Below are 57,120 nucleotides of genomic sequence, written 5' to 3'. Positions count from 1 at the left end.
GAACAGCAAGGTGCAGCTGGCCGAGCTGGAACGCGTGCATCAGCGCAACATCGCCCATCGCCTGCTGGAAACCGGCGTGACCCTGGCCGACCCGGCGCGCATCGACGTGCGCGGCAAGTTGGAATGCGGACGCGATGTGAGCATCGACGTCAATTGCGTCTTCGAAGGCCAGGTCAGCATTGGCGAAGGTAGCAGCATCGGCGCCCATTGCGTGATCCGCAATGCGCGCATCGGTGCGGGCGTGGCCATCAAGCCCTTCACCCACATCGAGGATGCGGTGGTCGGCGACTGCGCCCAGATCGGGCCTTATGCGCGCCTGCGCCCGGGTACCGAACTGGCGCGGGAGGTGCACATCGGCAACTTCGTCGAGGTCAAGAACAGCATCGTGGGCGTGGGCAGCAAGGCCAATCACCTGGCCTACGTGGGCGATGCGGATGTGGGCAGTGGCGTCAATGTCGGCGCCGGCGTGATCACCTGCAACTACGACGGCGCCAACAAATTCCGCACCACCATCGAGGATGGCGCCTTCATCGGCAGCGACACCCAGCTGGTCGCCCCGGTGCGCGTGGGCAAGGGTGCCACCATCGGTGCCGGCACCACCCTGACCAAGGATGCCCCGGCCGACCAGCTGACCTTGTCGCGCGCCAAGCAGCTGTCGCTGGCGGGATGGCAGCGGCCGGTCAAGATCAAGAAGTGAGCGCTGTGGAGGGCGGGCCCTGTGGATAAATCAACCCGGAGGGCGTGGTTCCAGGGCGATATGAAGGAAAAAGCCCCTTGAAACACGACTTCCTGACTTATCCACAAGCCAATACGGCCGAAACCTGAAGGTTTCGGCCGTTTTTCATGGGGTCTCGGCAGCCGCGCCCAGCGGGATGGCCGTCTCGAACTTGCTGCGGTGGATGGAGAAATAGCTGCGCACGTTGCGCACATTGCGCTGGGAGGCGAAGAGCCGGTGCGCCAGGGCGTGATAGGCCGGCATGTCGCGCACCAGCACCACCAGCACGAAGTCCGGCCCCGGCGAGACCCGATAGCACTGCTGCACCGCCGCCTCCCCCGCCACCAGGGCCTCGAAGGCCTGCTGTTCTTCTTCACCCTGGCGGTCCAGGGTGATCTCCACCACGGCAGTGAGGGTGGAAGCGAGCTGTGCCGGATCCAGCAAGGCCACCTGGCGCGCGATCACGCCCGCCTCCACCAGCCGCTTGACGCGGCGCAGACAGGTCGGCGGCGAGGCATGCACCTGCGCGGCCAGCTCCTGGTTGGTCTGGCTGGCATCGGCTTGCAGGGCCTGCAGGATGCGGCGGTCGAGGTCGTCCAGGTCGAGGGAAGGTTTCATGGGAGCGAAGGGAAACGCGTGGAATTGCCTGACATTGTGTGAGTGTGGCTGAGATTCATTGACATATAAATTCATAATCTATCATTGAATTAAATAATATTTCACCACATCCCAACAAGGCAATATTAGTTCATATCACCATCATTTTAGAAATCTTATTTCATATCGCCTCGCCTAATATGCATGCACAACTTTTCCAGCGAGGTACTTCATGTGCGGCATCGTCGGCGCGGTAGCGCAACAAAACGTCACTCCCATCCTGCTCGAAGGCCTGAAGCGCCTCGAATACCGTGGCTATGATTCCTGCGGCGTGGCGCTGCACGTGGACGGCAAGCTGCAGCGTTCGCGCAGCACCTCGCGCGTGGCCGAACTGCAGCAGCAGGTGGCGCAGACCGGCTTGTCCGGTTTCACCGGCATTGCACACACGCGCTGGGCCACCCATGGCGCCCCGGCCACCCACAATGCGCACCCGCACTTCTCGCGCGAGCGCATCGCGCTGGTCCACAACGGCATCATCGAGAACCACGACGAACTGCGCGCCGAGTTGCAGGCCGCCGGTTATGTCTTCGAGAGCCAGACCGATACCGAAGTGATCGCCCACCTGGTCGACCACATGTACGACGGTGATCTCTTCCACACCGTGCAGCAGGCCGTGCGCCGCCTGACCGGCGCCTACGCCATTGCCGTCTTCTGCGCCGACGAACCGCATCGCGTGGTCGCTGCGCGCCAGGGTTCGCCGCTGATCGTGGGCGTGGGCGAGGGACAGAACTTCGTGGCCTCTGATGCGATGGCGCTGGCCGGCACCACCGACCAGATCATTTATCTGGAAGAAGGTGACGTGGTCGACCTGCAATTGCAGAAAGTGTGGATCGTCGACGCGGCCGGCCGCCCGGCAGAGCGCGAAGTGCGCACTGTGCAGGCTTACACCAGCGCGGTGGAACTGGGTCCGTACCAGCATTACATGCAGAAGGAGATTTTCGAACAGCCGCGCGCCATTGCCGACACGCTCGAAGGTGTGGTCGGCATCATGCCCGAGCTGTTTGGCGACAAGGCCTACAAGGTCTTCAAGGAAGTGGATTCGATCCTGATCCTGGCCTGCGGCACCAGCTATTACGCCGGCCTGACCGCGAAGTACTGGCTGGAGTCGATTGCCAAGATCCCGGTCAACGTGGAGATCGCCAGCGAATATCGTTATCGCGACAGCGTGCCCAATCCGAAGTCGCTGGTGGTCACCATTTCGCAGAGCGGTGAAACGGCTGACACGCTTGCTGCGTTGAAGCATGCGCGTGGATTGGGCATGACGCACACGCTAACCATCTGCAACGTCGCCACCAGTGCGATGGTGCGCGAATGCGAACTGGCCTATATCACGCGCGCCGGTGTGGAAGTCGGTGTAGCTTCGACCAAGGCCTTCACGACGCAACTGGCGGCGCTGTTCCTGCTGACGCTGGCGCTGGCGCAGACGCGCGGCCTGCTCACCGAAGAACAGGAAGCCGAACACCTCAAGGCGATGCGCCACCTGCCGGCTGCGCTGCAGAGCGTACTGGCGCTGGAGCCCTCCATCGTTGCCTGGGCCGAGGCCTTTGCGCGTCGCGAGAATGCGCTCTTCCTGGGCCGTGGGCTGCATTACCCGATCGCACTGGAAGGTGCGCTCAAGCTCAAGGAGATCACCTACATCCACGCTGAGGCTTATGCCGCAGGTGAACTGAAGCACGGTCCGCTGGCGCTGGTGACGGACCAGATGCCGGTGGTCACGATTGCACCTAATGATGCGCTGGTGGAAAAACTGAAGTCCAACATGCAGGAAGTGCGTGCGCGTGGTGGTCAGCTGTATGTGTTTGCAGATGGTGATTCGCGCATCAATTCGGCGGAAGGATTGCATGTGATCCGCATGCCGGAACACTATGGCGTGCTGTCGCCGATCCTGCACGTGGTGCCGTTGCAGTTGCTGTCGTATCACACGGCACTGGCGCGGGGGACGGATGTGGATAAGCCGCGGAATTTGGCCAAGTCGGTGACGGTAGAGTAAAGATGAAAGGGGGGAAGATTGATCTCCCCCCCCCCCTTTTCTCTTCCTGCTCCCCACCTGATGTGCTTACTTCCGATTGAGCACTGCGTCCTGCTTCATCTTGACCAGCTCGTAAAGCGCCGTGACAGTAGGAACGGAAACCCCACAGCCGCGCGCCTGTTCCGCGACGGCGCCATTGATGAAATCGATTTCCGTCTGCCTGCCGGCCTCGATATCCTGCAGCATCGATGGCTTGTGGTTGACGTGCATCCTGAAGGCATCCAGGAGAGCCTCCTCCACCTTCGCCATGCGGGCGGGAATCTGGAGCGCCTGAGCTACCGACACCGTTTCCGCGGCAATGCGCATCGCCAATGCTCGCCCTTGCTCGGTCGATCCAGCCGTACCGACCGTACAGCCGATAACCGCGCACACCGAGTTGAGTGCCGCATTGAAAGCGACCTTTTCCCAGATGGCAGCTCGTACCTGGGGATCAGCACTGCCATTGAGTCCGGCTGCACTGAAGATTTCCGCCACTCGGCTGACTTCCGGCCGCTCCTTGCCCGACATAGTCCAGATCCTGACATAACCCTCCCCATGACTATGCACCACCCCCGCAGACTTGAGATCCGCAGGGAGATTGGTCATCCCGACAATGATGCGCTCGCTCGGAATGACCTCGGAAATGATTTCCGCATTACCCAATCCATTCTGCACGGATAAGGCCCAGGTATCCTGGCCCACAAGATGGGAGATGCTACGTACTGCGCTTTGGGTATGCAGGCTCTTGGTAAAGAACACGATGAGGTCAAACGGCTCGGCAAAGGAGTCAGCCCTGCCTACCGGGACTCTTACCGTATGGGTGCCACTGTCATCGGAAAAGGCCAGGCCGTTATCGCTGATCGCCGCTATCGTCGCGGGCGCGACTTCGATGAAACTGACCTTCTGTCCGTTCAACGCAAGACGCGCACCAAATAGTCCGCCCATGGCGCCAGCGCCAACAATGGCAATGTTCATGCTTGCTGCTCCTTCTCTTGATGTTTGACGGTCGCCGCTGCGCGGGGAATATGCTTGCTCACCATCAGCAGGGTCACGAAGACGAACAGCATCGCCCCTCCCAGCATGGCGAGATAGCCGGAAGCGCCACCTTGGGTGATCACGATGGCACCCGCAAATGCACTGAGGATGGCCCCCAGGCGACCGAATGCCAGCGCGCCCGCCGTACCGGTCGCGCGGACCTGGGTCGGATAGATATAAGCGCAAAGCGCGTACATGGTGCATTGGACGGCGTTGACGAACAGTCCGTGCAAGCCGATCCCCGCAACCAACAGGGTCGTCTGGCTGCTCACGTCCAGGCTGCGCAACGCAAATGCAGTCCCTGCGGCGGCCAGGCAGCAGAGCAGCATGGGAACACGTGAGCCGAAGCGGCCGATCACTACCGCGCACAGCAGTGCGCCAAAGACGCCGCCGATGTTGTAGGCCGTGAGGCCGTTGGCGGCCACCGATGGGCTGAGGCCTTCGCCTGCCAGCATCGTCGGGAGCCAACTGAATGCGCTATAGACGGCCAGCAGGTTCATGAAGAAAGCGAGCCAGATGGCAATGGTGTCGCGTGCCCTTCCCTCAGCAAACAGCGCACCGAATCCTGCCTTGGGTTGGGAATCCTGTTCACGCGCATCGGTGAAGCGCATCCCCGCGGAGATCGTGCGGGACATGCGCGCAAGCAGTGACCGCAACTCATCCCAACGGTCGGGTTGGCGTGCCAGGTATCGTGGCGACTCCGGAATGCAGAACCATAACAGTACCGAAAATGCCACCGGCAGCATGCCGCCCAGCAAGAAGAGGCCACGCCAGCCATAGTGGGGCAGCACCAGGTTGGCGAAGAGACCGGCCAACATTCCTCCCAAGGGAACGCAGACGATGGTCGCGGTGACGGCAAAGGTACGTATCCGGGCCGGACTGAATTCTGCCGTAATCGTGGTGGAGACAGGCAGGGCACCGCCGATTCCGAGGCCGGCGAAAAAGCGCAGGATTGCAATCGTGGTGATATCCGGAGAAAGCGAGATCAGGCTGGTAGCGATCCCGAACACGAAGACACTGCCAATGATGGCCAGGCGGCGACCGAAGCGATCCGCGAACAAGCCGGCAAAGGCGCTGCCCAAGCCCATGCCGACCAAGCCTGCGGCCACAGCCGGAGCAAACGCATTGCGCGTGACGCCCCACTCCTTGATCAGGCTGGGAATGGCGAAGCCAATCAGCTGCCCGTCGAATCCGTCCATGACGATCGACAGCGCGGCCAGGATGACCACCATCTTCTGGAAGCCGGTAAACGTCCCTTCATCCAGCACGCGCCCGATGTCGACGACCTTTGCTTGATCGATCCCGTAGGTGCTCATGTGCGCTCCCGGAGCGTGTCTTCGATGGTGACCGCGGCGAACGCATTGATGCGGATTGGATCGTGCTTGTGATGCTGGTGCCAGGATGTCATTTTCATGGCTGTCTCCTTGGTTGTATCGCACGGGTCCGGTCATTGCCGGCCCGCATTGGCGATTTTTTATAGTGATTGGCAACGCGGGACGGCGTACCGCCCCGCGTGCAGCGAACTCTCTCAGAACGGGTACTGGCGCTGCGAGGTTTGAACCGTGATCCAACGCAGATCAGTGAATTCGGCCACCCCGGCGCTACCGCCAAAATGACCGAAGCCACTGGACTTCACGCCGCCGAAGGGCATATGCGCCTCGTCATGCACGGTCGCTCCGTTGATGTGGCAGATCCCGGACTCGATACGGCGTACCAGGTTCAATGCGCGGGCGATATCACGGCTGAACAGTGCGGCCGAGAGGCCATATTCATTGTCGTTGGCACATGCAATGGCGGCATCGTCATCCTTGACCCGCACGATGGGCTTGACCGGACCGAAGGACTCCTCGTGATAGATGTCCATCTGCGCTGTGACATGGTCCAGCAGCGTGGCCGGCATGAGCGTGCTCTCGGCCTTGCCGCCGCACACCAGGCGTGCCCCCTTGGCAAGGGCATCATCGATCAGCGCGTTGCAGCGCTGCACGGTTGCCAGGTCGACGACCGAACCCAGCACGACCGGCCCTTGGCGGGGATCACCCAGCGGAAGGCTGCGCGCCTTGGCTACCAGGCGGGCGACAAAGTCATCGGCCACACGTTCGTCGACGATGATGCGCTCGGTGGACATGCAGATCTGTCCGGAATTGGCGAAGGCACCGAAGGCCGCTGCCTGCACCGCAGCCTCGATGTCCGCATCGTGCAGCACGATGAAAGGTGCCTTGCCCCCCAGCTCCAGCACGGATGGCTTGAGGTACTTGGCGCATTGGCCGGCGATGATGCGGCCCACGCGCGTGGAGCCCGTAAAATTGACACGTCGCACTGCCGGATCGGCGATGATGGCTTCAACAATTTTGCCGGCATCTTCCGGCGCGTTGGTGATGAAGTTCACCACGCCAGGCGGCAAGCCGGCATCCTGGAATGCGTCAATGATGAGGCCATGCGTGGCCGGGCAGATTTCAGATCCCTTGAAGATCACGGTATTGCCGCAGGCCAGCGGAAGTGCGACGGCACGCACGCCCAGGATGACGGGGGCATTCCAGGGGGCGATACCCAATACGACGCCGGCCGCCTGGCGCACCCCCATGGCGAGGTTGCCTGGAACATCGGAGGGAATGAGCTGCCCCGCGATCTGGGTCGTCATCGCTGCGGCTTCGCGCAGGCCGTCGGCGGCCAGATGCACGTTGAAAGCCGCCCAGTGATGAGACGCACCGGTCTCGGAGGCCATGGCCTCCGCAAACGCATCTGCGCGGGCTTGCAGCGCGTCAGCTGCACGGGCGAGCAGGCCTCGGCGTTCTCCGGGGCCCATCGCAGCCCAGGCAGGGAAAGCCTCAGCAGCAGCGCGAACGGCCGATTGTGCATCCGCGACGGTCGCCGCCGGTGCTCGCGAGGCAACGCTCTCATCGAGCGGGTTGCGACGCTCAAAGCAAGCACCGCCAGTGGCTGGACGGCGCTGGCCGTTGATCAGCATGTCAACTTCTTTCATAGTCTCCTCCTGTTGTTTCTAGCTTCTTTCTCGCTGCCAGGGTATTAGTATCGATTTGCAACCAAGCAGAATCCTAACGAAAACAATCAGCGCACCACGACTTCCACCAGACGGGGTTCATTCGACGATATCGCCGTCTGCAGTGCAGCGGCCAGCTCGCCGGGCTCACTCACACGCACCCCTTGGCATCCCATCGACTGCGCCAGTGCAACGAAGTCGAGGCCGGGAAGATCAGTCCCTTGGACCACGTCATCGGCCCCGAAGCCGAAAACCGGCGCGAAGTCCTGCAGGGCGGCGTAGCGCCTGTTGTTGATGATCACGAAGGTGAGGGGAAGACGCAACTGCACTGCGCTGTAGATGGCTTGCGGCGAGTACATGGCAGAACCATCCCCGATCAGCCCGATGACGCGTTGCTGCGGCCTGGCGAGGGCAACCCCCACCGCCGCCGGCATGCCATAGCCAAGACCGCCGCTGGCCATGGTGTAGAAGGTTCCCGGGCGTGTAAAGGGCAGATAGGCCTGCATGGTCGGACGAGATCCCGGCGCTTCCTCGACCACGATATCCTCTGCTGCGCGCACCTCAGCGAGGGTCTGCATGGCAAAGGCCGCTGACATCGGTGTCTCCGGCTCGGCGCGGGGACGCGCAGCACGCGCAGGTGGCAGCGGACGAGCGGCGGGCGGATGCTTCAGCAGCTGCGCCAACAGGTCTTGCAATCCCAGCTGGATATTGCCGACGATGGCGGTCCCGGACGGCGTCCAGGAGGCCGTCACCGGATCATCAATCAATTGGTACAGCTGCGCACCGGGCGGCAGATGCGGCCCACTGCCTTCGACGTGATAGGTGAAGGCGGGAGCGCCGGCTACGAAAATCAGGTCATGGCCATTGAGCAATTGCACGATCTTCTCGCGCATGGCCGGCAGGAAGCCAGCGAACAGGTGGTGGTCTTCAGGGAAGCTGCAACGCGAGGACATGGGCGCAACAAACACGCGTGCGTTGGAGGTCTCGGCCAGACGAAGCACCTCGTCCCAAGCCCCGGCACGGTCCAGTTCCGAACCGACGACGATGGCCGGACGCTCACTGCGGTGCAGGGCGGTGGCGAGGGCAGCGATGGCCTCCGGCTCCGGGCGGCTGCGCGTGGTGACTTCGGTGGCCTCGAGCAACTCCCCGGGCTGATCCCAGTCATCCACGGGAATGGAAACGAATACCGGACCACGCGGTTCCTGCATGGCAATGTGGTAGGCCCGGGCAAGTGCGCGCGGAACGTCGGCGGCGCGCGCGGGCTCGATGCTCCACTTGACGTAGGGCTTGGGAAGTTCGGTGGCGTGCGAGGCGGCCAGGAACGGATCGAATGGCAGGATGGAGCGCGCCTGCTGGCCGGCAGTGATGATGAGCGGAGTGCGATTGCGGAAGGCGGTGAAGATGTTGCCCATGGCATTGCCGACACCCGCCGCCGAATGCAAATTGACCAGGGCGGCCTTGCCGCTGGCTTGGGCATACCCGTCCGCCATGCCGACCACCACTGCTTCCTGCAAGCCCAGCACGTATCGGAAATCGGCCGGGAAGTCCCGGAACATGGGCAGTTCAGTTGAGCCCGGATTGGCAAAGACGGAGGTCATGTCCAGGCGACGCATCAGATCAAGGACGGCGTCGCGAACTGTGATTCCAGGTGATTGGGGCGCCTGCATGTGAAGTCCTATGGAAGAGCTTGTGACTTGGGTGGAAAGTGATTCGGGAGGAGTATGTGACGCAATCATCTCTTTGAAAATTGCCAAATTGGATAAAAGTCATAACCTTTGGTAATGTGCTGACTCATGTCACGCAAGCGCCGAAATGCTCAGCCAGCACGATCATCGGGAGAAATCATTGAGCTTCAATCTGCAGCAACTGGAAATGTTCTGTGCCATCGTCGGTGCCGGTAGCCTGGGGCGAGCGGCGCACGTGCTCGGCCTGACCCAGCCGGCCTTGAGTCGGGCCATCAAGCGTCTCGAGGAATCCGTGGGCGGCATCCTGTTTGAACGTCACACCACCGGCATGCACCTGACACAGCTTGGACAGGCGCTGCTGCCGCACGCACTTTCCTTGCAACGGGAAGCCAAGCAGGCGCGCGACGAACTGGATGCCCTGCGTGGTTTGAGCAAGGGCGTCATCAAGGTCGGCGCGGTGGGGAGCATTGCCAGTCTGGTACTGCCACTGGCTGTGGCCGGTGTACTGGAAAAATGGCCCAACCTGCGCGTGGAAATCATCGAAGGCGTTTGGGATCGTCTGGCAGAGGGCTTGCTGACCCACGAGATCGACCTGGCACTTGGCACGTCGGGCATGGAAACCGATGGCGTGGCAGCGATCGCGGACTGCTGCTGGACAGACCTGAGCTACGTGGTGGCAGGAAACGATCATCCCTTGCGGGGCAAAGACAAGATCACCCTGGCCGAAACCCTTGAGCTGCGATGGGCATTGACTCCTGCTGGCACAGGACCTTATCTGCACCTGAAGGAAACGTTTGCGAAGGCTGGCTTGCCGATGCCTGAGATCGCAGTGGAATCACGTTCCGTCACGGTACTCAAGAGCCTGGTAGCACGCTGCGGATTCGTGGGCTGGATGTCCGGCCCCATGTTCGATACGGAACGCAAGGCCGGCCTGATCGATGCGCTGCCGGTGGAGGGACTGAAAGCCCCACGGACCTTGATGGCATTTCGACGCCGCCAAGGGATACTGCCCACACCAGCGACCCGATTGCTGGACGAATTGCGCAATCTCGCGGGTTCCTTGCAGTCTCTTGGTCCTGATACCGATACGGCAGAGAACAGTTCAGCTCACCATTCCTGGCGGTAATCCCGGGATGGCGCTCGCACCGGCCATCTCTGCTTGGATTTTGTCATGCCGATAGGCGGGATAGTTTGCGGGATCGGAACTGCATTCAATGCCGCAACCGCAGCTCCGGTGTAATACCCAGCCCCAAAAATTGGCAATAACATGACGTGTCCCTGAGCAACGGACGAATCAACCATTCCGCCCCCCGGGCGTGCAGCAACTGCTCTGGCACTCGCAAGAGAAACTGCTTGCAGACACCACGGTCAAACAATCCCATCGTCCACCCGGCGTCATCCTGATGAAAAAACTGAGCCGCCTGTGGCTATCGGCCATGAAGAAAGCCGGGAAAGTACAGCGCAAACAATTTCTCGATTTTCTGTCGCCCGCCTCACCCCGCAGCAAAACCTCATCCGGACGCACCACCAAGAGCGCTCCCCGTGCAGCCAGCGCATCCGCATCCGAAGTGACAGTCACGGCCGGAGTCCATCACGTCCCCGCCACCACTCATTCGCTGCAGTATCGCCTTTGCCTGCCCAAGCCCACTCCCTCAGGGCTACCCTTGATCGTGATGCTCCACGGCTGCCAACAAAACGCTGCCGACTTTGCGCAAGGAACCAGGATGAATGCGCATGCCGCCAAGCACGGTTTTGCCGTCCTCTATCCGGAGCAATCCCTGCGCGCCCATCCTCATCGATGCTGGCGATGGTATGCACAGGACGCCCAGAAGGGCGAAGGTGACGTCGCATTGGTGGCCTCCTTGATCCAGGAGATCCTGGAAACGCATCCCATCGACCCGCAACGCGTCTACGTCTGCGGGATCTCGGCCGGGGCAGCGTTGGCACATCTCCTGGCATTGACGCATCCCGAACTCATCGCTGCTGTCGCGCTGCATGCCGCGCCGGTTTCCGGTGTTTCCAGCAGCGCCGCCGGGGCGTATTCGGTGATGCAGCACGGATCGCTGCGCGCTTCAGCCGCCGCCAAGCGGGCGCTCACGCGCTTTCCCCGAACGGGCGCATTACCGGCGATCCTCATCGGCGGGACTGACGACAAGATCGTGCGGCCCATCAATCAGCGCCAGCTGCTGGAACAGTTTCTTCTGCTCAATCACGCGCAGGGCTTGACCGAGCAGCCTGCCCGGGAAACGCCATACGGCCGCACCTCCAAAAAACACCCCCGGCGCAGGATAGTTGCAACCCGTGACTATCTTCGTGGACGCAAGCTCATCGTCCGATCCGTGGTGATCGAGGGACTGGGGCACGCCTGGAGTGGAGGGGATACCACCTTGTCCTACAATGCCGCGGGGCCGGATGCCAGTCGGCTGGTTGTGGATTTTTTCTCGCGGCACCGCCTGGAACCGACAACGAAGTAAAACACCTTGGTTACCCGCGTTACCAAAAAACGAGGGGCGCAAAGCAGATCAGTCCTGCGTCACAAAGCGGCTGCGTCTTGCTGATGCCTAGCCCCGTCTCTCCGGTTCAGCAGCATGAATGAACACGTTGTAAGTATCGGCAGGACGCGTCCCCACGGCCAGGTCAAGCGCATGGCCAATCGCCCCGCGATGGTAAGTACCGTGATTGATGAGGTGGAAGATGACTTCCTCCCGACTGAGCCTTCCGCGCTTCCCATCCACAAACGTAAAGGAAATATTTTCCTTCAGCTGACTGGCAGTGAGGCTTCCCGCATAGGCCTGCAACCACTTGTTCGCTGCCATCAGTCTCGCATCCAGCTCATCCAGTTCGGGCAGGTGCTCGGTATTGGTGGAGTCATGCGGATCGGCCATGCCACGCAACCGGGCCTGGAACAACTCCTCCACGCGCACCATGTGGTTCAACTGCTGCCGTGCAAAATCCAGCGCGCGATTCTGCTCCTCCTGGTCAAGTTCAGCGACCGCGTCGAGAATGCGGCGGTCTGACCAGAGCTTGTATTCCAGGATGTTGGTAAAGTCCATTTGGTATCTCCTCCGAAGCCCTGAAAGATACCTCAAACGACGGATGCCCTGCACAGCGCCCCAATCTGGTCGGCCCTGCGCGGGATACCTACAAATTTCCTTTGTAGCGCCCCCAAATATTCTTTGTTTCTCAACAGCAGCACCGCTCAGTACCATGGCAGCCATAAAAAGCCGCGACCGCACGCCCACGCACTGAGGCGCTCGCGAAGTCGCGGCAACAAGTCGTTTCCATTAGCCCCTCTCTGCCGCGCCGCCCTGCCATGGTTGACCGAATACCAGACCGCCCCGCGCCCGCTGCCCCGGAAGCGCCAGCCTTCCCGGGCTCGCCCTACATCGCCACGCATGCCCCCGGGCGCCGCGCGGCCTATGCCGCCATCGCGGTACTGGCCGGCATCGGCGCCACCTTCGGCAATGGCATGGTCAATGTCAACATCGCCAGCCTGGCCGGCGCACAGGGTCTCTACACCGCCGAAGCCAGCCTGCTGCCAGCGGTCTATGTCGGCTTCAACGCCTGCGCCAACCTGGTCCTCGTCAAGGCGCGCGCGCAATTCGGCATCCCCCAGGTCACCCTCACCCTGCTGGCCGCCTACGCGCTGGCCGCCCTGCTGCACCTCTGCGTACCAGGTCTGGCGGCGGCCATCGTAATGCGCGCCGCCTGCGGCCTGGCCGCGGCCGCCCTGACCACCACCACCATCTACCACCTGCTGCAGGTCTTCTCGCTCAAGGCCCGGCCGCTGGCCCTGGTGGTCGGCGTGAGCCTGCCGCAATTCGGGCCGCCGCTGGCGCGCCTGATGTCGCTGGATTTCCTCACCGGGTCGCAATGGCAAGGGCTGCTGCTGACCGAACTGTGCATCGCCCTGGTGTTGCTGGGGGCCATGACCCTGGTGCCGCTTCCGCCCAGCGAGCGCAGCCAGGCCTTCGAGGGCTTGGACCTGGTGACGATCTCGCTGCTGGTACCGGCCGGACTGCTGCTCTCGGCGGTGCTCGGGCTGGGCCGCATCCTGTGGTGGACCGATACCCCCTGGCTGGGCCTGGCGCTGATCGGCGCGCTGGTGCTGGCGGGCGCGGCCTGGATGATCGAGCGCCAACGCGCACGTCCGCTCTTGCAACTGCGCTGGATGCTGACAGGCGACATCGTGCGCTTCGCCATGGTGGCCTTCCTGGTCCGCATCGCACTGGCCGAGCAGACCTATGGCGCCATTGGCCTGCTCAGTGCCGGCGGTCTCAACAACGATCAATTGCATGGTCTCTTCCTCGCCGTCACCGCCGCCATGTTCCTCGGCATCATCGTGGCCGCACTCACCCTGTCGGAACGCAACCTGCCCTGGCAAGTGGCGGTGGCAGCGCTCTGCATCGCCCTGGCCGCCTGGCTCGACAGCGGCAGCAACAGCCTCACCCGCCCGCCGCAACTCATGCTCAGCCAGTCGCTGGTGGCCTTCGGGACCACGCTCTTCGTCGGTCCCACGCTGGTGTTCGGATTTTTACGGATGAGCGCGCGCGGCGGCGATCACCTGGTCAGTTTCATCGTCCTCTTCAGTGTCAGCCAGAACATCGGCGGGCTGGCCGGTTCAGCCTTGCTCGGCAGCGTCCAGACCATCATGGCCAAGGTCCATGCGCAGGTGATGTCCGAACGCCTGCTGGCTTCCGATCCGCAGACCGCCGCACGGCTGGCGCAAGGCAGCAGCGCACTGATGCAATCGCTCATGACCGAAGCCAACACGCTGGCCTACAACGATGTCTTCCGCCTGGTGGCGCTGGCCGCCCTGGCCGTGGCCGCCTACCTGGCTTGTGAAACCTGGAGCCGTCGGCGTGCAGCACGCCAGCGGCCGGAGTACGCTGCATGAACACCCCCCTCCCCGCGAATTCTTCTTCCGTCCCCGCAGGCCTGCCGCCCAAGGTGTCGCGCCTGCGCCTGGTGCTGGCCCTGGTGGTGCTGGCCGCTGCCGTCCTGCTGATCCTGCGCGGCTGGCAGTTGCCACCGTTCGACGGTCCGCTCCAGCACACCGACAACGCCTACGTGCGCGGCCGCACCGCCGCGATCGCACCGCAGGTCAGCGGCTACGTGGTGGAGGTTGCCGTCAAGGATTACCAGCAGGTGCAGCGCGGCCAGGTGCTGGTGCGCATCGACAGCCGCATCTATGCCGCCCGGGTGGAACAGGCCAAGGCCGCCGTGGCCGCGCAGATCGCCCAGCTGGAAAACGCTACCCAGGCAAAACGCGCACGCGCGGCCGCCATCACCGCGCAGGACGCCGCACTGGCCAACGCGCAGGCGCAATTGCAGCGCGCCCGGGTGGACCTGGCGCGGGTCGATGAACTGGTCTCCGATGGTTCGGTAGCCCTGCGTGAACGCGACCAGAACCTGGCGGCTCACGCCCAGGCCGAGGCCCAGGTGCGCCAGGCCAGTGCCGCACTGGACATGGCGCGGCAAGACCTGCGTACCGTCGAGGTCGGACGCGATGCCCTGGTCGCCAATGTGGAAGCTGCGCATGCGCAACTGCGGCTGGCCCAGATCGACCTGGACAACACCGTAATCCGCGCCGCCGAGGATGGACAGCTCGGCGAAGTCGGCGTGCGCCTGGGCCAGTACGTCACCAACGGTACACAGTTGCTGCAACTGGTGCCGGCCGAACGCTGGGTGGTGGCGCACTTCAAGGAAGCCCAGACCGCCGCAATACGCCCGGGGCAATATGCCGAAGTGCGCATCGATGCCCTGCAGGGTCAGCGCCTGTCCGGTCGCGTGCAACTGGTAGCGCCTGCAGCGGGCTCGGAATTTGCGGCCATCAAACCCGATACCACCACCGGCAACTTCGTCAAGATTCCCCAGCGCATCGGCGTGAAGATCGTCTTCGACGATGCGGCCACGGCCGCCCTGCTGCTCCCCGGCATGTCGGTGGAAGCCACGGTCGATCCCGGTCGCCTGGCGGAGCAAAAACGATGAACACGCCTGCCCGCTCCGCGCAAATCATTTCCCTGGTGACGCTGGCCGTCGTGCTGGCGGCTTGCGCCGGCCCGCGTCCAGCACAGCCGGAACAGGCTGCCGTGACGCTGCCGGCGCAATGGCGCGAGCCGCAGGCCAGCACGCAAGGCATCAGCCTCTCACGCTGGTGGGAATCCTTCGGGGACCCGGTCCTGAACCAACTGGTGGACCAGGTCCTGACTGGCAACAGCGATCTCGCCATGGCCGCTGCCCGCGTACAGCAGGCGCGTGCTTCCAGTCGCCTGGCTACGGCACAGCGCATGCCTTCGATGTCCGCGTCGGGCATGGGCGCGCACCAGGGCGACGTCGATGCCTTCGGACGTGCGCGCGTCCAGGATGCGTGGCAAGCCGAACTGTCGCTGTCCTACGAACTGGATCTCTTCGGTCGCCTGGCCGACCAGGACGCCGCTGCACGCGCCACCCTGCTGGCCACCGATGCTGCACGCAGTACCTTGCGGCTGGCGCTGATCGCCACCACCACCAGCACCTACATCGCCTTGCGCGCACAGCAGGCCCGCCTGGAGGTTCTGGACCAAACCCTGGAGATGCGCGCCCAATCCCTGCAACTGGCACGGCGACGCGCCCGGCAGGGCTATGCCAGCCGGCTGGAGGTGGAACAGTCGCAGTCCGAATATGCGGCCACCGAGCAGCTCATCGCCTCCACCCGCATGGCCATCAGCCGCAATGAACATGCCCTGGCCCTGCTGGCCGGCCAGCCCGCCCTGCTGGTGGCACCCGGTGCCGGCCTGCAGGCGCTGACCCTGCCCGCCATTGGCCCCGATCAACCGGCCGCCTTGCTGCGCCAGCGGCCCGACATCTTCCAGGCCGAACAGCAACTGGTCGCCGCCGACCATACGCTGGATGCGGCCCGGGCGGCGCTGATGCCTTCGCTGCGCATCGGCCTCAGCGGCGGTGTGGTCGGCTCCAACCTGCTGCCGGATCCGCTGTCGATCTTCTCCGTCGGTGGCAGCCTCCTGGCGCCACTGCTCGATGGCGGGCGGCTGCGCGCGCAGGCCGACGCCACCGCCGCACGCCGCGATGAAGCCGCGTATGCCTACCAGAAAGCCGTGCTGGTGGCCTGGCGCGACGTGGAAGATGCACTGGCCGCCGCACGCGGCGCCCAGGCCCAGCAACAGGCCGTGCAGGAACAGGAAGTGGCCCTGCGCGAAGCCCTGGCCATGAGCCGCAAACGCTATCGCGCCGGTTACTCGCCCTACCTGGAACAGCTGGATGCGCAGCGCGGCTTGCTCTCGGCGCAACTGCTGGAAGTGCAGGCCCGCGCCGATCGCCTCAGCGCCATGGTCAGCCTGGCCCAGGCCCTCGGTGGTGGCTGGGAAGCCGAACGCGCCCAGGATCTGCCCCCGCAGGCCAACGGCAGCCCGCTACGCCCATGAGCGAGCATTAAACGCAGCTTAATGATCCCTCCGAACACCATTAAACGATGCAGGAGCCCCCGGTGATCCTCGCCCCAACTTCCCGCCAGCGCATCGCCACGGCGATCCAGGCCCTGGCAGTGGCCGCACTGACCGTGCTGCTCCTGTACTCGCCATGGGCCCAGGCACAGGACAAGCGCGATGCCGCCACGCCCTATTTCCGCAAGCTCGATTCCATGGAGGCGCGCATGCAGGCCTGCGTGAACTGTCATGGACAGCAGGGCCAGGGCACCTCCGATGAATACTTCCCGCGCATTGCCGGCAAGCCGGCCGCCTATCTCTACAATCAGCTGCTGGCCTTCCGTGAGGGCAGGCGGGTCTATCCGCCGATGAACTACCTGGTGGGCTACCTGCCCGATGCCTACCTCAAGGAGATGGCGGAGTACTTCGCCGCCCAGCAGCCGGCCTTCGAAGCGCGCGGCGCACAGCCACTGAGTGCGCCCATGGCCGAACGCGGCCGCACCCTGGTGCAACAGGGGGATGCAGCCCACGGTATACCGGCCTGCGTGGCCTGCCATGGCAAGCAGCTCACCGGCATGCTGCCGGGTATTCCCGGACTGGCTGGCTTGAAGCCCGCCTACATCGCCGGCCAGCTCACCCGCTGGCGCGTAGGCGAACGCGTAGCGGCCGAGCCGGACTGCATGAAGCGCATCGCCACGCGGCTCACCGACAGCGACATCAGCGCCGTGGCCGGCTGGCTGGCCCAGCAACCCGCGCCTGGCAACGCGGCACCCGAACCATCCAACCTGATCCGCATGCCGCTGGCCTGCGGCAGCCAAGGCTGACCCACATGCGCGCGAAGCTGAAAAACCTTGTTCCCCTGGCCGCCCTGGCGATCCTCGCCGCCAGCACCAGCTGGCTCTACCTGGGCCGCGAGCCGGCCGCCTCGGCCGCACCAGTGCTGCGCACGGCCGGCAATGACATCATCAGCCGTGGCCAATACCTGGCCCGCGTGGGCGATTGCGTGGCCTGCCACACTGCTCCCAATGGCCAGCTGTTTGCCGGTGGCCGTCCCATGCCCACGCCCTTCGGCAACCTCTATGTCCCCAACATCACCCCCGACGACGAGACCGGCATCGGCCGCTGGAGCGCCGACGACTTCCATCGCATGATGCATCACGGTATCTCGCCCGATGGCAGCCTGCTCTATCCGGCCATGCCCTATGCGTCTTACACCCAGGTCACGCGCGAGGACAACGACGCCATCTACGCCTACCTGATGTCGGTGCCGCCGGTGAAGAAGAAGAACCGCGAGCACGAATTGCGCTTCCCCTTCAACCAGCGCGAACTGCTGCTGGGCTGGCGGTCACTGTATTTCAAACCCGGCCAGTTCCGGTCCGATCCGGGGAAGTCGGTGGAGTGGAACCGGGGTGCCTATCTGGTCAAGGGGCTGGGCCACTGCACCATGTGCCACACCGCCATCAATGCGCTGGGCGGATCGAGCGATGCCAAGGCCTTCGAAGGCGGCATGATCCCCAACCAGAACTGGTATGCCCCCTCCCTGACCTCCAACATGGAAGCCGGACTGGGCAACTGGGAGATCAGCGAAATCGCCGACCTGCTGCGCAAGGGCGCCTCGCATCGCGGCACCGTCTACGGCCCCATGGCCGAAGTGGTCTACAACAGCCTGCAATACCTGACGGACGACGATGTGCGCGCCATGGCCGTCTACCTGAAGTCGCTGCCGCAGAAGCAGGAATCGCCCCCGCCCGCCGCCAAGGACCGGCTGGTGGCCCCCGAGAAGATGGAACTCGGCCGCACGCTCTACAGCGCCCAGTGCGCCGTCTGCCATGGCGCCAACGGCCGGGGCATGCCGCCCGCCTATCCGCCGCTGGCGGGCAATCCCTCCATCACCATGGCTTCGCCCGTGAACCCGATCCGCATGGTGCTCAATGGCGGCTTCCCGCCGGGCACCATCGACAACCCGCGTCCGCATGGCATGCCGCCGTTCTCCCACATCCTCAAGGATGACGAGATCGCCGCCGTGGTGACCTATATCCGCGTGGCCTGGGGCAATAGTGGTACGCCCGTGGCCGGCCAGGCGGTCAACGACCTGCGCAAGCTGTTACCGGAGTAAGCCATGCACGCACCCGACCCCATCCCTTCTGCTTCTGCAGGGCACAGCAATGGCGAGCGCCACGACGATGAGCTCGGCGCCGACATCGAGGCCATCGTCCAGCGTGGTCCTGGCGGTGCCTTTGCGGTGGCCGGCCTGGCATCGGCCATCGTGATCGCGCTGTTCTTCCTGTTCTACTTTTTCGTCTACCTGCCGCGAGGCATCGTCCAATGAATCCACTCAATCCTCCACCGGCAAAGCCCTCCGGCCTTCAGCGTTCAGCGCTGGTGGCCAGCCTGGCCGAGCGGCGCTGGCTGATCTTCGTGCTGCTGGTGATCCTCTCGCTGCTGTCGCTGATGGTCTTTACCGCCCTGCACTGGGCCGCCATGCCGCCTTCGCGGGTGGAAAAGATCGACGTGAGCAGCGTCCACCTGCGCGGCGAATTCATCGAGAGCAACCTCGGTACCGCCCAGGAAGCCGGCGGGCGCGTGGTGGTGCGGCTGGTGGCGCAGCAATATTCATTTGTGCCGCAATGCCTGGTGGTGCCGGAGAAAACCCCGGTCACCTTCCGCGGCACCAGCACCGATGCCATCCATGGCTTCCTCATCGGCAAGACCAATGCCAACACCATGCTCATCCCCGGCTTCATCTCCACCTTCACCACCAGCTTCGAACAGCAGGGCGAGCAGCTCATGCCCTGCCATGAATATTGCGGCGTGGGCCATGAAGCCATGTGGGCCAAGGTCCAGGTCATCTCGCGCGAAGAATTCCAGTCGCGGATGCAACACGAAGAGAGGTTGAACTGTGTATCACGTTAAGCGCCTGGTCCTGGCCCACCTCTGGATCGCCTTCATCGCCTTCTTCCTCGCCATCCTGCTGGGGGAGTGGCAGATGTATATCCGCAGCCCGCTGCACAGCTGGATCAGCAATCCCGAGCATTACTATCGTTCGGTGACCCTGCACGGTACCGTGATGGCCTATGTACTGCCCACGCTGGTGGCCATGGGAATCGGCTACGCGATTACCGAGATCGCGCTGCGCCAGCCCCTGCTGGGCCTGCGCTGGGCGTGGCTGGGATTCTGGCTGGTCATCGGTGGCACGGTCATGGCAGGAGCTACTACAGCGGCGGGCAAGTCTTCGGTGCTCTACACCTTCTATCCGCCCATGATCGGCAGCCCCTTCTACTACCTCGGCATCGTGCTGGTGGTGGTGGGCTCCTGGATCTGGGTGGCGTTGATGGTCTTCAACCTGCTGGCCTGGAAGCGTGCGCATCCGGGCCAGGTAGTGCCGCTGGCGATGTATGGCAATGTCGCCGGCGCCTGCCTGTGGGCCTGGACCTCGATGGGGGCCAGCAGCGAGATCCTGCTGCAGATCCTGCCCGCTTCGCTGGGCTGGACCGACACCATCAATGCCGGCCTGGCGCGCGTGCTGTTCTCGTGGACCCTGCATGCCATCGTGTATTTCTGGCTGGTGCCGGCCTACCTGGTGTTCTACACCATCTTCCCGCGCGCCATCGGCGGCCGGCTCTACAGCGACACCATGGCCCGCGTGTCCTTCGCATTGTTCCTGGTGTTCTCCATGCCCATCGGCATCCACCACCTGTTCGCCGATCCGCAGGTCGGTGCCGGCTTCAAGTTCGTGCATGCGGCGATGACGGCGATGGTGTCGATCCCGACCTTCCTGACCGTCTTCACCATCGTTGCCTCGGCCGAGATCGTTGGGCGCCTGCGCGGCGGCAAGGGGCCCTTCGGCTGGGTCAGGGCACTGCCGTGGGACCAGCCGATGATGCTGGCCGTCACCTATGCCTTCATCATGCTGGGATTCGGCGGGGCCGGCGGCCTCATCAACATGAACTACCAGGTCAACGAGACCGTGCACAACACGCAATGGGTCACCGGGCACTTCCACCTGATCTTTGCTGGCGCCATCGTGATCATGTATTTCATGGCGGCCTATGAGCTGTGGCCACAGCTGCGGCACAATGCCACGCCCTCGCCCCGGCTCATCAAACTGCAGATCGCCCTCTGGTTCGCGGGCATGATGATCCTGACCATGCCCTGGCATCTCGTGGGCCTCCTGGGTGCGCCTCGTCGCATGGCCTATTACGACTACACCCATCCGGCCCTGCATCCGCACGGCCTGCTGGTGCTGATCTCGGTCGCAGGCGGCATGGTGCTGGTGGTGTCGGCCGGGCTGTTCCTCTACATCCTTGCTTCGGCCCGCACGCAGAGCGGCCCGGTGCGCCCCTACAGCTTTGCGGTCGCCGTGCATCCGGAGCTGCGCCCGCCTGCGCCCCTGAACAGCCTGCGGCTGTGGGTCGGCATGATGATCGCGCTGACCCTGGTCAACTACGCCTATCCCATCGCCCAGCTGGCGTCATTGCCCGAGGCCTGGGTGCCGGTCATTCCGATTGGAGGACAGTGATGCCCCTCGCCAGCAAGCGCCCACCGATGAGCCCCGCCACGCGCCGTAGCGTCCTGGCCCTGTTGTGCCTGGTCGTGATCTGCCTGGCGGTAGGCTTCCTGTGGCTGCCGTCGGTGCAGGCCGACTTCCGCGCCGCCAGCCTGTGGGACAGCATCTGCCGCGCCGCCGGGGTGCCCGGCCAGTGGAGTGCGCCGTCGGCCAAGGCACCGGCACCGGTGGTGGCCAGCAATGTGGTGCTGCTGCCCGCAATGAGCCGTCCGGCATCGCCCCAGTCCGTGGGACGCGGGGCCACGCTGGCCCTGGCCTGCACCATGTGCCACGGGGTCCAGGGCCACAGCCGTTCGGACGCCCCCGGCCTGGCCGGACAATTCCCCGAGGTGATCATCAAGCAGCTGGCCGATTACCGCAGCGGCAAGCGGTCCAACGCCGTCATGGGCGCATTGGCCCGCACCCTGTCCGACCGCGATAGCGCCGATCTGGCCGCCTACTTCGCCAGCCTGCCCCGCCCGGCACAGGCAGGCGGTCTGGCCGAGAGCGCTGTTCCACGCCTGGTGCAGGTAGGCGATCCGCTGCGCAATATCGCGCCCTGCATTTCCTGCCACGGCGGGGCCGACCGCAAGATCGGGGCGCCCTGGCTCGATGGACTCCCCCGTCACTATCTGGCCGAGCAGATGGCCCTCTTCAAACGCGGTGAGCGGGCCAACGATGCCATGCTGCAGATGCGCAACGTGGCTCACGCCATGCGCGAGGACGAGATCAGCGCCATTGCCGACTATTACGCGCGCGCGGCAGTCCAGCCATTCTGAGCTTGCGCGCCCCAGGCGCATGGACAACGGCCGCATTTCCGTGAAGGGAATGCGGCCGTATTGCTTCCGTATCGCTTGATCGCTTTGTTGCAAGACCGGACTAAGGCCGGTTGAGCACCTTGCGCAGTACCGTGGCGAAGGATCGGATCAGTGCATCATTCCTGAGCGGGTTGTAGCGCATGAAGAATTCAACGTGCCCGGGAAAGGGCAGCAGCGTCGTCTCCATGGCATGCGGCAGGGTGAAATCGCCCAGCACGGTTTCTTCGTTGAACAGGGAGATCCCCCACCCGGAACGGATGGCCGTACGCAGCGACGCAGGATCATCGCTTTCGAAATGCACGGTCCACTTGTGACCGGCCGAGCTGAGCGTGTCGAAGATATGTTCACGGATGAAGGTCGGCGCAGGCAGCACCACCAGTGGGATGGTCATTCCCGGCCGCACCAGGTGATGCAGGTCGCCGACCCACACCAGCCGCTCGCGGCGCATCACTTCGCCCTGGGCATTGCCGTCGGCTTGCGCCCCCAGCACCACATCCAGGCCACCGGCCTCGAGCTTGGCCAGCAGCTGGCTGGTACGGCCGGTCTCGCAGCGCACTTCCAGGCGCGGCTGGACACGGCGCAGCTCGCTGAGCAGGGCAAACAGCATGGGCAGGCTGAAGCCCTGCGTAAAGCCGAAGCGTACGAAACCATCCAGCGTCGTGTTGGAAAACTGGTAGCGGATACGATTGGCGATATCCACCATCTTGCGTGCTGCCAGCAGGATCACCTCGCCATCCGGGGTGAGTTCTATCCGCTGATTCTGGCGGCACACCAGCGGCCGTCCGACCAATTCCTCCAGCCGCTTGAGCTGGGCGCTCACAGCCTGCTGGGTAAGATGCATGCACTTGGCTGCGCCACTGATGCTGCCCTCCTCATGCAGGTAGACGAGCATATGCATGAGTGCGGGATCGATGAACCTGTTATTCAATTTATTCTCACCATCTGGCGAACCAGTCCGCTCCGCTCCCCCGAGCAGATGCGCTCGTCAACGCCGCCGATGGCCGCGTTGACGGTACTCCCAGGTCAATCCGCGGGACAACCTGTCTTGCCTCCAATACGACCAGCTACTTCAGGCGCGGCGGCTGGTGCCCAGCCTGTCGAAGATCATCACGTTCTCCTGGTTCGACGGGCGCTCAAAAATCTCCGGGTGCTTCAGCGTCGCCACGGCATCTTCATACCCGGCCTGCCAGTGTTCGTGCATGGTCAGCCGCGAGAATTCATAGTCCTTGGAGTGGCTCTCATACTGCCGCGAACGATAGATCAGGTGCACGATGTTGTAGGCCTTGTGATCAGCCACCTCCCGCAGCAGCTCCAATCCTTCCATGTCCTGCAACTGGCGCGGCAGCTTCTGCAGCAGGTTGGCCAACGCGCCGCGCACCCGCTGCACGCGTTTGAAATGATCGGTGGCGCTGCGTGTGCGACTGGAATACTGGATATCCTTCTGGCGCGTGGTGACATCGACCAGGTTGCCGGGCAGGTTGCCCTCGGCATTCCACAAGTCGACCTGGAAGGCGAGGGTGTCCTGGCGGGTCGGACCATCGGCGACCCATTGCAGCGGGGTGTTCGAGATCAGGCCACCGTCCCAATAGAATTCACCGTCGATTTCGGTGGCCGGAAAGCCCGGTGGCAGGGAGCCGCTGGCCATGATGTGCTCTGGCCGGATCAGATGGGTTTCCGTATCGAAATAGGTGAAGTTGCCGGTCCGCACGTTGACCGCCCCCACGCTCAGGCGTGTTTCCCGGCTGTTGATGCGGTCGAAATCGATGAAGCGTTCCAGCGTCCCCTTCAATGCTGAGGTGTCGTAGAAACTGGTCGCCCCGAGGCTGCCATTGGGATGAAAAAAGGGGGACGGCCGGCGCGGCTCGAAGAACCCCGCCGCCCCTTTGAAGAGCGCCATGCCGGCGCTGACCTGGTTGAACAGACCCCGCGAAAAGTCACCATGGCCGCCATGGACTTCGGACAGGACGGCCATGTCCAGGACCGGATTGGCGGTGATGCAATCCCAGAATCCCTTGAGCTTGGCGACCCGGTCCTGCGGGGCATTGCCGGCGATGATGGCGGAATTGATCGCACCAATGGAGATGCCTGCAATCCAGTCCGGATGCACCTCGGCTTCGGCCAGCGCTTCATAGACGCCGGCCTGGTAGGAGCCCAGTGCACCGCCGCCCTGCAGGACCAATGCGATGCATTCGAAGGCGCTGCGTCCTTTGCCGGATGGCCTTGCAGCAGCACGGGAATGGGGCTTGTTCATGGTCGCTCTCGTGATTACTGCATGAACCAGCCGTGGCTGACGACCAGGGATTGGCCGGTCAGCGCATTGCTGTCAAAGCCTGCAAAGAACAGGGTGGCTGCGGCCACGTCCTGGACGGTGGTGAATTCGCCGTCGACGGTTTCCTTGAGCATGACGTTCTTGACCACGTCCTGTTCGGAGATGCCGAGCGTGCGCGCCTGTTCGGGGATCTGCTTTTCCACCAGCGGGGTACGGACGAAGCCCGGGCAGACGACATTGGCGCGCACCCCATGCTTGGCACCCTCCTTTGCCACTGCCTTGGCCAGGCCGATCAGGCCATGCTTGGCGGTCACATAGGGAGCCTTGAGCAAGGAGGCTTCCTTGGAATGCACGGAACCCATGTAGATGATGCTGCCACCATTGCCGAGCTCGTACATGTGGCGCAAGGCGGCCTTGGTGGTCAGGAAGGCGCCATCGAGGTGGATGGCCAGCATCTGCTTCCATTTGGCGAAATCGAACTGGTCCAGCGGCGCGACGATCTGGATACCGGCATTGCTCACCAGCACATCGAGGCGGCCGAAGTGGCTCACCACGTTGTCGATGCCGGTGGTGACCTGTTCTTCGTTAGACACATCCATCGCCACACCGATGGCGCTGCCCTTGCCCGCGATGGCTTCGATCTCCGCTGCCGTGGCGACGGCCGCTTGCAGGTTGAGGTCGGCGATGGCGACCTTGGCGCCTGCACGGGCGAACGTGAGGGCGATTTCCTTGCCGATGCCGCTGGCAGCACCGGTGACGATGGCAACTTTATTGTCGAGACGCATTTCTACCCCTGTGGTGTGTGATGATGTGATGAATGGACTAACGCAGATAATCGTGGATGACCTTGCCCAGGCCCAAGGTGAGATCGGCCTTGAAATGCGCCGCCGATACGATCTCCAGGACCGGCAGGTCGCCGACCGGAGCCAGCGCGTGGGAGGTCAGCGAAAGTGCGGCCGGGCCGCTGAAGCCCCACTTCAGGTCGATGTCTTCGAGATGGTATTCAACCAGTTCGCAGATACGCGCCGTGCCATCGACGTGCGGAATGATCTTGAGCAGGAAGTTCGGCGTGGCAAGCGAGGCCCGCAGCGGGTCCAGGTCCAGCGCGCGGTGCTTGTATCCCATGGTGGCCGTGGCCACCCGCACCGGGCCATAGTCGAGCGTACCGACGAGGCAGTCGGTTTCGACCGTCAGGGAAGGCTTGGCCAGCTTCTTGGGAAAGCCCCACAATTCCCGCCCACCGGCGATCGGCGGGTCATCGTCGAGGAACATGGAATGGCTGTAGCCGCCTTGGCGCCCCTGGAAGCTCACCGGAATGACTTGCCCGGATTCCGTATAATCGCCAAATCCGGTAGAGTCCGGCATCCGCATGAACTCGTATTTCACGAAGGGCCGGTCGGGATCGATCTCCAGGGGTTCGGGAACCACCGCACGCAATTTGTCCACATCGGTGCGATAGGTGATGACCAGGTACTCCCGGTCATTGAAACGATAAGGCCCCCGGGGAAAAGCCGGGCTGGTGAACGGCATGGCATAGGCTTGCTGACGGATGTCTTCTTCTTTCATCGTTCTTTCCTTTGACAGTAATCGCCGGTTCAAGGGCGCCCCATGCGCTGAGCCGGACCAGACCGGTGGCGATGCGGGCGCGAAAGTGGGCGCGCGCACCGGCAGCAGGCGTGCACACGCAGGCAACGGAAGGGATCAGGCAGATCCCTCTATGGCAGACGACATGCCGTGGCGGGCAGCGGGAGATTGAAGACGAACGGCGGGCATACGGCGCGAACACATGATCATCCTTTGAGCGTCCTACAATGCACATCGATTCGGGAATCCGGTTTGGTGGCGGCACTTGAAGATGCGATCCGGGTCCTGATCTCCACCCGCCAAGTGGCCAAGACATCATAAGGTTCAGGCAGGAGGATGAGAAACAAAGAATATTTGTAGCCAGAACAATAAAGATTTGTAGATCTTGCGCGTCGTCAGCGGGCCTGTACGCGCGCACGGACAAGCCGGGAAGGATCCCGGCATTTCGGGGAGAAGAGCGTGATCAATCGATTCATCGATCCTGCGCTGATGCACATGTTCGTGTACCTCAGTGAGGAGGGTTCGTTTACCGGTGCCGCCGAACGCATGAACCTGACCCAGCAAGCCGTCAGCGCGCAGATGAAGCGCCTTGAGGAGCTCACGGGCCGCACGCTGGTCAAGCGTAGCCACCACAAGGTAGAACTGACCCATGACGGCGATGCCCTGCTCATCGCAGCCAGGCAAGTGGTCGACCTGTCGGATCGGCTGCGGCGGCAGTTCTCGACCATGCCACTGGAGGGCGTGGTCAGGCTGGGATTCAATCCCGGTATTGCACCTTCGCTGCTCTTCCCGCTCATGAGCGAGCTGCGGCGCTCCCATCCCCGGCTTGAGGTACGTTGCCAGACAGCCCCGAGTGAACAGCTCGTGGCACGCCTGCAGTCAGGCAATCTGGATATCGTGCTCGGGGCCCAGCGCGCCGGGGATCTGCGTGGCGAGGTACTGAGGAAGGAACGGCTGGTGTGGGTCGGCGACGTCGACAACCTGGTCAGGCAAGATGCGCCGATTCCGCTGGTGATGCTGCCGGCGCCCGCATTCATCCGCGAACACATCTTCGACATCCTCAGCAAGGCCGGTTTGCATTGGACCGTGCATACGGAGTGCGACGATGCCACCACCATGCGCGCCGCCATCCTTGCCGGATGGGGAATTTCCTTGTTCAACGAAGAAACGATCGCCGATGAACCCGGCTTCCCTCAGCACGCGGACACTGACAAGCTGCCCGATCCGGGCCATATCGAGTTCTTCCTCAACTTCGCCACCGGCAATCAGAATGCATCCATCGATTCCATGGTGACCATCCTGCGCAGCACCCTGCGGTTTCCGTAAAGACTGCACAAGCAGGCGGATGCGCGCGCGGGGCATCGGGCTGGGGCATCATCCTTGGATGTTGCCCGGCATGGTTCCCTAAAATTCCACCCCGCCCTCATCACTCCACCTGCGCACAATCCGCTGAAAGAACATGCTGTTGGGCAGCTGCAAAATCGTCTTCACTTCCTGCCCCTGCCCTTCCTCCAGCAAGGTGGTATAGACCAGATTGATATCCAGCACGCGCCCCTTCACGCCGGGCTTGTCGCCGCCCTCCAGCACTTCGATCAAATCCCCCACGCGGAACGGGCTGGTGGTGAAGATCAGGATCGCGCAAAACAGATTGGACAACACGCTCCACACCGCAAAGAATGCCACCGCGCCCACGGCGGCAAACCCGGTGAATGCAGACCACAGCACCGCCCCGGACACCCCCATGCGCTCCAGCGCCCACAGCATGGCACCACCGTAGATGAAAAATCCCAGTACCCGCTGCGTGAGCATGACGGCCGTGGCCGGCAGTCCGTAAGTCCGCGCGATCCTGGCCATCACGCCCCTGGCCACCCGCATGATGGCCAGCGCCAGCAGGAAGATCAGTACCACTTCCGTCGCCGGTACGAGTACGTCGAACCAGTCGGCCATCCATTGGGGCAGGTTATCGTGGATGGACTGCAAAACTCTGTTCATTCATTTCCTCTTGAAAATCACTTTGACGATGCGTTCCCGATCATGCAACGACAACGCCCATGCAGAAAAAGTGCCGTGAAACCCATCGTGATCGAGCCGCATCGAAACAGCGCACAGAGTAAACCAGATTCAACGGAAAATCCGACTTGATTACATCAACGGACTAAGTCCCGGAGACAAACAGGAGAGCCATGGCGGGCCCTCCTTCCCGTCAGTGCATTGCCTGCTGACGAAGAGTTGAGGCCCTCAGGCTACCCCCCTCCGCTTCCGCCAAAATCCAAACCGGCGCACAACGCCCTCTTCATCCCCCGCATGCGCCAGCCGGTACAGCAGCGGCAGCACCAGCAAGGTCAGCGCCGTCGAAGACAGGATGCCGCCGATGACCACCGTCGCCAGCGGACGCTGCACCTCGGCGCCGGTGCCGGTGGCCAGCGCCATGGGCACGAAACCCAGCGAAGCCACCAGCGCGGTCATCAACACCGGACGCAGGCGCGTCATCGCTCCCTCGTGAATGGCCGCATCCAGCGAACGTCCTTCCTCGCGCAGGCTGCGGATGAAGGAGATCATCACCAGCCCGTTGAGCACCGCCACCCCGGACAGCGCGATGAAGCCCACGGCCGCCGAGATCGACATCGGGATGTCACGCAAGGCCAGCGCGAGGATACCGCCGGTCAGCGCAAAGGGAATGCCGGTAAACACCAGCAGCCCATCCTTGACGTTGCCAAACATCGCAAACAACAACACGAACACCATCAGCAAAGCCACCGGGATGACGATCTGCAGACGCTGCGTAGCCGACTGCAGGTTCTCGAACTGGCCGCCCCAGCTGGTCCAGTAGCCGGCCGGAATCCTGACCTCGGCCTGCAACTGGCGCTCGGCATCGGCCACGAAGCCACCCAGGTCCCGCCCGCGCACGTTGGCGCTGACCACGATGCGGCGCTTGCCATCTTCGCGGCTGATCTGGTTGGGGCCTGGCGCAATGTTCAGCGTGGCAACCTCACCCAGCGGAACGTAACTGGTGCGCAGCGCCCCTTCCTGCAGCGGCAAGGCCACCGGCAGGCGGCGGATCGCCTCCAGGTCGGTGCGCGCCTGGTCGGGCAGGCGCACCACGATGCCGAAGCGGCGGTCGCCCTGGAACAGGGTTCCAGCTTGCTTGCCGCCGATGGCGGTGGCGATGGTGTCCTGGATGTCCGAGACATTGAGCCCGTAGCGCGCCGTCTTCTGGCGATCGATGTCCACCGTCAGCATCGGCAGGCCGGTGGTCTGTTCGATCTTGACTTCGGTGGCCCCGGGGATCTTCTGCAGCACGGCCGAGATCTTGACAGCGGTCTCGTTGAGCACGTTCATGTCATCACCAAAGACCTTCACCGCCACGTCACTGCGCACACCCGAGATCAGCTCGTTGAAGCGCAGCTGGATGGGCTGGGAGAACTCGTAGCTGTTGCCGGGGATCTTTTCCACTTCGGCCTGGATCGCCGCCAGCAACTCGTCATGCGTCTTTCTCGGCTCGGGCCACTGGTCCTGCGGCTTGAGCATGATGTAGCCATCCGAGATGTTCGGTGGCATCGGATCGGAGGCCACTTCGGCCGTGCCGGTGCGGGCGAAGACGCGTTCTATCTCGGGGAATCTCTGCTTCAGCGTGCGCTCGATCTGCTTTTGCATCTCCAGCGACTGGCTCAGGCTGGTACCGGGAATGCGCAGCGCCTGGACCGCCATGTCACCTTCGTTCAAACTTGGTACAAACTCCGTCCCCAGGCGGGTGGCGACCGCACCGCACACCACGATCAGGGCAGCGGCAAAGGTCAGCACCACGGCCTTGTTGTCCATGATGCGCATGAGCATGGGCTCATAGAGGCGCTTGGCCCAGGCCATCATGACATTTTCCTTTTCCGCGACGCGCTCGCCGATGAAGAGGGCGATGGCCGCCGGGATGAAGGTGACTGACAGGATCATCGCACCGATGAGCGCCGCCACGACGGTAAAGGCCATCGGCGTGAACATCTTGCCCTCCACGCCGGTGAGCGCAAACATCGGCAGGTACACGATCATGATGATCAGCTGGCCGAACAGCAGCGGCCGCCGCGCCTCCCGGGCCGCCGCAAAGACTTCATGGAAGCGCTCGCTGCGGGTGAGCGTGCGGCCGTGATGCTGCTGTGCGTGGGCCAGCCTGCGCACGCAGTTTTCCACGATCACCACCGCGCCATCGATGATGATGCCGAAGTCCAGCGCACCCAGGCTGAGCAGGTTGGCACTCACCTTGTTGGAGACCATCCCGGTGAAGGTGAACAGCATTGCCAGCGGAATGACGATGGCCGTGATGATGGCCGCGCGGATGTTGCCGAGGAAGACGAACAGCACCGCCACCACCAGCAAGGCGCCTTCGACCAGGTTCTTCTTGACGGTGGCGATGGCCTTGTCCACCAGCACGGTGCGGTCGTAGACGGTCACCGCCTCCACGCCTTGGGGCAAGGTGCGGTTGATCTCGCGCATCTTCTTGTCCACCGCCTGCGAGACCTTGCGGCTGTTCTCACCGATCAGCATGAAGACCGTGCCCAGCACGACTTCGCGGCCATTCTCGGTGGCCGCACCGGTGCGCAGTTCCTGGCCGATGCCTACCTCGGCCACGTCACGCACGCGAACGGGTACGCCCTTCACGTTGGCCAGGACGACGTTGCCGATGTCTTCCGTGGAGCCGACCTGGCCCGGCGCGCGGATCAGGTATTGCTCGCCGCGCCGTTCGATGTAGCCGGCACCGACGTTGCCGTTGTTCTTCTCCAGCGCCTTGACGACGGTGTCCATGGTCATGCCGTAGGAGGCCAGCTTCTCCGGCGAGGGGGCCACCAGGTACTCCCTGGCGAAGCCGCCGATGGTATTGATCTCGGTCACGCCAGGGACCAGGCGCAGTTGCGGCTTGATGACCCAGTCCTGGATCTCGCGCAGGTCGGTGGCGGTATAGGGCGTACCATCGGGCTTGCGCGCATCCTCCCTGGCCTCTACCGTCCACAGGTAGATCTCGCCCAGGCCGGTGGAGATCGGCCCCATGCCGGGGTCGATGCCGGGCGGCAGCTGGCTCCTGGCCTGCTGGATGCGCTCATTGACCAGTTGCCGCGCAAAGTAGATGTCGGTGCCGTCCTTGAAGATCACCGTCACCTGCGACAGGCCATAGCGCGAGAGCGAGCGCACCTGTTCCAGATGCGGCAGGCCGGACATGACGGTCTCGATCGGATAGCTGATGCGCTGTTCGGTCTCCAGCGGCGAATAGCCGGGCGCAGCGGTATTGATCTGCACCTGCACGTTGGTAATGTCGGGGACGGCGTCGATGGGCAACTTCTGGTAGCTGTAAACCCCATAAGCACCCATCCCGAGCACGGCCAGCAGGACCAGCCATCGATGCTCGATGGCAAAGCGAATGATGCGTTCAAACATGATTGTCGTCTTTCCTGAAGTCGCGCGGCTCAGTGGCTGTGCTCGGCAGAGCCCTTGCCCAGTTCAGCCTTGATGGCGAAGCTGCCGGTGGCGGCATAGTCGGTCCCGGCATCCAGGCCGGAGGTGATTTCAACGAACTGTCCATCAGAGCGTCCGAGGCTGACCTCCCGCGCCGCGAAGCCGTCGGCCACACGCACGAACACCACGCTCTTGCCCTCGACCGTCTGGATGGCGTCTGCAAGGATGGCCACCGGTACCGCGGTCTCCCCGGCGACCACCTCGACATTGACGAACAGGCCCGGACGCCACAGGTCGGCCGCATTGGGCAACACCACATGCGCCTTGGCAGTACGGCTCTGTTCACCGATCAGGGCACCGACGTGGGAGATCGTGCCTTCGGCACTGGCGTCGAAAGCGGTGGCGCGCACCACGGCCTTCTTGCCCGCACGGACTACCTGCAGGTCCTTGGGCGAGACGATGATCTCGGCCCAGACACTGGACAGATCGGAGATCAGGAAGACGTTGGCATCCTCGCGCACGGCCTCGCCCAGGCCGAGATGTTTCTCGACCACGATGCCGTCGAAGGGCGCGCGGATTTCATAGCGGTTCAGGTTGCCGGAGGATGTCCCGGCAGCACCGATGGCACGCAGCTTCTGCTGCGCATTGCGCACCGCCACCTCGGCCTCGCGCAGCGCGGCTTGCGCTTGCAGGTAATCCTGCTCGGCCGAAATCTTCTGTTCCCACAGGTGTTTCTCGCGCTGGTAGGTAGTGCGGGCCAGCGACAGGCGCTGTTCTGCGTTGAGCAGTTCGGAGCGCTGCTCGGAGACGGCGCTGCTGTTGATGACGGCCAGCACCTGCCCCTTCCTGACCTTCTCCCCGAGCTTGGCCGATACCGACTCCACCGTGCCGGCCACCTGTGGCACCACGTGGGCTGTGCGGTCTTCATTGAAGCGGATCTCGCCCGGCAACTGCAGGCCGGACCTGATCTGCTGGGGACCGGCGGTCTTGAGGACGATGCCGGCGGCGGCGATCTGCTCCTTGCTCAGGGCGATCTTGCCTTCTTCCTTGTGCTCACCGTCCTTGTGCTCGTCATCCTTCTCCTCATCATGATGGTCGTCTTCCTTGTGCCCTCCTTCTTCCTGGTGGGCGTCCGGCTTGGCACTGCTGCCTTGGGCAGGGTTGCCCTTCATCAGGAGGATCCCCGAGACGAGCGCTGCAATGGCGATGATCGCCGCGATGGTCAATGTCTGCTTCTTGGTCATGTGTGTTCTCACTCTGCTGGAGGGGTCTCGGTACCGGCCAGGCGATCGAGGTCGGCGGCGGCCTGGAAGGCGGCGGAAAGCGCTTTCCAGTACTGCGCCTTGGCCTGGAAATAGGTGCGTTGTGCATCGAGCACATCCAGGTAGCCGAACTTGCCGAGTTCGAATCCTGTGCGGGCAGCCTGGTAGGCCGATTGCGCGGCGGGGACGATGTCACTGCGCAAGGCAGTGGCTTCTTCCCTGGCATTGCGCAGGCGCTCGAAAGCCTGCGCGGCTTCGCCCTGCATCTGCAGCTCAGTGAGCGCCAGCGCATCGCGCGCGATATCGACGCGCTTGAGCGCCTCCAGTTCATTGCCCTGGTTGCTGTCGAAAACTGGAATGGGAACGGAAACGCCCACGACCCACATGTTCCTGGCGTTGGACTCATCGCGCTTGTTGCCCAGGGTCAGGCTCACATCGGGTGTGCGCTTGCTGGTCTCGATGCTGGCCAATGCGCGGCGGCGCTCCACTTCCAGCCGGGCCAGCCGCACGGCCGGACCATTGGCCACCTTCTCGGTCAGCTGTGCAATGGCCGGCAGGGGCGGCAGGGATTCCACACCCTGGTCGCTCAAAGGCTGGCGGCCGACCGTGGCACCCCAGGACATCGCCAGCTTTTGCCGGGCGAGGCTGAGCTCGCTGTTGGCCTGGTTCAGTTCCAGCTGGGCAGCGGAGCGCGCCACCTGCGCCTTGGTCTGCTCGACGGGGGAAATCTTGCCGGCCATGACGCGGCGTTGCGTCATCGCGGCCGAGGTCCCGGCCAGTTCCAGCAGTTCCCGGGCCAGTCGTTGACGCTCCGTGGCCACCATCACCTCGTAATACGCGGCCACCACGGCGGCGCGCAGATCGCTGCGCTTGGCGGCGTAGTCCAGCACGGCCATGTCGCGTGCGCGCTGCGCGGCCTCGATGCGGGCGCTGCGCTTGCCGCCCAGTTCGATGGGCTGGTTGATCTGGTAGGTGGTGGTACGGCTGGACTTGCGGGTGTCCTCGATCAGTGCCGAGAACTCCGGTTTGGGCCGGGCACCGGCTTGCAGGATCGTGGCGTCAGCGGCCTCGATCTCTTTCCTGGCGGCGGCCAGCGTCTTGTTCTGCTCAAAGGCCAGGCTGATGGCGGCTGGCAGCGAGAGCGGGCCTGTCTCCTTGTCCAGGGCGGTTGCGGTGACGGGCGCAATGGATTGCGGGGTGAATTGCGCGGGTGATTGCGCAGGTGATTGCGCACGGCTGGCGCTGGCCGCAAGCAGCGCCAGCCCCAGCATCAAGCTGTGACGAAACATCGAATTCTCCGGTGATGAAAAGGGGAATTCGGCGAGAGCAGATGATGGGGGAATTGTCCTCGCCGACTCAGGCGGCGAGCAGCCAGTTGGGCTTGTCAGGGCCGTCGGCGATGTGCGAGGCGGGGTGGGAAACTTGCTTGATATGGGCTGGCAAGCGAGTGGCCAGCGGCGCGTAGAGGAGCGTACCTGCGGCCTGTACCGACTTCATGGCGAAGAATTGGCACAGGGAACAATCCAGGTCGAGGTCCCCGGCTTTGGAATCCTTGGATTCGGCCTGCGCGTGCGTCTCGGCAGCGGGGTGGTCATGATGTCCGAGATGGGCGGGCGCAGTCTCCCTTTCCGCTTGGCAATACGATGCCACTGCCGCCCAGGAGAGCTGCATCGGCAACAGGAAAGCAAGCAGGAGAATCAGTGCACGCATAGCTGAAAAGGAGAATGACTACGGGCCCATCCGGTCGGCATCCGGGGATGAACAAGCGGCGCCGGCAAGATGCGGCAGCGATTATGCCCCGGTGTTGAGCGCGGCGTCAAAGGCCTTGCCGAGCACCACGCCACACCAGCAGCACGCGGCTTGGCTGCGCGCAGGCTTGGAAAGGATTCTAGGAAGGAAGCCTCGACAGAAAGATGGCGCAATCATTACGGATTTGTAATGACTGCGCGCGAGACATCAGGTATGGGGGATTGGTGCTCTTCGATAGACGATGGCGATCCGCTTCGGTTGAAGCGCCACGGAGCGGCCGTATCGCACCGGCTTGCAGTGCAATCAGCCAGGCTTATCGCTGGCATCGAAGGGGTTGATTTGCACAGGCGTGATGCTTCTCTCTAGTATCCGGTGCTGAGGCAATCCAGGAAGCGCTGAAGGTGTGCTGCCTCACCGCTTCCACAACGAACAACATCGAAAGAAGCACGATGAACGCAAAGGCAATCCGCTATCACCGCTATGGCCCACCCGAGGTCATGGCATTGGAATCGATTGAAGAACCTGCCCTGGCGCCGGGCCAGGTTCGGGTCAGCCTGCGGGCTGCCGGCGTGGCTCCCGTGGATACCAAGCTGCGGGCAGGCCTGTTGCAGGGGCGCATGGAGCTGCCGCTGCCGAAGGTCCCGGGCCGTGATGGCGCGGGGGTGATCGCCGCGTCGGCAGCGGAAGGATTTCATGTCGGCCAGGCCGTGTGCGTGATTGCCGACATGCTGGGCCAGGGCACCTATGCCGAGACCATTGTCCTCCCGGCCGAGCGCGTGGTTGCGCAGCCGGACACGCTCTCGGTCCGGCAGGCCGCCGCCCTGTTGCAGCCAGGTGCCAGCGCATGGATTCCCGTCGTCCGGACGGCGCAGGTGCAAAGCGGGATGAAGGTACTGGTACACGCTGGATCAGGTGCGGTGGGCAGCCTGATGGTCAGGTTGGCGGCGCACCTGGGTGCCGAAGTGTGGGCCACCTGCAGCAGCGCCAACAAGGATGATGTCCTGGCACTGGGCGCGGCCGGGGTGATCGCCTATGACAAGGAAGATTTCTCGGCCTTGCGGGGATTCGATGTCGTCTTCGACCTGGTGGGCGGCGACACCCACGATCGCTCCTATCCCGTCCTCAAGCCGGGCGGGCAACTGGTGTGGCTAGTCGCCGCTCCCATCAGGGAACGCGGGGAGGAATTCAAGGTGCGTGTGGTCCGCTCGATGATCGATGACGATCCGCAGTGTCTGCGCGAGGTCGCGATGCTGGCGCAGCAAGGGGTCATGGTGCCAACGGTCGGCCAATGCTTCCCGCTGGCCGAGGCAGCGCGCGCGCATGCCCTGCTGGAGTCGGGCAAGACAGCGCGCGGGAGGATCGTGCTCGATATCGGGTGATTCACACTTTCAAACTGTGAGCCAACATGTTTGAATTCCGGCCAAGCTGCCCTGGCCTGGACGGATCCGTCAAGCCACCGTATCGCCAGGCGGTTCATCAAACGGCAGGGCGCCGTCGCCGTGACGCACCTCGAAGACGTTCAGGGTCATCGCCACCAGGCTGTAGTAGCCCAGCAGGCCAACCAGATTGACCAGCACCTCGATACCGAAACGTTGTTCCGCTTCCCGATACAAGGGCTCACCGATGCGCCGGGTGTCGTAGAGTTGCTGCACCAGCTCCCAGACCATCTGTTGCTCGCGCTGCGCGAAGGCCGGGCGCAGGCCAAGACGAATCCGTTCGACATTGTCCGCATCCAGTCCGGCTTCGATGCCGATGGGATAGTGAATCTGCCATTCCGCCTGGGCCTGCCACCTTGCAGCTGTACAAAGAATGGCCAACTCCGACAGGGCCAGCGGGAGCCGGGTGTGATAGCGGCAGAATGCGCCCAGCTTCTGCGCAGGCTGTGCCAGCCCGGGACTGTGGATCCATGACAGGAAGGGGCCGGCCAGGTTGCCGCGCGGCCCCTTCAGGATATCGTCCAGGACCTCTTTTTGTGCCGGAGTGGCGGTAGCAATCTCCACCACCGGCAAACGCGGCACGTTCATGTCTTGCTGCATGGATTTCCTTGTGGAAGATGGGAATGGGGCGAGTGCCCCGGGACCTGCGCGGTGCGGCCGCCCCGGTACAACAGCACCAGCAGCCAGGCGCACACCAGGGTGGCTGCGGAAAATGTCAGGAGACCGGAGCGATAGCTGCCGGAGGCCTGGCGCATGATCGGCAGCAGCGCCGCACCGGCACCGGCACCAAACTGGAAGACGGCGAAGATCACGCCGTAGAGCTTGCCGAAGGCACGCATGCCAAAGTAGCGCTTGAGCAGATAGCTCAATACATCGAACTCGGCACCCAGCACCATCCCCAGCAGCGCCGCACACAGGAAGACCACGTTGCCGCTGACCCCGTAGGCATACAGTGCGCAGGCGACAGTGCCGCCGAGGACGAGTGCACACATGACCAATGCGGCTGAGAGGTAGTCGATCAGCAAGCCGGTGAGCAAGCGCCCGACGATGACGAAAATGCCGAAGGTCGCCTGTACCAGTGCGGCACGCTGCGCCGTCACGCCGGCATCGATGAGCATGGGAATCTGGTGCACCACCATTGCCGTGTTGATGACGCCCAGCAGGGCGAAGATGCCGATGAGCAGCTTGAAAGAGCGGCTGCGGACCGCCACGTGGAAATCCACGCCTGGCACGCTTTGCGTGCGCCCTTTCCGGGGTTCGGTGCCTGGCTTCTCGCGGATGAAGAAGAACGCCAGCGGCAGCGTCAATGCAACCAATGCCGCCAGCCCCAGGAAACCGGTGCGCCAGCCGTGCTGCGCGATGACCGTCCCGATGAGCAGCGCGATCACGGCTCCCCCAATGCCAATGCCGGCATTGGCAATACCGATGGCCAGTCCCAGGCGCCGGTCGAACCAGGAGCTGACCACGCGCAGGTACGACAAGGGGAAAATGCCGATACCGATGGCCGGCAAGGCTACCCACGCCGCGTAATACAGCCACGGTACCGGCGGCATGAAATACATCAGCCCCACGGCCGCGCAGAACAGCGGGATGCAGGGAAGGATGATGGCGCGCGCTCCAAACCGGTCGGCCAGGTAGCCCTGGATCGGCGAAATGAGCATCACGGTATAGGAGACGATGGAACTGGCCAAGGCGATCTCGGTACGGCTCCATCCGAAATCGACTTCGAGGGGCTTGATGAATAGCCCCAGGCTGAGCACGGCGACAGTGCTCGGTCCGAACATCAGCGCCACCATCGACGCGATCACGACCAGCCATCCGCGATATCGCCAGGACTCCTCCCCGACGGCCGGGACGGGTACTTCACTGGACAAGGGTTTCATGCTGTCTCCATTCTCTTCTTGTGGATGCGGGGCTGGTCCGGCTTAGAAACGCGTGGCCATGCCGATGCGAAAAATACCCTGGCTACCGGTACTGGAAGCTGATCCGGGGCCATACAGTCCGTTGATCCAGGCCTGCGTGGTGGCGTTGTCACCACCGGCTTTCTGGTACACGGCTTGCAGATAGAGGTCGGTACGCTTGGAGAGCCAGTACTGCAGGGTCGCATTTCCCTGGTGGGCGTAATTGTGGGCCAATTGCGCATTGCCCTTCATGTACTCATAGGAGACTCCCAGGTTCCAGGCCACATCCATCTGCCAGTTCACGCCGGCCTGATAGACGTTGACTTCGCCCTTGGTCAGGGTGTTGCGCGTGTTGGTGTAGAGCAGATTGAGTTTGTAGTCGCCCAGCCGGTAGCGTGCGCCCAAGCCCCAGTTGCGAATGCCATCGTGGCCATTGCCCATGGAAGAATAGCGGGCGTCGGTGTAGGCAGCGCCCAGGCCGAAATCTCCCTGGACATAGTTGCTGCCCAGGCTGATGGTCCGCGAGGAAGCGGTATCGCCAGCCACTTCGCCGAAGCCATACATGCCGCCGAATGTGACGCCTCCGATCGCCGGACTCAGGTACTTGACCGAATTGGCCACGCGCGCAAGACCGGCCAGTCGGTCGAAGTCGGATGCACCGGTCGGGTTGTTGGGTACTGCCAGCGCATTGAAGGGTCCTTGACGGAAAGTGTAGTAGCCGCCATACGTGAGCGCGGAGTCAAACCCGCCGAACATGAGCGCATCGTGCATGAATTCATACTGGTTGCCAGCGCTCAGCGTGCCCCATCGCCGGTCCCGCAGGCCGACCAGCGCCTGGCGGCCGAAGATCAGGTTGTTGCCGGGCAAGGAGGCACCCGTGCTCAGGTTGAATTGGCTCTCCAGCTGGAAGATGGCGGCCATGCCGCCCCCCAGGTCTTCCTGGCCCTTGATGAACAGGATGTTGGGAACGCCGATGCCGTTGTCGGCCCGCAGGTTGCTCTTGCCGCCCTGGTTGCTGACATGGGACACACCGGCATCCATGACGCCGGAAATGGTCACGCTGCTTTGTGCAAAAACGGCCATGGGCAAGGCAGCAAGGAGGGCCAATGCCCCCAGCTTCGATAGCGAATGTTGCATGTCTCTCTTTCCTCTCTCGTTGTCTGGAAACGTGCGCGCCGAGTCAGCGGGCCGGCGCGCCATTCCCTGTCGTTGTGATGATGCTGGCTCACCGCTGGACGCGGCGATACCGGTGGCGCAGAGCGCCAGGCAATGAAACGGCTGAGTCTCCCGGGCATGGCGTTCGGGCGCTGCTTGTCCGATTGATGCGAGCCACTGAACCAGGTCTCCCGCTGCCCTTCGGGAGTAGCGATAATCTATTCCTCCACGATCCCCCGTCTTGCTCCAGTCCGCGCTAGAATTTGACTCACAAGGCGCCACCGGCGGCGAACGCATCTCGCGCAACCGCTGATCACGCACAGAGCGCCGCGATCATAAGGAGACAGCCATTTTTATCCGCACCTTCTCTACCGCTGAGAGTCCTTCCCGCGAGGGCGCCCGATTGTTTGAAAGGCAGATGGCCAGCCTGTTTTCCATCGGCCTGTCGCTGGACTCGGGAAAAGACGAGCCGCTCAGCACGCAGATGCAGGCCTATTGCAGCCGTAGCCTGCAATTTGCATCCATCCGCTTCTCTCCCCACGAAACGTCGGCACCTGCCAGCCGCAAGGAAACGCGCCGTTGGCTGGTGACGCTCCAGAAGGAGGGGGAAGCGCAGGTCTCCCAGGGAGGCAGACGCAGCCATGTCCGCCCCGGTGACATGGTGTTGATCGACCTGGCATCGCCGTTCCATATCGAAACCGGTCACATCGTGACGCACTCCACCTATGTGGATTCGGAACTGCTGAGGCGCGTGGTGCCCGATGCGCATCTGCGCACGGCCATCCGTATCGAGACCGCAAACGGACCCGGTGCCATTTTCCGTGCGATGAACGACGCCATGTTCGACATGGCCCCCGAGCTCGACGAAACGACCGCGGCACGCATCGCCCAGGCCCTGCCCTACACGCTGGCAGTGGCCCTTTCCGGCTGTGACCGCGACATCACCGCGTTGCCGTCCAAGCTGCACGTATTCCACCTCGAGCGCATCCGTACCTTTGTGCGCGACAACCTGCACGACTCCTCGCTGGATGCGGAAATGATTTCGCAGGCGGTCAATCTGTCGACCCGCCATATCTATCAGCTCTTCACGGCCGAACAGACATCGCTGATGAAGTGGGTCTGGTCGGAAAGGCTGGAGCGATGCCGGGAAGACCTGGTGTCACGGCAACTGTCGAACCGTCCGATCGGCGAAATCGCTTATGGCTGGGGATTCAGTGATGTGGCCCATTTCAGCCGGGCCTTCAAGGAGAAGTTCGGGCTGACGCCGCGTGAGTATCGCAAGCAGCAAGCCTGAAGGAGGGCCAGGACATGCGTCCCGCGTAGCAGCGGAACGCATGCTGAAGCGGCGCGTGATCAGGTGGAGAGGAACTGTCCGACGGTTTCGGTAAATTCCAGTGCGGCCTCGACGTTGCTGATATGGCCCGAGGGCAGCACGATGAAACGCGCCCCGTGAATCGCCCCGGCCAGGCTGGCGCAGATTTCCGGTTTGACCGCAGCGTCCCTTTCGCCGGCGATCACCAGGGTGGGCGCCACGATCTCGTGCAGTCGGGCAAGGTGGTTCATTTCCTTGATGGCGTCCACTGCCTCGAAATAAGCTTCCCGTGTCGTGGCGCGTACCATCGATTCTATCCAGCGCACGGTCAGCGGCGCGCGCTGCCGGTAAGCCTCATCGAACCAGCGTTCGATGGTCGAGCTGACATGCTGCTCCGCGCCCAGCTCACGGTATGCCTGCTGCCGCTCGTTCCAGAGCTGCACCACCGGGGCAGGCGTGGCCGCACCGGCATTGGCCAGCACCAGCTTGTGGATGCGCCCGGGAAAGGCCAGCGCGAACGCCTGCGCAACCATCGCTCCCAAGGACACGCCGACCAGCGAAACACGGTCGATGCCGGCCTGGTCCAGCGTCCTCCCGAGCTGCCGGGCGAAGTCTGCCAGGACAGGGCGGCCGCCCATGGGCTTGCTCGCACCGTGCCCCGGAAGGTCAACCAGCACAAGACGCAGGCTGCGCGACCAGACCGGTACCTGCAGTCGCCAGATATCGCTGTTGGCGCACACAGGATGCAGCAGCACGACGGCATGGCCGGTCTCCTGGCTTGGCGAGCCAGCTGCAGGAGCAATGATCTGTGCGTTCATCTCAGCCTTTCACGTTCCATTGGGCCAGTCCGATTCCCGTGTACCACTTGGAGACCGCCTTGTAGTACAAGGTCTCGAACGCAGCGCCCTCGGCCGCACCATGGGCGATGAGCCAGTTGCGGATTTCCTCGGCGCCGTTGCCGGCCTGTGCCACGTGGCCGGTCGCATGGTCCACGATCACCTGCGTATTGCCGCTGGACAGATTGGCAAGGAACTGGCGGTCGAATTCCTCATTGACCATTCCCATGCGAGGTGTGGCGATGTCGTGGCTGATGCCGCCGGTAGCGAGAATTGCGATGCGCTTGCCGGGCTCGAAGCTGGCAATTGCCTTGCGCAGGAACCGGCCCCAATCCACGCAGCGCCGCATGGTGGGCAGCGGCGGCTGTACGCAATTGACGAGCAGGGGAACGATGGGAACATGCGGCACCAGGCCGGCCAGCAGCAGCGGCGTAAGCGAGCCATGGTCCAGCACCAGTTCCATCGAGAATGACGGATCGAAGCCGCTTTCCAGCGCCTCGCCAAGGAGGTGTGCACCGAGTGCGGCATTGCCCGGCAGGACTTGCTTGTCAGCCTTCAACCAGTGTTCGACCGGGGTCTGATAGCTGTCTGCCGCGCCGATGCAGAAGGCCGGGAAATTATTGAAGAAGAAGTTGTGGACATGGTCATCCGAGATGACGATGACCGTATCTGGCTGCGACGCGGCGATGCGCCGCCCCATGTCCTTGAACGCAGCAAAAATGGCCTCCCGGTCTTCACCGGGAATGGCATCCGGAAAGTTCAGCATGACCGGCGTGTGGCTCGCCGCATAGATTCCGACCAGTTCAGCCATGATGGTCTCCTTGCGCGATGGCCTTGAGCGAAGTCACGAAATCCAGTTCCGAAATCCGCAAGCCCAGGCAATGGGCGCGCAGCAGATAGGGATTGGCCCCGGCCAGGTACATGGCGCCGATGTCATTGTCGCGCACCGCTGCCCGCAGGGTCTCGGGCATCGGCACTGCCGCCAGGTACTGCTCGGGCGAGGCCAGGTAGCGCTTCAGGTGTCCGTCGTTGTGGTGGACTTCGAAGAGCACCTTGTTCATCCAGTAGGCAGATTGCGAGGGGATCTGCTGCACCCAGTTTCCGCTCATGCTGCCCCCGCCCGGTTTTTGACGTGGGCCGACAGCCACTGGACGATGGTCGGCAATGTCTGCGGCGTATTGCCCATGTGGCCACCGGGGAACAGGCGCACCGCCTTGGGCGAGCCGTGCTCGGTCAGCAGATGCAGGTCGGCAATGGGACACTGCCTGTCCTCCTTGCCGTTGACCAGCAGCATCGGCGCGCTGGGACGGTCCAGCAGGCCCTGGTCCACCAGGGAAAGCCGCCTGAAACCTTCGATGTATTCACCATCGGTGCTCACCCCGAGCATGCGCTGGCGCGTTTCCACCAGTTCCATGAGGTAGCTGTCGGGATATCGGGAGGATTCGACCCACTCGGGTTGGAACATGTAGTGCGCGCCACCGCCCCAGTTGACGGCGGCAGCGATGCGCTCGGGATGCAGGTGGGCCAGCTTGGTGGCCCAATAGCCACCGAAGGAGCGTCCCAGGATGCCGACCTTGTCCGCGTCCAGGTCGGCCTGCCGGGCGGCCCATTCGAAGACGGGCAGGAACTGGCGCTCTGCATCCTGCACGCCCTTGACCGGCGACTCGCCGGTGCCGGCGTTGTCCATGGCGATGGTGACCACGCCCGCAGCCAGGAAGGCATTGCAGGCTGCGGTCATCTGTTCCTTCCAGGCGTCGACCCCGCCCCACATCACCACGACCGGCGGGCGTGCAATGCCTTGCGGCCGACGCAGCAGGAAGACGATCTCGCTGCCTTCGCCGCTGCGGCCTGCAAAAGGAATGCAGATGCGCTGCACCGGGTTATCCCAGCAAGCGCCGGCCAGCACATAGGTCTCCCGTTCGGCACGGGCACAACGCTCCTTGTCCGGGTGATTCGGGCAAGGAAAACGACCCATGAAATAAAAGCCGCTGGCCTTCATGTAGAGGGTGGCGGCGGCGCCCTGGTCGCCATTTTCGCGGGCACGGTCGGCCAGGGTACGGGCCTGGTCGCCGGCCTTGCCCCAGACCGCTGCCCAGGATGCGCCATCCAGTCCCTGCAGCGCGTCGATGAGGCGCTCACCGTCTTCCTGCGATACCAGGTTCATGGGATGGACCTTGGCGGCCAGTTTGTCCTTCATCCATTGCTTGGCCTCGGCCAGTGTCTTGGGACGGCCCTGCACGTTGCCGGCCACGTCTGCGTTCTCGCTCAATTGGTCACCTCTGTCAGTTGCAAGCCCTCATCATGGCGGGCCCGGAGTTGACATCGTAGGTGCGCGCGCAACGGCCACTTTGCCTCCTGTGCTGTGGCTTTTGACTTTCAGCGCACCATCGTGCAAACGCAGCTTCGCTCCGAGACAAATCGCACGGCCAGTTCAGGCAAATTTCATTCATGCATGCCGCTACGCTGGCAGGGTCAACAACATTCGGGCTCACACGGCGATGCGTGCTGCGTGCCAGCCCATCCATGGAGGTTCGTGCAGATGCAACAGAAGAAGATTCTTGTCGTGGGCGGCGGTATCGGTGGCATGTCGGCCGCCATTTCGCTGGCCAGGTCGGGGCACGCGGTGGAGCTCATCGATCTGGATCCGCAATGGCGCGTCTATGGCGCCGGCATCACCATCACCGGCCCGACGCTGCGCGCATTCAAGGCCCTGGGTGTGCTGCCGGAGATCGAGGCCCAGGCCTATACCGGCCACGGCATCCAGGTCTGCTCTGCCGATGGCGCACGCCTGGCCGTGCTTCCCACGCCGGTACGTCCGGAGGACGGCATTCCGGGCTGCGGTGGCATCATGCGGCCGGTACTGCACAAGATCCTCTCGGCAAGGGTGGCAGCGGCCGGCGTGAAGGTAAGGCTGGGCCTGTCGGTTGAAAAAATCGAACAAGTGCATGATCAGGTCGAGGCCGAGCTCACCGATGGAACGCGTGACCGCTATGACCTGGTCATCGGCGCCGACGGACTGTTCTCGCGCATGCGAAGCCTGCTCTTCCCCCAGGCCCCGGCGCCGCAATACACGGGCCAGAGCGCCTGGCGTGCCCAGTTGCCACGGCCACCCGAGATCGACCGGCGCCATTTCTTCCTCGGCGGTCCCTACAAGGTGGGCCTGACTCCGGTATCGAAGGACCGGATGTACATGTTCCTGCTGGAAAATTCCCCCGAGAAACGCCGCCTTCCCGACGCATCGCTCCCGCAGGAACTGGAGCGCCTGACCCGTTCGTATGGCGGCATCATCGGCGACATCGGCCGCTCACTGACGGCTGAGAACACCATCGTGCAGCGTCCGCTGGAAGCCTTCCTGCTGCCGGGTCCATGGTTCAGGGGCCGCGTGCTGCTCATCGGGGATGCGGCCCATCCGACCACCCCCCAGCTGGCCTCCGGCGCTGGGCTGGCCGCCGAAGATGCGCTGGTCCTGGCTGAAGAACTGGGCGACGGCAGCGATATCGACGGCGCCTTGCAGCGCTACATGGCACGACGCTATGAACGCTGCCTGCTGGTGGTACAGAACTCGCTGGAGATCGGCCGACGCGAACAGGCAGGCCGTCCCATCGCCGAACAGACCGTCCTGGTTGAACAATCACTGAAGGTACTCGCAGAACCCATCTGAGCCGCCCTGACGCCGGCCGGCAGCAAGCGCTAGAAACCGCACCCACTACAACATGGAGACCAGCATGACACAGCCTTCCCAAGAGATCATCCGCGGTGCTCGCGCCGCCATGAGCCGTCTCGCCGACCGCAATACGCCCTTCATCTTCAACGAATGGTATGTCGCTGCCTTCAGCGATGAAGTGGGCCGTTCACTGCTCAAGCGCACGCTGCTGGGCAAGCGCCTGGTCCTGTTCCGCACTGGAGAGGGCAAGCCCGTCGCCATGGATGATCGCTGCGTACACCGCTCCTATCCCTTGTCAGCGGGACAGCTCGACGGTGATACCGTAGTCTGCGGCTACCATGGCCTGCGCTATGACCAGAACGGCGACTGCATCGAAGCACCGGCCGTGGCGAAGTGTCCCAAGAACATTGGTGTGCGAACCTACCCGCTGGCAGAACGCGGCCCGGTCCTCTGGATCTGGATGGGCGACCCGGCGCTGGCCGATGAATCCGCGATTGCGGCGCTGCCGTGGATGCAGGACAGCGCGTGGGCGGGTGCCAAGGGCTACTATGACCTGAAGTCCAGCTATGTCTACCTGCATGAGAATCTGCTCGACACCTCGCACCTGAGCTACATGCATGCCAATACCATCGGATCGCCGGACTATGTGAAAGCACCCACGACCTCTGAAATCGGCGAGGGCAGGTTCGCGCTGGTGCGCACCGTCTCGCCAACCAAACTTCCGCCGGTCTGGGCCAAGCCCACCGGCCTGGAAGGTGTACCGACCGCATCGCGCATCGTGCGCAATGAATTCCTCAGTCCCGCGCTCTATGAAGTCACTACGCGCCTGTATGACTCGGCCCTGCCGGAAGGCGAACGGCCGGAGTTCCTCATCAAGGTCGCCCATATGGCCAGCCCGGCCACGCACAACACCACCCACTACTTCATCTATCTCGGCCGCGATTTTGCCCAGGACGATGCAGCAGCGACGCAATTCATGGCGACCAATTTCTTCAAGGCTTTCGATGAGGATGTGGCTGGACTGAGCCTGCTGGAAGAGGTCATTGCTGAGCAGGGTGAAGAACTGTACGAAATTTCCATCGCCAGCGATGCACTCGGAGTGGCCATGCGCCGCTACCTGAAGGGGCGTGCAGACCAGGAAGCCAGTGCCCAGGCAAGTGCCGCCCCGGCACCTGCTGCCACAGCCGGCCGCGCGCCGGTGGTCATGATGCAGCAGTCATGAAGCCGGCAGCCAGCAGGAATGAAACCATGAACCCCGCTACAGGCAGTCACGGCTGGATGACCGTCACGGTGACGGCCAAGGCAATGGAAGCGGAGGGCATCTGCGCTTTCCGCCTCCAGGCGGCCTCCACAGAGATGCTGCCGCGCTTCACCGCAGGCGCGCATATCGATGTGGAAGTTGCACCCGGCCTGGTCCGCCAGTATTCGCTGTGCAATCCGTCGAACCAGGAGCGCGGCTATGAAATCGCCGTGCTCCTGGCCGAGCCCTCCCGTGGTGGCTCGGCGGCGATGCATGCGGTCACGGTCGGCCAGCAGATCCGTATCAGTGCGCCCAGGAACAACTTCGGCCTCATCCCGGGCAGCGGTCGCGCCATCCTGGTGGCGGGTGGCGTGGGGATCACGCCTATCCTGGCCATGGCCGAAGAACTGCACGCGCAAGCGCGGCCATTCGAACTCCACTTCAGCACCCGCTCGCCCGCTCGCGCAGCGTTTCGACAGCGCCTGGCCCACGGGCCGTTTGCGGCGCATGTCCGCTTCTACGCAGATAGCGAAGACCAGAAGATCGACCTCGCCGACATCGCCCGCTCTCGCGGTCCCGATGACCATCTCTACGTCTGCGGTCCGACCGGCTTCATGGACTTCGTCCTGGGCGAATCGGAACGACTGGGATGGCACAAGGATCAGCTCCACCAGGAGTATTTCTCCGCCCCGGCAAGCGCTGGAGAACAGGACGGTGAGGCGTTCGAAGTCAGGATCGCCAGCACCGGCGAGGTGTTCCCCATCCCTGCAGACAAAAGTGTGGTCGAAGTACTGGCCCGGCATGGCATCGAGATCCCGACCTCATGCGAACAGGGCATCTGCGGGACCTGCATCACGGGCGTCCTCAGCGGTGTCATCGACCATCGGGATTTCGTGCTGAGCGATGAGGAGAAGGCACGCCATGACCAGTTCACGCCCTGTTGTTCGAGGGCGGCTTGCCGAATGATCGAACTGGACTTGTAGCGCATCGGTGTGCGGCGGGCCGTCCAAAAGACCAGCGCGCGAACGAGACGGCAATAGCCGCTCTTCGCTGCGCCACCCCGGGCTCCCGCGTGGTGCAGGCATCAGCCGCCGACCGGCCCTGCCTGGCCACCATTCATTCCTTGCAGTTATGAATGGCGAAAAAAAAGGAAATAGTCCCCGTCCCACCCCATAGCTAGACTCCGCAAGCGGACGTTGACGGCACCACGCATCAGCTGCGTCAGGCGTCCCGACAACAACAACGCAAGGAGACCCATGCTCAACAGAAGACAATTCCTGGCCGGCAGCCTGCTCGCCTGTACCGCAGCGCGCTCGGCCATCGCCCAATCCATTCCCAACTCCGCCGGCGACCAGCCACCCCGGCTCAAGGCGCAAGCACTGGCCTGTGACAGCCATCACCATATCTATGACGCACGCTTCCCGGTCTCGCCGCATTGGCGCGGTGGCCGCCCGGACGGCGCCACGGTGGCCGATTACCGGCGCCTCATGGCCAAGCTCGGCATCGCCCGCAACGTGGTGGTCCAGCCCTCCACCTATGGCAGCGACAACCGCTGCCTGCTCGATGCACTCACCCAGTTCGGCGCACAGGCACGCGGTATCGTGGTCATCGACGATGACGTCGAACTGGCGCAATTGAAGGAAATGGATCAGTTGGGTGTGCGCGGCGTGCGGGTCAACTTCCTCTCGCCGCAAAGCTGGGGCATCACGACCGTGGACCGCTTGCTGCGCACGGCAAAGCGCATCGCGCCGCTGGGCTGGCATGTGCAGGTGCTGATGTCGGGCGCACAGATCGCCGAGCATGAAGCCGTGCTGGCCGGCCTGCCCACCCCGGTGGTGATCGACCACCTGGGCCGCATCCCCCAGCCACAAGGACTGGATCATCCGGGCGCCCAAGCCATCCTGCGCCTGCTGGCGCGGGGCAACACCTGGATCAAGCTCTCCGAGCCCTATGCCGATACCCTGCAGGGGCCGCCTGATTATCCCGATACCAGCCTGCTGGCGCGCGCCTACCTGCAAGCCGCCCCGCAGCGCACGCTGTGGGGCAGCGACTGGCCGCATCCCACCGAAAAGATCAAGCCGGATGATGCCGTGCTGTTCGACCTGCTGGCCGCCTGGGCGCCCGATCCGGCGCTGCGCCACCAGATCCTGGTGAGCAATCCGGCCAGCTTGTTCGGCTTCTCCTGAAACCGCGACTGGCCATGCAAAAGAGCCGCCTGCGCAAGCAAGGCGGCTCTTTCGTCATCACGCTTGTGCTCAGCGCACAGCTTCCTTCAGCGCGCCGGTAGCAGCCACGCGTGACTTGCGCGACAGCACCAGCAGGATGACCACGCTCACGACCGACAAACCCACCAGCGGCAACAAGGCCATGGCATAGCTGCCGGTGGCGTCCTTGATCCAGCCGTAGGCGTTGACCATCAGGCCACCGCCGATCAGGTTGGAGACGGCATTGATTCCCGCCAGGCCGGCAGCGGCCGAACCCGTGGCCAGCCAGGTCGAGGCCATGGCCCAGAACGGTCCCTTGAACGAATAGGCGCCAATCAATACCATCGTCAGCAGCAACACCACCGGGGCCAGCGTGTTGGCCAGCGACGCCAGCGCCAGGCCGCCACCGATGAGGATCAGCGGAATGGCGGTATGCCAGCGGCGCTCGCCGGTACGGTCGGAATGGCGACCCCACCACACCATCAGCACCGACGCCACCAGGTAGGGAATCGAATTGACCAGGCCGGTCTGCATCACCGTCAGCCCGAAGGACTTGAGCAACTGCGGCTGCCACACGTTCAACACCGAACCGGCGGCCGACGCGCAGGCACACACCAAGGCCATGCCCCACACATGCGGCTGGCTGAACAGCTTCCACAGGGGAATGTGCTGCTTGGCTGTGCGGCTGGCGGCTTCCTTGTCCATGGTGGTGACCAGCCACTGGCGCTGCGCATCATTGAGCCAGCGCGCCTGATCGGGGCGATCCGTCAGGAAGAACAGGCAGACCACGCCCAGCAACACGGTCGGCAACCCTTCCAGCAGGAACAGCCAGTGCCAGCCGCGCAGTCCGCCGATGCCATCCATCTGCAGCAGCAGTGCCGACACCGGCGAAGCCACGAAGCTGGCCGCCGGGATCGCCACCATGAACAGCGCCACGATGCGGGCACGATAAGCCGATGGCACCCAATAGGTCAGGTACAGCACCACGCCGGGGAAGAATCCGGCCTCCGCTGCGCCCAGGATGAAGCGCACGAAATACAGCGAAGTCGGCCCCTGCACGAAGGCCGTACAGGCCGAGATCAGGCCCCAGGTGACCATGATGCGTGCCAGCCACTTGCGTGCGCCGAATTTCTGCAGTGCCAGGTTGCTGGGTACTTCAAAAATGAAATACGCGATGAAGAACAGGCTGCTGGCAAAGCCAAACATCTTGGGCGAGAGCCCGATATCCTGGTTCATCTGCAAAGCGGCCATGCCGATGTTGCCGCGGTCGATAAAGGCAAACAGGTAGCACAGCATCAGGAAGGGCAGCAAGCGCCAGGTCACCTTGCGCACGGTCTCTTGTTCGAGCCGCTTGTCGTCTTGGATGGTCTCCATGTCTCTCTCTCGGAAGTCGGGTGCCGCCTGTGTCGGCGGCTGGCCCGTCAGTCATTATGAATCAGCCGGTGACGGTCTGTTCGTTCAATACCGCCAGGACATTGCTGGCCGCTCCGGTGCCCATGGCGACGTAGGCGTCGGCCGTCACGCCGCCGATATGCGGGCTCAGGATGGCGTTGCTGACGTCCTGCAGCGGATGCGGCGCGGTGAAGGGCTCCTTCTCGAAGCTGTCCAGGCCGGCTGCGCGCAGCTTGCCCGACGCCAGTGCCGCAATCAGCGCCGGCTCATCGACCAGCCCGCCACGCGCGGTGTTGACCAAGATGGCGCCATCCTTCATGCGCGCCAGCGATTGCGCGTTGATCATGTGCTTGTTGTCCGCCGTCAGCGGGCAATGCAGCGAGACCACGTCGGATTGCGCAAACAGCGTATCGAGATCGACCAGCCGCACGCCTTGCGGGGCTTCTTTCGCATACGGGTCATAGGCCAGCACGGGCATCTCCAAGGCGGCCGCCACAGCGGCCACGCGACGCGCGATGGCGCCGATGCCCACCAGGCCCAGCGTGCGTCCGCGCAGCTCCAGGCTCTTGTGGGTGGACTTGTCCCAGTGGCCTTCACGCATGCGCTGGTCCAGTCCGACCACGCTCTTGGCGCAGGCCATGATGAGTGCCCAGGTATGCTCGGCCACCGCCGGCGCATTGGCACCGGCGGCGGCCTTGACGACAATGCCGCGCGCCTTGGCGGCTTCGGTGTCGATGGAATCGATGCCGGTGCCGTGCTTGGAAATCACCCGCAGGCCAGGGGCCGCATCCATCACGCGCGCGCTCACGCCGCCGTAGCGCACGATGATGGCCACCGGCTGATGTTGCTTCACCAGGCTGACCATGTCATCCTCGGTCGGCTTGGCGCCGGCATAGACCAGCTGAAAGTCACGCAGGATTTCAACCGCCTGCGGTGCCAGGTCGACACCGGTAACGATCACTACTTCCTTCTTGACGGCGCTCACAGCGATTCTCCTTCGGCCAGCACGCCACCCTTGCGCAGGGCGCCTTCCAGCCAGGTCGGACGCAGCGGGCCGCCACCACGGATTTCGGTCAGGCGCTTGGTTTCATCGGCGACCTTCTTGGCAGCCGCCGCCAGCAGCGAAGCGGCTTTCTCGCGCTCGACCACCACCACGCCATCGGCATCACCCACGATCAGGTCACCCGGCTGCACGGCAGTGCCGCCCACCGAGACCGGCCAGTTCACGCGGCCGGCGATGTTCTTGGTCGGGCCGTTCGGATTGGCGCCCACGGCATAGACCGGGAAACCGATGGCGCGGATGGCTTCGGTATCGCGCACCGAACCATAGATGATGATGCCGGCCAGGCCGCTGGCCTTGCATTGCGACACCATGATCTCGCCCATCAGCGCGCAGGTCTCATCACCCTTGCCATCGATGACCAGCACGTCACCCGGCTTGGCGATGGCCATGGCGGCATGGATCATCAGGTTGTCGCCGGGACGCACTTCGACCGTCACGGCCGGACCGGCCACGCGCATGGAGGGCGAGAGTGGTGCCACGCGGCTGCACAGGGTACCGCGACGACCGGCCACGTCGGCCAGGATGGAGGCCGGGAACTCGGCGGCCTGGGCCACGATGGAAGCGTCGACGCGTTCGATGTCGCGGATGAAATCAGGTTGGGTGCTCATGGGGATCCTTTGATTGAAAATGAAGTCAGGGGACCACGCTCAAGCGTGGGAATACATGGGCAGGCCGGCCACCGGCACGTCGGCGCGCAGGATGGATCCGGTCTGGGATTCGGTGATGAAGAGGCTCTTGCCGTCGGCTCCGCCAAAGGCCAGGTTGGTGGTCGAGATGCCGGCCGTGGAGCGGATGCGCAGCAAGGGCTCGGCAAACTTCGACAGACGCCAGATGGAGCCGAAGCCGGTGTGGGCGATGTAGAGGCAGCTCTCGGCATCCAGCGCCAGGCCATCGGGACCGGCCATGCCGCCGTGCAGGTTGGCGAACACGCCGACCTTGCCGACCACGCCGTTGTGATGCAGCGGGATGCGCCAGATCTGCTGCGCCCGCGTGACCGCCACCAGCAGGTGGTTCAGGGCCGGGTCGTAGACGATGCCGTTGGGACTGGGGATGGTGTTGATGAGGCAGGTCAGCTGGCCGTCGGGCGACAAACGATACACGCGCCCGGTGGCATCCTGCAGGCCGGTCTGGCCCTGGTCGGTGAAATAGATCTCGCCCTTGGGCCCGAACACCAGGTCATTGACGCCCTTGAACCCTTCCGAACCGACCGTCTCCAGCAGTGGCGTGACGGTCCCGGTATCGGGATCGAGCTGCACCAGGCCGCGCTTGTAGTCGGTGATGACGATGCGGCCGCTCTTGTCGATTTTCAGTCCGTTGGGCCAGCCGTCGTATTCGGTGACCAGTTCCCATTGGCCATCCATGGTGATGCGGAAGATGCGGCCATAGGGAATGTCGGTGACGTACAGGCGGCCCTGGCGGTCGAAGGACGGGCCTTCGAGGAAGGAATCGATGGGCAGGCCGCCCCGGTTGGCATCGCCCCAGGCGTTCTTGCGGGGGGACCGGAAATGATCGGGCAAGCGGGTGAAAACGCTGGCCTCGACCGTGGGAGGCGGGGCAAAGAAGCTCATGCTGTTTCCTTGGAGGTGGAAGGGGCACGGGACGGATCACCCAGTGCCAGCGTGATGACGGCACCCAGCAGCAAGGCACCGGCCACGAAGATCAACGGATAGGTAAAGCCCTGGGTGGTTTCGCGGATGAAGCCGATCACCGAAGGACCGACAAAGCCGCCCAGGTTGCCGATGGAGACGATCAGCGCCAGGCCGCCGGCGGCTGCGCGTCCGGTCAGGAAGCCCGACGGGATGGCCCAGAAGGTCGCCTGGAACGACAGGATGGACGCCACCGCAATGGTGATGGCCAGCATCTTCAACAGCGGCGTATGCAGGAAGGCCGAGATCGCCAGCGACAGCGCCGCCAGCACGATGGCCCCTGCCACGAAGAACAGGCGGCGCTCGCTGCGATTGGCCAGGCGCGCCCACAGCGTCATGGCCACCGCGCCAACCAGGTAGGGAATGGCCGCGACCAGCCCGACCTGGTGCGAGGGCAAGCCGAACTCACGGATGATCTGCGGCAGCCACAAGCCGATGCTGAGCGAACCGAGGATGCCGCAGAAGTTGGCACCGGCCAATGCGAAGACGCGCCAGTTGGTGAAGGCATCCTTCAACTTGTTGCCATGGCGGGCGGCCAGCACGTTCTGCTCGGTGGACAACTCGTTTTCCAGCCACTGCTTTTCAGAAGGCGTGAGCCAGGCGGCCTTGGACGGACGATCCGGCAGCAGGAACAGGCACAGCACGCCCAGCAGCACGGCCGGCAATGCCTCCAGCAGCAGCAATACCTGCCAGCCCTTGAAGCCCCACATGCCGTGCAATTCCATGAGCGCGCCCGACAGCGGCGAACCGATGATGTTGGCCACCGGGATGCCAATCAGGAAGAAGGCCGTGGCCTTGCCGCGCCAGGCACCTGGGAACCACTGCGTGAAATACAGGTAGATGCCCGGCGTGAAACCGGCCTCGGCCATGCCCAGCAGGAAGCGCGCCAGTGCAAAGCTCTTGGGGCCGACCACGAAGGCGGTGGCCATCGAGATCACGCCCCAGGAAATCATGATGCGCGAAATCCACATGCGCGCGCCGAAGCGATGCAGCGCCAGGTTGCTGGGGATCTCGAAGAAGAAATAACCAATGAAGAACAAGCCCGCACCCAGCCCGAACTGCGAGGGTGTCAGGCCCAGGTCCTTGTTCATGGTCAGCGCGGCGAAGCCGACGTTGATGCGGTCCAGGTAGCTGACCACGTAACACAGCAGGATGAAGGGGATGAGGCGGCGCATCACCTTCTTCATCGTGGCTTCTTCGCTGACGGCGGCGGTCGCGCCCGCTGCGGCGGTGGCTTGCGCAATGGGTTGGGTGGAAACCTGCGACATGGTGCTCTCCGTCAGAATTGGTAAAGGCGGGCGGGGTTGTCGACCAGCACGGTGCGCAGCATCGCGTCGGACCCCAGCCACGTTGTCATGACATCGAGCAGGCGCGCATCATCGGGCTTGTGCTGCTCGGTCGGATGAGGCCAGTCGCTGCCCCACACGAGTTGCGACGGCGCTGTCTGCACCAGGGTGCGGGCCAGCGGCGCGACGTCCTCGTAGTCGGGCGCGCCGCGCTTGCTGTAAAGGTAGGCGCCGGAGAGCTTGACGCTGGCACGCTGCTGGCGCATCAGTGTGGTCACGAAATCGAAGACCGGATGTCCCGGACCAGCCTGCAGCGGGATGCGCGCAAAGTGATCGAAGACCAGCGGCACCGGCAATGCCGAGAGCAGCGTGCGATTGGCCAGCAGCACGTCATTGGGCATGTTGACCTGGAGATGCCAGCCCAGCGCTGCCACGCGGCGCGCCAGGGGCTCCATCATCTCCACGGTGGTGACCGCCCCCAGCGCCAGGTTGAAGCGCAATCCACGCACGCCGGCCTGGTGCAGGCGCTGCAGCTCGGCGTCGCTGACCTGGTCATTGACCACCGCCACGCCGCGGGCAGTCGCGCCCAGTTGCGCCAGCGCATCGAGGGTGCAGCTGTTGTCCACGCCGTAGGCCGAGGGTGTCACCACGACGTTGCGCGTCGTGCCCAGGCGCTGCTGCAGGCGGCGATACATGGGGACGGTAGCCGGTGCATGCAGCAGCTTGGCTCCCGGTGCCCACGCGAAACGCGGGTCATAGATATGCATGTGGCAATCACAGGCGTCGGCAGGCAGGCGGCTGGCGGCGCGTTGCGTGCCGGCAGAATGTTCATAGGGCTCGGTTTGCGCCAGCACCAGCGGCAGCTGGGCGACGGCGCCGAGGCCGAGCGCGATCTGCGTACTACGCCGCAGGAAAGCGCGCCGGGAAGGCAGGTTTTGCATCGTGCTGGTCTCCATGTTGTCGTCGCCGCAAGGGGCGAGGGTTCTTGTTTGGAGGGCAGTCTACGTGCGGGGATATTTAATGTATATTTGCTTTTATTTTATTATTCATAACTCCCAGGAATGAATCATGGACTTCCGCGATCTCAAGTATTTCGCCGTCATTGCCGAGGAAGGGCACGTGGGGCGGGCGGCCGAGCGGCTCTTCAAGACGCAGCCGGCGCTGACCAAGTGCATTGATCGCCTGGAAGAACAACTGGGGGCGCCGCTATTCGAACGAGTGGGTCGCGGCATTCGCCTGACCCCGGTGGGCGAGGCCCTGCTGCACCGCGCACGGCGCATCAGCCTGATGATGGATGAGACCGCGCGCGAGATCGGCGACTATGCGCACGGGCGTGAAGGGAACATCCGCCTGGGCTGCATCCCGACCCTGGCCGAACACATCCTGCCGGGTATCTGCCAGCAGTTGCTGGCCGAGGCGGAGAAGGTCACGATCGATCTCAAGGTATCGATGAACGATGCCCTGCTGGAAGGCTTGAAGGCGGGGGAACTGGATGTGGTGCTGGGGCCGATGATCCAGGATGACGAGCTGTTCCATACCGAAGAGATCATGCGCGACGAGATGGTCGTCATGGCCAGCCCCAATCACCCCATCTTCGACCGCAAGATCCGGCTGCGGCATCTGCTGGAGTATCAATGGGTGCTGCCTGCGCAATCGGTATTGAGCCGGCAATGGCTGGACAACGTGTTCGACCGCCATCACCTGTCCCGGCCCACGGTGCAGATCACCCCGACGGTGCTGAACATGATCATGCCGCTCATCGAGCGCAGCAACCTGCTGGGCTTTGCCTCCAAGCTGAACCTGCTGGCCGGGCGCGGTCACCTGCGCGAAGTGGTCTTGAAGGAAACCACCATGCTGCGCCGGATGGGATTGAGCTACCGGCGCGATACCTATCTCTCGCCGGCGGCGCTGAGGCTGATCAAGATCATTCGCGGGACCTCGCTGGACTGATGCAAGGTGTCCGCCGCTCTGCGTGCAACGAACACAGAGCTGCTCAATCCAGACCTCGCTTTCCCGCTGCCCAATAGGCCTTGGCCTTGATGCTGCGGTTACTGACTCCGGCGCCGTTGAGACGGCGCTTGATGGCCTGAATTGCCGCAGCGCGTCCGACGAGAATGAAATCCGTATCGGGCAAGGCCGCACGCAGTATTGCTTCGCTGACCTGCGCCAGATGCACATCGCCCGATAGACGCCGTACGACCATCGCATCGCGCAGGCCGAGCGCTTGCAAGACCTGACTCGTCTGCGCGATATCGTCCACCTCGAAGATCAATGCAGCCCCGGCATGCGGCTGCGCCTGAACCAGCGCAGCGGCCAGTCCGAGGCAGGTTTCATCACCGAAAAGCTGCGGCTGCTGCAATCGGTTCACCTCCAGCGAACCGCGCGGCCCCATGAATGACAAAGGTGCTCCTGGTTGGACGCTGTCAAAAAATGCACAGGTCGCTGTCCCGCCGTGCAGGTAGACGATGAATTCTGCACAGCCTTGCGCCGAATCCTAGGACACCGGCGTGTAAGTGCGATTCTCGAAACCCCTGCCAAGGCTGACCTGTATCTTGTCGCCTGGTGTCCAGGTCTGATGCTTGAGAGCATCTCCCTGCAAACGGATGCGCACATATTGCGCGCCCAGTCTTTCCACCGAGCTGATGGTGGCCTGTTTCAGCAGGAATCTCTTGAGCATGCGCGTGAAAGCGCCGTCGGCGGGCGCTTCCTGCCTGATGTCCTGGATCTCTTGCCGGTTCGCCGTGCTGGGCATGCGCATTCCTTTCGTCTTGGGGATGACAGCAGGACGAACCAGGGGAGCGGTTTATTGTGCTCAGGTGCGCCGGCCCGAACACGCGTATGCTGATAACCCCGTTACCAGCTGGCCGACGCAACTGCCCCGGTCCGTCACGATGACCCGCCCTCCCCTCGCCCGCCCGGCTCCGCTGGCGCTGTTCCGGCAAACCCTTCGCTCGGATCTCGGCCACCTGGTCGCCCTGCGTATCGCCGCCATGCGTCCCAGCCTGGAACAGGTCGGGCGCTTCGATCCCCAACGGGCGCGCGAACGCTTCACCAGCGGCTTCGTGCCGGAAGCGACTTTCCACATCATGCAGGCGGGCCAGGCTGCCGGATTCTTTGCGCTGGAGCGACAGACAGATACCCTGCGCCTGCGTCACCTGTATCTCCACCCGGACTTCCAGCATGGTGGCCTCGGTGCGCAGGTGCTCAGGCGCATCCTGGCCGATGCCCGCCGCCATGGCTGCAGCGTACGGCTGGCCGCACTACGCGACAGTCCCGCCAATGCCTTCTATCTGCGCCACGGCTTCGTAGAAGTCGGCGAGGAAGAATGGGACATCCATTACGAGCATCCCCGGCCTGCAGACGCCACGGCAGCGCATGCACCTGAAGCTTGCGTCATACGTTGGCTGGAGCAGGCCGACCTGCCCGCGCTCGATACGATCCTGCGCCAGCATGTCCGCGACCTGCACGATGGCAGCGTGGTCGAGACCGAGATCGCCGCCATCCGGCAATGCATGAACGGCGAGCCGGATGCCGAAGCTCGCTACCGCAGCTATCTGGTGGCCCGGGATGCGCAGGGCGTCGCGCTGGGCTGCATGGCGCTGTCCCGTCCGGATGCGCGCATCAGCAGCCATCTCGCACTGGATACGCACGGACAAGGGAGCGCGCTCGAATTGCTCAACGTCTTCGTGCATCGCGATGCCGTGCACGGACGGGGCATTGGCCGTGCGCTTCTGCACGCCGCCTGCGACGAGGGCCGTGCGGCCGGGGCCACCAAACTGGTGGTCAACAGCGGTCCGCG

Annotated in this window: 52 protein-coding genes (2 of these 52 running past the window's edge); 22 read left to right on the top strand and 30 right to left on the bottom strand. The window is 63.6% G+C overall.

What is annotated here, in order from left to right; all coding sequences use genetic code 11:
- On the top strand, positions 1–697 hold the 3' portion of the coding sequence (glmU, locus tag FYB76_RS17615) for a bifunctional UDP-N-acetylglucosamine diphosphorylase/glucosamine-1-phosphate N-acetyltransferase GlmU (RefSeq protein WP_154134464.1). 662 nt of this gene lie to the left of the window's left edge; 697 of the gene's 1,359 nt are visible here — the last part of the coding sequence; its start codon lies off the left edge, out of view; it ends in the stop codon at positions 695–697.
- Positions 698–841: 144 nt separating this feature from the next.
- Here the strand turns inward: glmU and FYB76_RS17610 are convergent, their stop codons facing one another.
- Positions 842–1,333, bottom strand: coding sequence for an Lrp/AsnC family transcriptional regulator (locus FYB76_RS17610; protein ID WP_154134463.1), 492 nt, complete (start codon positions 1,331–1,333; stop codon positions 842–844).
- A gap of 211 nt (positions 1,334–1,544) precedes the next feature.
- Between FYB76_RS17610 and glmS the strand changes: the two genes are divergently transcribed.
- Positions 1,545–3,362, top strand: a complete 1,818-nt coding sequence (gene glmS, locus FYB76_RS17605) for a glutamine--fructose-6-phosphate transaminase (isomerizing) (RefSeq protein WP_154134462.1) — start codon at positions 1,545–1,547, stop codon at positions 3,360–3,362.
- A 66-nt stretch (positions 3,363–3,428) separates the two neighbouring features.
- On the opposite strand, the gene FYB76_RS17600 is transcribed toward glmS, so the two are convergent.
- The 4 genes from FYB76_RS17600 to mdlC form a co-directional block, all read right to left on the bottom strand.
- A complete protein-coding gene (locus tag FYB76_RS17600; RefSeq protein WP_154134461.1) occupies positions 3,429–4,355 on the bottom strand; it encodes a ketopantoate reductase family protein in 927 nt (308 codons plus the stop codon).
- A complete protein-coding gene (locus tag FYB76_RS17595; RefSeq protein ID WP_154134460.1) occupies positions 4,352–5,731 on the bottom strand; it encodes an MFS transporter in 1,380 nt (459 codons plus the stop codon). The genes FYB76_RS17600 and FYB76_RS17595 overlap by 4 nt, the downstream gene beginning before the upstream one ends.
- A 212-nt stretch (positions 5,732–5,943) precedes the next feature.
- On the bottom strand, positions 5,944–7,395 hold the full coding sequence (locus FYB76_RS17590) for an aldehyde dehydrogenase (RefSeq protein WP_034351416.1): 1,452 nt from the start codon (positions 7,393–7,395) through the stop codon (positions 5,944–5,946).
- An 86-nt stretch (positions 7,396–7,481) separates the two neighbouring features.
- The gene (gene mdlC, locus FYB76_RS17585; RefSeq protein ID WP_154134459.1) at positions 7,482–9,080 is read right to left on the bottom strand and encodes a benzoylformate decarboxylase; all 1,599 of its coding nucleotides are present in this window, start codon (positions 9,078–9,080) and stop codon (positions 7,482–7,484) included.
- Between the two features lie 178 nt (positions 9,081–9,258).
- On the opposite strand from mdlC, the gene FYB76_RS17580 reads away from it, so the two are divergent.
- Positions 9,259–10,224 (top strand): LysR family transcriptional regulator, encoded by a 966-nt coding sequence (locus tag FYB76_RS17580; protein WP_088756528.1) that lies wholly within the window; start codon positions 9,259–9,261, stop codon positions 10,222–10,224.
- A gap of 190 nt (positions 10,225–10,414) precedes the next feature.
- The gene (locus FYB76_RS17575; protein WP_370516371.1) at positions 10,415–11,572 is read left to right on the top strand and encodes a PHB depolymerase family esterase; all 1,158 of its coding nucleotides are present in this window, start codon (positions 10,415–10,417) and stop codon (positions 11,570–11,572) included.
- A gap of 87 nt (positions 11,573–11,659) precedes the next feature.
- Here the strand turns inward: FYB76_RS17575 and FYB76_RS17570 are convergent, their stop codons facing one another.
- On the bottom strand, positions 11,660–12,151 hold the full coding sequence (locus tag FYB76_RS17570; protein ID WP_154134458.1) for a DinB family protein: 492 nt from the start codon (positions 12,149–12,151) through the stop codon (positions 11,660–11,662).
- A gap of 260 nt (positions 12,152–12,411) precedes the next feature.
- On the opposite strand from FYB76_RS17570, the gene FYB76_RS17565 reads away from it, so the two are divergent.
- The 9 genes from FYB76_RS17565 to FYB76_RS17525 all read left to right on the top strand — a co-directional run bounded on the left by FYB76_RS17565 (position 12,412) and on the right by FYB76_RS17525 (position 21,847).
- Positions 12,412–13,995, top strand: coding sequence for an MFS transporter (locus tag FYB76_RS17565; RefSeq protein ID WP_154134457.1), 1,584 nt, complete (start codon positions 12,412–12,414; stop codon positions 13,993–13,995).
- On the top strand, positions 13,992–15,089 hold the full coding sequence (locus tag FYB76_RS17560; RefSeq protein WP_154134456.1) for an HlyD family secretion protein: 1,098 nt from the start codon (positions 13,992–13,994) through the stop codon (positions 15,087–15,089). The genes FYB76_RS17565 and FYB76_RS17560 overlap by 4 nt, the downstream gene beginning before the upstream one ends.
- Positions 15,086–16,522, top strand: coding sequence for an efflux transporter outer membrane subunit (locus FYB76_RS17555; protein WP_154134455.1), 1,437 nt, complete (start codon positions 15,086–15,088; stop codon positions 16,520–16,522). The genes FYB76_RS17560 and FYB76_RS17555 overlap by 4 nt, the downstream gene beginning before the upstream one ends.
- A gap of 143 nt (positions 16,523–16,665) precedes the next feature.
- The gene (locus FYB76_RS17550) at positions 16,666–17,346 is read left to right on the top strand and encodes a cytochrome c (protein ID WP_370516373.1); all 681 of its coding nucleotides are present in this window, start codon (positions 16,666–16,668) and stop codon (positions 17,344–17,346) included.
- Positions 17,347–17,351: 5 nt separating this feature from the next.
- Positions 17,352–18,638: a cytochrome c gene (locus FYB76_RS17545; protein ID WP_154134453.1), complete on the top strand. Its 1,287-nt coding sequence runs from the start codon at positions 17,352–17,354 to the stop codon at positions 18,636–18,638.
- A gap of 3 nt (positions 18,639–18,641) precedes the next feature.
- Entirely contained in the window at positions 18,642–18,851 is a 210-nt protein-coding gene (locus FYB76_RS17540; protein ID WP_154134452.1) for a hypothetical protein, read from the top strand.
- On the top strand, positions 18,848–19,435 hold the full coding sequence (locus tag FYB76_RS17535) for a cytochrome C oxidase subunit II (RefSeq protein ID WP_154134451.1): 588 nt from the start codon (positions 18,848–18,850) through the stop codon (positions 19,433–19,435). Before FYB76_RS17540 ends, FYB76_RS17535 begins: the two co-directional genes overlap by 4 nt.
- Complete coding sequence (locus FYB76_RS17530; protein ID WP_370516370.1) at positions 19,422–21,041, top strand: cbb3-type cytochrome c oxidase subunit I; 1,620 nt, start codon at positions 19,422–19,424, stop codon at positions 21,039–21,041. The genes FYB76_RS17535 and FYB76_RS17530 overlap by 14 nt, the downstream gene beginning before the upstream one ends.
- A complete protein-coding gene (locus FYB76_RS17525; protein WP_154134450.1) occupies positions 21,041–21,847 on the top strand; it encodes a c-type cytochrome in 807 nt (268 codons plus the stop codon). The genes FYB76_RS17530 and FYB76_RS17525 overlap by 1 nt, the downstream gene beginning before the upstream one ends.
- Before the next feature lie 100 nt (positions 21,848–21,947).
- Here FYB76_RS17525 and FYB76_RS17520 read toward each other — a convergent pair whose 3' ends face one another.
- The 4 genes from FYB76_RS17520 to FYB76_RS17505 all read right to left on the bottom strand — a co-directional run bounded on the left by FYB76_RS17520 (position 21,948) and on the right by FYB76_RS17505 (position 25,721).
- Complete coding sequence (locus tag FYB76_RS17520) at positions 21,948–22,784, bottom strand: LysR family transcriptional regulator (RefSeq protein WP_154134449.1); 837 nt, start codon at positions 22,782–22,784, stop codon at positions 21,948–21,950.
- A 171-nt stretch (positions 22,785–22,955) separates the two neighbouring features.
- Positions 22,956–24,137, bottom strand: coding sequence for a patatin-like phospholipase family protein (locus FYB76_RS17515; RefSeq protein ID WP_154134448.1), 1,182 nt, complete (start codon positions 24,135–24,137; stop codon positions 22,956–22,958).
- Positions 24,138–24,151: 14 nt separating this feature from the next.
- Positions 24,152–24,940 (bottom strand): 3-hydroxybutyrate dehydrogenase, encoded by a 789-nt coding sequence (locus FYB76_RS17510; protein ID WP_154134447.1) that lies wholly within the window; start codon positions 24,938–24,940, stop codon positions 24,152–24,154.
- Between the two features lie 37 nt (positions 24,941–24,977).
- Entirely contained in the window at positions 24,978–25,721 is a 744-nt protein-coding gene (locus tag FYB76_RS17505) for an acetoacetate decarboxylase (RefSeq protein WP_154134446.1), read from the bottom strand.
- Between the two features lie 477 nt (positions 25,722–26,198).
- Between FYB76_RS17505 and FYB76_RS17500 the strand changes: the two genes are divergently transcribed.
- Positions 26,199–27,065: a LysR family transcriptional regulator gene (locus tag FYB76_RS17500; protein ID WP_154134445.1), complete on the top strand. Its 867-nt coding sequence runs from the start codon at positions 26,199–26,201 to the stop codon at positions 27,063–27,065.
- A 78-nt stretch (positions 27,066–27,143) separates the two neighbouring features.
- On the opposite strand, the gene FYB76_RS17495 is transcribed toward FYB76_RS17500, so the two are convergent.
- The 5 genes from FYB76_RS17495 to FYB76_RS17475 form a co-directional block, all read right to left on the bottom strand.
- On the bottom strand, positions 27,144–27,731 hold the full coding sequence (locus FYB76_RS17495; protein ID WP_195724662.1) for a mechanosensitive ion channel family protein: 588 nt from the start codon (positions 27,729–27,731) through the stop codon (positions 27,144–27,146).
- Between the two features lie 246 nt (positions 27,732–27,977).
- Entirely contained in the window at positions 27,978–31,157 is a 3,180-nt protein-coding gene (locus tag FYB76_RS17490; protein ID WP_154134444.1) for a CusA/CzcA family heavy metal efflux RND transporter, read from the bottom strand.
- 29 nt (positions 31,158–31,186) lie between these two features.
- Complete coding sequence (locus tag FYB76_RS17485) at positions 31,187–32,419, bottom strand: efflux RND transporter periplasmic adaptor subunit (protein ID WP_154134443.1); 1,233 nt, start codon at positions 32,417–32,419, stop codon at positions 31,187–31,189.
- An 8-nt stretch (positions 32,420–32,427) separates the two neighbouring features.
- Positions 32,428–33,726 (bottom strand): TolC family protein, encoded by a 1,299-nt coding sequence (locus FYB76_RS17480; RefSeq protein ID WP_154134442.1) that lies wholly within the window; start codon positions 33,724–33,726, stop codon positions 32,428–32,430.
- Between the two features lie 67 nt (positions 33,727–33,793).
- Positions 33,794–34,147 carry a cobalt transporter gene (locus FYB76_RS17475; RefSeq protein WP_154134441.1) on the bottom strand — a complete coding sequence of 118 codons (354 nt, stop codon included), beginning with the start codon at positions 34,145–34,147 and terminating at the stop codon, positions 33,794–33,796.
- Between the two features lie 488 nt (positions 34,148–34,635).
- Here FYB76_RS17475 and FYB76_RS17470 point away from each other — a divergent pair, with 488 nt between their 5' ends.
- Complete coding sequence (locus FYB76_RS17470; protein ID WP_154134440.1) at positions 34,636–35,565, top strand: NADP-dependent oxidoreductase; 930 nt, start codon at positions 34,636–34,638, stop codon at positions 35,563–35,565.
- Positions 35,566–35,634: 69 nt separating this feature from the next.
- On the opposite strand, the gene FYB76_RS17465 is transcribed toward FYB76_RS17470, so the two are convergent.
- The 3 genes from FYB76_RS17465 to FYB76_RS17455 are packed head-to-tail and all read right to left on the bottom strand — an operon-like array spanning position 35,635 to position 38,660.
- Positions 35,635–36,222 carry a carboxymuconolactone decarboxylase family protein gene (locus FYB76_RS17465; protein WP_154134439.1) on the bottom strand — a complete coding sequence of 196 codons (588 nt, stop codon included), beginning with the start codon at positions 36,220–36,222 and terminating at the stop codon, positions 35,635–35,637.
- On the bottom strand, positions 36,207–37,505 hold the full coding sequence (locus FYB76_RS17460; protein ID WP_088756538.1) for an MFS transporter: 1,299 nt from the start codon (positions 37,503–37,505) through the stop codon (positions 36,207–36,209). Before FYB76_RS17460 ends, FYB76_RS17465 begins: the two co-directional genes overlap by 16 nt.
- A 42-nt stretch (positions 37,506–37,547) precedes the next feature.
- Positions 37,548–38,660: a porin gene (locus FYB76_RS17455; protein WP_154134438.1), complete on the bottom strand. Its 1,113-nt coding sequence runs from the start codon at positions 38,658–38,660 to the stop codon at positions 37,548–37,550.
- 436 nt (positions 38,661–39,096) lie between these two features.
- Here FYB76_RS17455 and FYB76_RS17450 point away from each other — a divergent pair, with 436 nt between their 5' ends.
- Complete coding sequence (locus FYB76_RS17450; RefSeq protein WP_154134437.1) at positions 39,097–39,972, top strand: helix-turn-helix domain-containing protein; 876 nt, start codon at positions 39,097–39,099, stop codon at positions 39,970–39,972.
- Positions 39,973–40,031: 59 nt separating this feature from the next.
- On the opposite strand, the gene FYB76_RS17445 is transcribed toward FYB76_RS17450, so the two are convergent.
- From FYB76_RS17445 to FYB76_RS17430, 4 genes are read right to left on the bottom strand one after another with little or no spacing between them, the layout of a single operon-like run.
- On the bottom strand, positions 40,032–40,808 hold the full coding sequence (locus FYB76_RS17445; protein WP_154134436.1) for an alpha/beta fold hydrolase: 777 nt from the start codon (positions 40,806–40,808) through the stop codon (positions 40,032–40,034).
- Position 40,809: 1 nt separating this feature from the next.
- Positions 40,810–41,637, bottom strand: coding sequence for a 2,3-dihydroxyphenylpropionate 1,2-dioxygenase (locus tag FYB76_RS17440; protein WP_088756542.1), 828 nt, complete (start codon positions 41,635–41,637; stop codon positions 40,810–40,812).
- Positions 41,630–41,935, bottom strand: coding sequence for a subunit of meta cleavage enzyme (locus FYB76_RS17435; protein ID WP_088756543.1), 306 nt, complete (start codon positions 41,933–41,935; stop codon positions 41,630–41,632). The genes FYB76_RS17440 and FYB76_RS17435 overlap by 8 nt, the downstream gene beginning before the upstream one ends.
- Complete coding sequence (locus FYB76_RS17430; protein ID WP_154134435.1) at positions 41,932–43,095, bottom strand: S9 family peptidase; 1,164 nt, start codon at positions 43,093–43,095, stop codon at positions 41,932–41,934. Before FYB76_RS17430 ends, FYB76_RS17435 begins: the two co-directional genes overlap by 4 nt.
- Positions 43,096–43,365: 270 nt before the next feature.
- Here FYB76_RS17430 and FYB76_RS17425 point away from each other — a divergent pair, with 270 nt between their 5' ends.
- The 4 genes from FYB76_RS17425 to FYB76_RS17410 all read left to right on the top strand — a co-directional run bounded on the left by FYB76_RS17425 (position 43,366) and on the right by FYB76_RS17410 (position 47,916).
- Positions 43,366–44,487 carry an FAD-dependent oxidoreductase gene (locus FYB76_RS17425; RefSeq protein ID WP_154134434.1) on the top strand — a complete coding sequence of 374 codons (1,122 nt, stop codon included), beginning with the start codon at positions 43,366–43,368 and terminating at the stop codon, positions 44,485–44,487.
- 64 nt (positions 44,488–44,551) lie between these two features.
- Complete coding sequence (locus FYB76_RS17420) at positions 44,552–45,712, top strand: aromatic ring-hydroxylating dioxygenase subunit alpha (protein WP_154134433.1); 1,161 nt, start codon at positions 44,552–44,554, stop codon at positions 45,710–45,712.
- A 26-nt stretch (positions 45,713–45,738) separates the two neighbouring features.
- A complete protein-coding gene (locus tag FYB76_RS17415; protein WP_154134432.1) occupies positions 45,739–46,713 on the top strand; it encodes a PDR/VanB family oxidoreductase in 975 nt (324 codons plus the stop codon).
- Between the two features lie 273 nt (positions 46,714–46,986).
- The gene (locus FYB76_RS17410; protein ID WP_154134431.1) at positions 46,987–47,916 is read left to right on the top strand and encodes an amidohydrolase family protein; all 930 of its coding nucleotides are present in this window, start codon (positions 46,987–46,989) and stop codon (positions 47,914–47,916) included.
- Positions 47,917–47,985: 69 nt separating this feature from the next.
- On the opposite strand, the gene FYB76_RS17405 is transcribed toward FYB76_RS17410, so the two are convergent.
- The 6 genes from FYB76_RS17405 to FYB76_RS17380 all read right to left on the bottom strand — a co-directional run bounded on the left by FYB76_RS17405 (position 47,986) and on the right by FYB76_RS17380 (position 54,262).
- Complete coding sequence (locus tag FYB76_RS17405) at positions 47,986–49,308, bottom strand: MFS transporter (RefSeq protein ID WP_088756548.1); 1,323 nt, start codon at positions 49,306–49,308, stop codon at positions 47,986–47,988.
- 61 nt (positions 49,309–49,369) lie between these two features.
- Positions 49,370–50,311 carry a hydroxyacid dehydrogenase gene (locus tag FYB76_RS17400; protein ID WP_370516369.1) on the bottom strand — a complete coding sequence of 314 codons (942 nt, stop codon included), beginning with the start codon at positions 50,309–50,311 and terminating at the stop codon, positions 49,370–49,372.
- Entirely contained in the window at positions 50,308–50,997 is a 690-nt protein-coding gene (locus FYB76_RS17395) for an RraA family protein (RefSeq protein ID WP_088756550.1), read from the bottom strand. Before FYB76_RS17395 ends, FYB76_RS17400 begins: the two co-directional genes overlap by 4 nt.
- Positions 50,998–51,036: 39 nt before the next feature.
- Positions 51,037–51,957 (bottom strand): SMP-30/gluconolactonase/LRE family protein, encoded by a 921-nt coding sequence (locus FYB76_RS17390; protein WP_088756551.1) that lies wholly within the window; start codon positions 51,955–51,957, stop codon positions 51,037–51,039.
- Positions 51,954–53,303, bottom strand: a complete 1,350-nt coding sequence (locus tag FYB76_RS17385; RefSeq protein ID WP_154134429.1) for an MFS transporter — start codon at positions 53,301–53,303, stop codon at positions 51,954–51,956. Before FYB76_RS17385 ends, FYB76_RS17390 begins: the two co-directional genes overlap by 4 nt.
- An 11-nt stretch (positions 53,304–53,314) precedes the next feature.
- Positions 53,315–54,262 carry an amidohydrolase gene (locus FYB76_RS17380; RefSeq protein ID WP_154134428.1) on the bottom strand — a complete coding sequence of 316 codons (948 nt, stop codon included), beginning with the start codon at positions 54,260–54,262 and terminating at the stop codon, positions 53,315–53,317.
- A gap of 127 nt (positions 54,263–54,389) precedes the next feature.
- Here FYB76_RS17380 and FYB76_RS17375 point away from each other — a divergent pair, with 127 nt between their 5' ends.
- Positions 54,390–55,271, top strand: coding sequence for a LysR family transcriptional regulator (locus tag FYB76_RS17375; RefSeq protein WP_088756554.1), 882 nt, complete (start codon positions 54,390–54,392; stop codon positions 55,269–55,271).
- 43 nt (positions 55,272–55,314) lie between these two features.
- Here FYB76_RS17375 and FYB76_RS17370 read toward each other — a convergent pair whose 3' ends face one another.
- Together FYB76_RS17370 and FYB76_RS17365 are read right to left on the bottom strand one after the other, a co-directional pair.
- Positions 55,315–55,713, bottom strand: a complete 399-nt coding sequence (locus FYB76_RS17370) for an SIP domain-containing protein (RefSeq protein ID WP_229297014.1) — start codon at positions 55,711–55,713, stop codon at positions 55,315–55,317.
- A gap of 102 nt (positions 55,714–55,815) precedes the next feature.
- On the bottom strand, positions 55,816–56,073 hold the full coding sequence (locus FYB76_RS17365; protein ID WP_154134426.1) for a hypothetical protein: 258 nt from the start codon (positions 56,071–56,073) through the stop codon (positions 55,816–55,818).
- 139 nt (positions 56,074–56,212) lie between these two features.
- Between FYB76_RS17365 and FYB76_RS17360 the strand changes: the two genes are divergently transcribed.
- Positions 56,213–57,120, top strand: the 5' portion of a protein-coding gene (locus FYB76_RS17360) for a GNAT family N-acetyltransferase (protein ID WP_154134425.1). The gene runs 112 nt beyond the window's last position; 908 of the gene's 1,020 nt are visible here — the first part of the coding sequence; its start codon is at positions 56,213–56,215; the stop codon falls past the right edge of the window.

The sequence above is a fragment of the Herbaspirillum sp. CAH-3 genome, assembly GCF_009668275.1.
GTDB lineage: Bacteria > Pseudomonadota > Gammaproteobacteria > Burkholderiales > Burkholderiaceae_D > Herbaspirillum > Herbaspirillum aquaticum.
The sequence above is the reverse complement of the archived record's forward strand: the minus strand, read 5'-3'. Positions and strand labels throughout refer to the sequence as shown.

Excerpts from the sequence above, each read along its gene's own strand:
- FYB76_RS17475 (WP_154134441.1), bottom strand. The coding sequence starts at position 34,147 with ATGCGTGCACTGATTCTCCTGCTTGCTTTCCTGTTGCCGATGCAGCTC.
- FYB76_RS17440 (WP_088756542.1), bottom strand. The coding sequence starts at position 41,637 with ATGGCTGAACTGGTCGGAATCTATGCGGCGAGCCACACGCCGGTCATG.
- FYB76_RS17520 (WP_154134449.1), bottom strand. The coding sequence starts at position 22,784 with ATGCATATGCTCGTCTACCTGCATGAGGAGGGCAGCATCAGTGGCGCA.
- FYB76_RS17445 (WP_154134436.1), bottom strand. The coding sequence starts at position 40,808 with ATGAACGCACAGATCATTGCTCCTGCAGCTGGCTCGCCAAGCCAGGAG.
- FYB76_RS17415 (WP_154134432.1), top strand. The coding sequence starts at position 45,739 with ATGAACCCCGCTACAGGCAGTCACGGCTGGATGACCGTCACGGTGACG.
- FYB76_RS17510 (WP_154134447.1), bottom strand. The coding sequence starts at position 24,940 with ATGCGTCTCGACAATAAAGTTGCCATCGTCACCGGTGCTGCCAGCGGC.
- FYB76_RS17545 (WP_154134453.1), top strand. The coding sequence starts at position 17,352 with ATGCGCGCGAAGCTGAAAAACCTTGTTCCCCTGGCCGCCCTGGCGATC.
- FYB76_RS17375 (WP_088756554.1), top strand. The coding sequence starts at position 54,390 with ATGGACTTCCGCGATCTCAAGTATTTCGCCGTCATTGCCGAGGAAGGG.
- FYB76_RS17455 (WP_154134438.1), bottom strand. The coding sequence starts at position 38,660 with ATGCAACATTCGCTATCGAAGCTGGGGGCATTGGCCCTCCTTGCTGCC.
- FYB76_RS17540 (WP_154134452.1), top strand. The coding sequence starts at position 18,642 with ATGCACGCACCCGACCCCATCCCTTCTGCTTCTGCAGGGCACAGCAAT.
- FYB76_RS17495 (WP_195724662.1), bottom strand. The coding sequence starts at position 27,731 with ATGAACAGAGTTTTGCAGTCCATCCACGATAACCTGCCCCAATGGATG.
- FYB76_RS17485 (WP_154134443.1), bottom strand. The coding sequence starts at position 32,419 with ATGACCAAGAAGCAGACATTGACCATCGCGGCGATCATCGCCATTGCA.
- FYB76_RS17435 (WP_088756543.1), bottom strand. The coding sequence starts at position 41,935 with ATGAGCGGAAACTGGGTGCAGCAGATCCCCTCGCAATCTGCCTACTGG.
- FYB76_RS17600 (WP_154134461.1), bottom strand. The coding sequence starts at position 4,355 with ATGAACATTGCCATTGTTGGCGCTGGCGCCATGGGCGGACTATTTGGT.
- FYB76_RS17560 (WP_154134456.1), top strand. The coding sequence starts at position 13,992 with ATGAACACCCCCCTCCCCGCGAATTCTTCTTCCGTCCCCGCAGGCCTG.
- FYB76_RS17395 (WP_088756550.1), bottom strand. The coding sequence starts at position 50,997 with ATGAGCACCCAACCTGATTTCATCCGCGACATCGAACGCGTCGACGCT.
- FYB76_RS17425 (WP_154134434.1), top strand. The coding sequence starts at position 43,366 with ATGCAACAGAAGAAGATTCTTGTCGTGGGCGGCGGTATCGGTGGCATG.
- FYB76_RS17515 (WP_154134448.1), bottom strand. The coding sequence starts at position 24,137 with ATGAACAAGCCCCATTCCCGTGCTGCTGCAAGGCCATCCGGCAAAGGA.
- glmS (WP_154134462.1), top strand. The coding sequence starts at position 1,545 with ATGTGCGGCATCGTCGGCGCGGTAGCGCAACAAAACGTCACTCCCATC.
- FYB76_RS17390 (WP_088756551.1), bottom strand. The coding sequence starts at position 51,957 with ATGAGCTTCTTTGCCCCGCCTCCCACGGTCGAGGCCAGCGTTTTCACC.
- FYB76_RS17480 (WP_154134442.1), bottom strand. The coding sequence starts at position 33,726 with ATGTTTCGTCACAGCTTGATGCTGGGGCTGGCGCTGCTTGCGGCCAGC.
- FYB76_RS17535 (WP_154134451.1), top strand. The coding sequence starts at position 18,848 with ATGAATCCACTCAATCCTCCACCGGCAAAGCCCTCCGGCCTTCAGCGT.
- FYB76_RS17405 (WP_088756548.1), bottom strand. The coding sequence starts at position 49,308 with ATGGAGACCATCCAAGACGACAAGCGGCTCGAACAAGAGACCGTGCGC.
- FYB76_RS17570 (WP_154134458.1), bottom strand. The coding sequence starts at position 12,151 with ATGGACTTTACCAACATCCTGGAATACAAGCTCTGGTCAGACCGCCGC.
- FYB76_RS17370 (WP_229297014.1), bottom strand. The coding sequence starts at position 55,713 with ATGGGGCCGCGCGGTTCGCTGGAGGTGAACCGATTGCAGCAGCCGCAG.
- FYB76_RS17470 (WP_154134440.1), top strand. The coding sequence starts at position 34,636 with ATGAACGCAAAGGCAATCCGCTATCACCGCTATGGCCCACCCGAGGTC.
- FYB76_RS17555 (WP_154134455.1), top strand. The coding sequence starts at position 15,086 with ATGAACACGCCTGCCCGCTCCGCGCAAATCATTTCCCTGGTGACGCTG.
- FYB76_RS17525 (WP_154134450.1), top strand. The coding sequence starts at position 21,041 with ATGCCCCTCGCCAGCAAGCGCCCACCGATGAGCCCCGCCACGCGCCGT.
- mdlC (WP_154134459.1), bottom strand. The coding sequence starts at position 9,080 with ATGCAGGCGCCCCAATCACCTGGAATCACAGTTCGCGACGCCGTCCTT.
- FYB76_RS17385 (WP_154134429.1), bottom strand. The coding sequence starts at position 53,303 with ATGTCGCAGGTTTCCACCCAACCCATTGCGCAAGCCACCGCCGCAGCG.
- FYB76_RS17590 (WP_034351416.1), bottom strand. The coding sequence starts at position 7,395 with ATGAAAGAAGTTGACATGCTGATCAACGGCCAGCGCCGTCCAGCCACT.
- FYB76_RS17610 (WP_154134463.1), bottom strand. The coding sequence starts at position 1,333 with ATGAAACCTTCCCTCGACCTGGACGACCTCGACCGCCGCATCCTGCAG.
- FYB76_RS17420 (WP_154134433.1), top strand. The coding sequence starts at position 44,552 with ATGACACAGCCTTCCCAAGAGATCATCCGCGGTGCTCGCGCCGCCATG.
- FYB76_RS17380 (WP_154134428.1), bottom strand. The coding sequence starts at position 54,262 with ATGCAAAACCTGCCTTCCCGGCGCGCTTTCCTGCGGCGTAGTACGCAG.
- FYB76_RS17565 (WP_154134457.1), top strand. The coding sequence starts at position 12,412 with ATGGTTGACCGAATACCAGACCGCCCCGCGCCCGCTGCCCCGGAAGCG.
- FYB76_RS17410 (WP_154134431.1), top strand. The coding sequence starts at position 46,987 with ATGCTCAACAGAAGACAATTCCTGGCCGGCAGCCTGCTCGCCTGTACC.
- FYB76_RS17365 (WP_154134426.1), bottom strand. The coding sequence starts at position 56,073 with ATGCCCAGCACGGCGAACCGGCAAGAGATCCAGGACATCAGGCAGGAA.
- FYB76_RS17460 (WP_088756538.1), bottom strand. The coding sequence starts at position 37,505 with ATGAAACCCTTGTCCAGTGAAGTACCCGTCCCGGCCGTCGGGGAGGAG.
- FYB76_RS17505 (WP_154134446.1), bottom strand. The coding sequence starts at position 25,721 with ATGAAAGAAGAAGACATCCGTCAGCAAGCCTATGCCATGCCGTTCACC.
- FYB76_RS17465 (WP_154134439.1), bottom strand. The coding sequence starts at position 36,222 with ATGCAGCAAGACATGAACGTGCCGCGTTTGCCGGTGGTGGAGATTGCT.
- FYB76_RS17490 (WP_154134444.1), bottom strand. The coding sequence starts at position 31,157 with ATGTTTGAACGCATCATTCGCTTTGCCATCGAGCATCGATGGCTGGTC.
- FYB76_RS17450 (WP_154134437.1), top strand. The coding sequence starts at position 39,097 with ATGGCCAGCCTGTTTTCCATCGGCCTGTCGCTGGACTCGGGAAAAGAC.
- FYB76_RS17595 (WP_154134460.1), bottom strand. The coding sequence starts at position 5,731 with ATGAGCACCTACGGGATCGATCAAGCAAAGGTCGTCGACATCGGGCGC.